This is a genomic window from Mesorhizobium sp. M0408, assembly GCF_040321495.1.
Lineage (GTDB): Bacteria > Pseudomonadota > Alphaproteobacteria > Rhizobiales > Rhizobiaceae > Mesorhizobium.
The window spans coordinates 1-57671 of sequence record NZ_JAMYRO010000010.1 but is presented as its reverse complement, the minus strand read 5'-3'; the positions used below and the strand labels follow the sequence as shown (position 1 = coordinate 57671).

47 protein-coding genes and 1 riboswitch (1 of these 48 running past the window's edge) are annotated in these 57671 nt (G+C 64.0%); of the genes, 22 read left to right on the top strand and 25 right to left on the bottom strand.

The features are described 5' to 3' along the window. From NKI67_RS13875 to NKI67_RS13835, 9 genes are all read left to right on the top strand, one after another. Positions 1-624: the final stretch of an ABC transporter substrate-binding protein gene (locus NKI67_RS13875; protein ID WP_023676027.1), read on the top strand. The gene continues 822 nt to the left of window position 1, outside the view; only the last 624 of its 1446 coding nucleotides appear in the window; its start codon lies off the left edge, out of view; the stop codon is at positions 622-624. A gap of 152 nt (positions 625-776) precedes the next feature. Continuing rightward, positions 777-1700: a carbohydrate ABC transporter permease gene (locus NKI67_RS13870; protein WP_023676026.1), complete on the top strand. Its 924-nt coding sequence runs from the start codon at positions 777-779 to the stop codon at positions 1698-1700. A 9-nt stretch (positions 1701-1709) separates the two neighbouring features. Next, positions 1710-2567, top strand: a complete 858-nt coding sequence (locus NKI67_RS13865) for a carbohydrate ABC transporter permease (RefSeq protein WP_023676025.1) — start codon at positions 1710-1712, stop codon at positions 2565-2567. Positions 2568-2571: 4 nt separating this feature from the next. After that, the gene (locus NKI67_RS13860) at positions 2572-3690 is read left to right on the top strand and encodes an ABC transporter ATP-binding protein (RefSeq protein WP_023676024.1); all 1119 of its coding nucleotides are present in this window, start codon (positions 2572-2574) and stop codon (positions 3688-3690) included. Next, positions 3687-4811 carry an ABC transporter ATP-binding protein gene (locus NKI67_RS13855; RefSeq protein WP_023676023.1) on the top strand — a complete coding sequence of 375 codons (1125 nt, stop codon included), beginning with the start codon at positions 3687-3689 and terminating at the stop codon, positions 4809-4811. Before NKI67_RS13860 ends, NKI67_RS13855 begins: the two co-directional genes overlap by 4 nt. Next, positions 4811-6373, top strand: coding sequence for an FGGY-family carbohydrate kinase (locus NKI67_RS13850; protein WP_023676022.1), 1563 nt, complete (start codon positions 4811-4813; stop codon positions 6371-6373). Before NKI67_RS13855 ends, NKI67_RS13850 begins: the two co-directional genes overlap by 1 nt. Before the next feature lie 7 nt (positions 6374-6380). Continuing rightward, entirely contained in the window at positions 6381-7421 is a 1041-nt protein-coding gene (locus NKI67_RS13845; protein WP_023676021.1) for a 2-hydroxyacid dehydrogenase, read from the top strand. Between the two features lie 19 nt (positions 7422-7440). Beyond that, positions 7441-8958, top strand: coding sequence for a glycerol-3-phosphate dehydrogenase (locus NKI67_RS13840; protein WP_023676020.1), 1518 nt, complete (start codon positions 7441-7443; stop codon positions 8956-8958). Beyond that, entirely contained in the window at positions 8958-9896 is a 939-nt protein-coding gene (locus NKI67_RS13835) for a sugar phosphate isomerase/epimerase family protein (RefSeq protein ID WP_023676019.1), read from the top strand. The genes NKI67_RS13840 and NKI67_RS13835 overlap by 1 nt, the downstream gene beginning before the upstream one ends. Before the next feature lie 47 nt (positions 9897-9943). On the opposite strand, the gene fba is transcribed toward NKI67_RS13835, so the two are convergent. Continuing rightward, on the bottom strand, positions 9944-11008 hold the full coding sequence (fba, locus tag NKI67_RS13830; RefSeq protein ID WP_023676018.1) for a class II fructose-bisphosphate aldolase: 1065 nt from the start codon (positions 11006-11008) through the stop codon (positions 9944-9946). A 256-nt stretch (positions 11009-11264) separates the two neighbouring features. On the opposite strand from fba, the gene NKI67_RS13825 reads away from it, so the two are divergent. The 3 genes from NKI67_RS13825 to derI are packed head-to-tail and all read left to right on the top strand — an operon-like array spanning position 11265 to position 13268. Then, entirely contained in the window at positions 11265-12029 is a 765-nt protein-coding gene (locus NKI67_RS13825; RefSeq protein WP_023676017.1) for a DeoR/GlpR family DNA-binding transcription regulator, read from the top strand. Between the two features lie 10 nt (positions 12030-12039). Beyond that, a complete protein-coding gene (locus tag NKI67_RS13820; protein ID WP_023676016.1) occupies positions 12040-12798 on the top strand; it encodes a triose-phosphate isomerase in 759 nt (252 codons plus the stop codon). Positions 12799-12824: 26 nt separating this feature from the next. Further along, positions 12825-13268 carry a D-erythrulose-4-phosphate isomerase gene (gene derI, locus NKI67_RS13815; protein WP_023676015.1) on the top strand — a complete coding sequence of 148 codons (444 nt, stop codon included), beginning with the start codon at positions 12825-12827 and terminating at the stop codon, positions 13266-13268. On the opposite strand, the gene dhaL is transcribed toward derI, so the two are convergent. From dhaL to mtnK, 10 genes are all read right to left on the bottom strand, one after another. Further along, positions 13265-13903, bottom strand: a complete 639-nt coding sequence (gene dhaL / locus NKI67_RS13810; protein ID WP_023676014.1) for a dihydroxyacetone kinase subunit DhaL — start codon at positions 13901-13903, stop codon at positions 13265-13267. The two genes, derI and dhaL, sit on opposite strands and share 4 nt — an antisense overlap. 9 nt (positions 13904-13912) lie before the next feature. After that, a complete protein-coding gene (locus NKI67_RS13805) occupies positions 13913-14920 on the bottom strand; it encodes a dihydroxyacetone kinase subunit DhaK (RefSeq protein WP_023676013.1) in 1008 nt (335 codons plus the stop codon). A 66-nt stretch (positions 14921-14986) separates the two neighbouring features. Then, positions 14987-15460 (bottom strand): 6,7-dimethyl-8-ribityllumazine synthase, encoded by a 474-nt coding sequence (locus NKI67_RS13800; protein ID WP_023676012.1) that lies wholly within the window; start codon positions 15458-15460, stop codon positions 14987-14989. 77 nt (positions 15461-15537) lie between these two features. Next, a riboswitch (FMN riboswitch) is annotated at positions 15538-15684 on the bottom strand. Positions 15685-15800: 116 nt separating this feature from the next. After that, positions 15801-18062, bottom strand: coding sequence for a xanthine dehydrogenase family protein molybdopterin-binding subunit (locus tag NKI67_RS13795; protein WP_352645676.1), 2262 nt, complete (start codon positions 18060-18062; stop codon positions 15801-15803). Positions 18063-18208: 146 nt separating this feature from the next. Then, on the bottom strand, positions 18209-18679 hold the full coding sequence (locus NKI67_RS13790) for a nuclear transport factor 2 family protein (protein WP_023676010.1): 471 nt from the start codon (positions 18677-18679) through the stop codon (positions 18209-18211). Between the two features lie 71 nt (positions 18680-18750). Next, positions 18751-19737: an FAD binding domain-containing protein gene (locus NKI67_RS13785; protein WP_023676009.1), complete on the bottom strand. Its 987-nt coding sequence runs from the start codon at positions 19735-19737 to the stop codon at positions 18751-18753. 3 nt (positions 19738-19740) lie between these two features. Continuing rightward, positions 19741-20400 (bottom strand): 2Fe-2S iron-sulfur cluster-binding protein, encoded by a 660-nt coding sequence (locus NKI67_RS13780; protein WP_023676008.1) that lies wholly within the window; start codon positions 20398-20400, stop codon positions 19741-19743. 130 nt (positions 20401-20530) lie between these two features. Next, positions 20531-21415, bottom strand: coding sequence for a helix-turn-helix domain-containing protein (locus NKI67_RS13775; RefSeq protein ID WP_031211585.1), 885 nt, complete (start codon positions 21413-21415; stop codon positions 20531-20533). Positions 21416-21596: 181 nt separating this feature from the next. Then, the gene (mtnA, locus tag NKI67_RS13770; protein ID WP_352569351.1) at positions 21597-22691 is read right to left on the bottom strand and encodes an S-methyl-5-thioribose-1-phosphate isomerase; all 1095 of its coding nucleotides are present in this window, start codon (positions 22689-22691) and stop codon (positions 21597-21599) included. Next, on the bottom strand, positions 22688-23959 hold the full coding sequence (mtnK, locus tag NKI67_RS13765; protein ID WP_023676005.1) for an S-methyl-5-thioribose kinase: 1272 nt from the start codon (positions 23957-23959) through the stop codon (positions 22688-22690). The genes mtnA and mtnK overlap by 4 nt, the downstream gene beginning before the upstream one ends. 135 nt (positions 23960-24094) lie before the next feature. On the opposite strand from mtnK, the gene NKI67_RS13760 reads away from it, so the two are divergent. The 3 genes from NKI67_RS13760 to NKI67_RS13750 all read left to right on the top strand — a co-directional run bounded on the left by NKI67_RS13760 (position 24095) and on the right by NKI67_RS13750 (position 27788). After that, positions 24095-25606, top strand: coding sequence for a sugar ABC transporter ATP-binding protein (locus NKI67_RS13760; RefSeq protein ID WP_023676004.1), 1512 nt, complete (start codon positions 24095-24097; stop codon positions 25604-25606). 83 nt (positions 25607-25689) lie between these two features. Further along, complete coding sequence (locus NKI67_RS13755) at positions 25690-26685, top strand: ABC transporter permease (protein WP_023676003.1); 996 nt, start codon at positions 25690-25692, stop codon at positions 26683-26685. Between the two features lie 47 nt (positions 26686-26732). Beyond that, entirely contained in the window at positions 26733-27788 is a 1056-nt protein-coding gene (locus NKI67_RS13750) for a substrate-binding domain-containing protein (RefSeq protein WP_023676002.1), read from the top strand. Between the two features lie 68 nt (positions 27789-27856). Here the strand turns inward: NKI67_RS13750 and NKI67_RS13745 are convergent, their stop codons facing one another. After that, entirely contained in the window at positions 27857-29911 is a 2055-nt protein-coding gene (locus tag NKI67_RS13745; RefSeq protein WP_023676001.1) for a bifunctional aldolase/short-chain dehydrogenase, read from the bottom strand. 83 nt (positions 29912-29994) lie between these two features. Beyond that, complete coding sequence (locus NKI67_RS13740; protein ID WP_023676000.1) at positions 29995-30960, bottom strand: sugar-binding transcriptional regulator; 966 nt, start codon at positions 30958-30960, stop codon at positions 29995-29997. Positions 30961-31148: 188 nt separating this feature from the next. On the opposite strand from NKI67_RS13740, the gene NKI67_RS13735 reads away from it, so the two are divergent. The 7 genes from NKI67_RS13735 (at position 31149) to msuE (ending at position 41923) form a co-directional block, all read left to right on the top strand. Beyond that, complete coding sequence (locus NKI67_RS13735) at positions 31149-32789, top strand: acyl-CoA synthetase (RefSeq protein ID WP_023675999.1); 1641 nt, start codon at positions 31149-31151, stop codon at positions 32787-32789. 236 nt (positions 32790-33025) lie between these two features. After that, entirely contained in the window at positions 33026-33634 is a 609-nt protein-coding gene (locus NKI67_RS13730; RefSeq protein ID WP_023675998.1) for a TetR/AcrR family transcriptional regulator, read from the top strand. 62 nt (positions 33635-33696) lie between these two features. Next, the gene (locus NKI67_RS13725) at positions 33697-34845 is read left to right on the top strand and encodes an efflux RND transporter periplasmic adaptor subunit (protein WP_352645632.1); all 1149 of its coding nucleotides are present in this window, start codon (positions 33697-33699) and stop codon (positions 34843-34845) included. Positions 34846-35053: 208 nt separating this feature from the next. Next, complete coding sequence (locus NKI67_RS13720) at positions 35054-38194, top strand: efflux RND transporter permease subunit (RefSeq protein ID WP_023675996.1); 3141 nt, start codon at positions 35054-35056, stop codon at positions 38192-38194. Positions 38195-38264: 70 nt separating this feature from the next. After that, on the top strand, positions 38265-39758 hold the full coding sequence (locus tag NKI67_RS13715) for an aldehyde dehydrogenase family protein (protein WP_352621124.1): 1494 nt from the start codon (positions 38265-38267) through the stop codon (positions 39756-39758). Between the two features lie 133 nt (positions 39759-39891). Beyond that, positions 39892-41247 (top strand): LLM class flavin-dependent oxidoreductase, encoded by a 1356-nt coding sequence (locus tag NKI67_RS13710; RefSeq protein WP_023675994.1) that lies wholly within the window; start codon positions 39892-39894, stop codon positions 41245-41247. A gap of 115 nt (positions 41248-41362) precedes the next feature. Beyond that, positions 41363-41923, top strand: a complete 561-nt coding sequence (gene msuE / locus NKI67_RS13705) for an FMN reductase (RefSeq protein WP_023675993.1) — start codon at positions 41363-41365, stop codon at positions 41921-41923. Positions 41924-42070: 147 nt separating this feature from the next. On the opposite strand, the gene NKI67_RS13700 is transcribed toward msuE, so the two are convergent. The 12 genes from NKI67_RS13700 to NKI67_RS13645 all read right to left on the bottom strand — a co-directional run bounded on the left by NKI67_RS13700 (position 42071) and on the right by NKI67_RS13645 (position 57426). Next, complete coding sequence (locus tag NKI67_RS13700; RefSeq protein WP_023675992.1) at positions 42071-43780, bottom strand: trimethylamine N-oxide permease; 1710 nt, start codon at positions 43778-43780, stop codon at positions 42071-42073. A 396-nt stretch (positions 43781-44176) separates the two neighbouring features. After that, entirely contained in the window at positions 44177-46543 is a 2367-nt protein-coding gene (locus tag NKI67_RS13695) for a trimethylamine N-oxide demethylase (protein WP_023675991.1), read from the bottom strand. A gap of 265 nt (positions 46544-46808) precedes the next feature. Next, the gene (locus NKI67_RS13690; RefSeq protein WP_023675990.1) at positions 46809-47438 is read right to left on the bottom strand and encodes a sarcosine oxidase subunit gamma; all 630 of its coding nucleotides are present in this window, start codon (positions 47436-47438) and stop codon (positions 46809-46811) included. After that, positions 47431-50415 (bottom strand): sarcosine oxidase subunit alpha, encoded by a 2985-nt coding sequence (locus NKI67_RS13685; RefSeq protein WP_352645630.1) that lies wholly within the window; start codon positions 50413-50415, stop codon positions 47431-47433. Before NKI67_RS13685 ends, NKI67_RS13690 begins: the two co-directional genes overlap by 8 nt. Continuing rightward, positions 50415-50690, bottom strand: a complete 276-nt coding sequence (locus tag NKI67_RS13680) for a sarcosine oxidase subunit delta (protein ID WP_023673981.1) — start codon at positions 50688-50690, stop codon at positions 50415-50417. The genes NKI67_RS13685 and NKI67_RS13680 overlap by 1 nt, the downstream gene beginning before the upstream one ends. 17 nt (positions 50691-50707) lie before the next feature. Further along, entirely contained in the window at positions 50708-51961 is a 1254-nt protein-coding gene (locus NKI67_RS13675; RefSeq protein WP_023673982.1) for a sarcosine oxidase subunit beta family protein, read from the bottom strand. 35 nt (positions 51962-51996) lie between these two features. Further along, positions 51997-53304: a type III glutamate--ammonia ligase gene (glnT, locus tag NKI67_RS13670; protein WP_023673983.1), complete on the bottom strand. Its 1308-nt coding sequence runs from the start codon at positions 53302-53304 to the stop codon at positions 51997-51999. A 33-nt stretch (positions 53305-53337) separates the two neighbouring features. Next, positions 53338-54666 (bottom strand): FMN-binding glutamate synthase family protein, encoded by a 1329-nt coding sequence (locus tag NKI67_RS13665; protein WP_023673984.1) that lies wholly within the window; start codon positions 54664-54666, stop codon positions 53338-53340. 6 nt (positions 54667-54672) lie between these two features. Beyond that, positions 54673-55335, bottom strand: a complete 663-nt coding sequence (locus NKI67_RS13660; RefSeq protein WP_245274607.1) for a GltB/FmdC/FwdC-like GXGXG domain-containing protein — start codon at positions 55333-55335, stop codon at positions 54673-54675. Between the two features lie 94 nt (positions 55336-55429). Next, on the bottom strand, positions 55430-56323 hold the full coding sequence (locus tag NKI67_RS13655; protein WP_023673986.1) for a class II glutamine amidotransferase: 894 nt from the start codon (positions 56321-56323) through the stop codon (positions 55430-55432). A gap of 84 nt (positions 56324-56407) precedes the next feature. Continuing rightward, entirely contained in the window at positions 56408-56740 is a 333-nt protein-coding gene (locus NKI67_RS13650) for a hypothetical protein (RefSeq protein WP_023673987.1), read from the bottom strand. Beyond that, positions 56737-57426 (bottom strand): hypothetical protein, encoded by a 690-nt coding sequence (locus tag NKI67_RS13645; protein ID WP_031211010.1) that lies wholly within the window; start codon positions 57424-57426, stop codon positions 56737-56739. The genes NKI67_RS13650 and NKI67_RS13645 overlap by 4 nt, the downstream gene beginning before the upstream one ends. Positions 57427-57671: the final 245 nt, after the last annotated feature.

Below are 57671 nucleotides of genomic sequence, written 5' to 3'. Positions count from 1 at the left end.
GAATCCAAGGCTTTCCACAAGCAGTGGGTCCAGATGATCCAGGAGAGCGGCCCGAAGGACTGGTCGACCTACACCTGGTACCAGGTCGGCACCGATCTCGGTGCAGGTGCTTCGGCGATGATTTACGACGCCGACATCCTTGGCTACTTCATGAATGGCGGCGACAACAAGATGGCCGGCAAGCTCGCCTTTTCGGCATTCAAGGCCAATCCTGCCGCCAAGGCGCCGACGCCCAATATCTGGATCTGGTCGCTGTCGATGTCCAACTTCTCCAAGGACAAGGACGCAACCTGGTACTTCATGCAATGGGCATCCGGACCCGAGCATGCATTGTTCGGTGCGACCAAGATGGACTTCGTCAATCCGGTTCGTCAGTCGGTCTGGAACGACGAGATGTTCCGCGAGAAGCTGAACAAGAGCTATCCGGGTTATGTCGAGATGTTCGACGTCTCGGCGCCGGGCGCCAGCATCAAGTTCACCCCGCAGCCGCTGTTCTTCGATCTCACCACCGAATGGGCGGCGACGCTGCAGAAGATGGTGGCCAAGGAAGTGCCGGTCGACGAGGGCCTCGACAAGCTGGCCGAGAGCATCAACAGCCAGCTCAAGGAAGCCGGGCTCGGCTAAGCCGCGGCCAAGGCTGACCCGTCCGCGGGCCAGCCTTTGAGATGTGATACGTTTGCGACGCGGTCCCGAAAGGTGCCGCCTGCTCGCCCGACCGGCCGCCTTGCTCCCTTGGGCGGCCGGGACGGCGAAGCAACAGGATGACGGAGCAGCCGATGACTGCGGCGACAATACAAAGAAACAGGCCGTCGGGCTTCAGGATCAGCAAGCGGGTGCTGCCCTATCTCCTCAGCCTGCCGGCCCTGCTGGTCTGCATCGGCATCCTGATCCCGTTCCTGACGTCGGTGGTCTATTCGTTCCAGCGCTACCGGTTGAGCCAACCCTGGGCGCGGCAGTTCAACTGGGGCGACAACTATATCTCTTTCTTCACCGATCCGAAGTTCTGGAACACGTTGCAGGTGTCGCTGCTCTACGCCGGCATCACCGTCGTGCTCGAGCTGCTTCTCGGTCTCGGCATCGCCATGCTGCTGCAGAAGCGCTCGACGCTGAACAACTTCATCTCGATCATGCTGCTGATGCCGCTGATGACGGCGCCGGCGCTCGCCGCGCTGATGTGGAAGCTGATGACCAATCCCGGTTTCGGCGTGCTCAGCTATCTCGCCAGCCTGATCGGGTTGCAGGATTTCCGCTGGGCCTCGTCTCCGTCGACGGCGCTGCTCACCGTCGTGCTCGTCGACATTTGGGTCTACACGCCCTTCATCATGATCCTGCTGCTTGCAGGCCTGCGCAGCCTGCCGACGCAGCCCTTCGAGGCGGCAGCACTCGACGGCGTGCCACGCAGCTTCGTCTTCTTCCGCATCACACTGCCGATGCTGACCCCCTACATCCTGACGGCGACCCTGTTCCGCCTGCTTGATTCCATCCAGCAGTTCGACATCATCTACGCCATGACGCAGGGCGGTCCGGGCGACACGCTGACCGTGTTCCAGGTCGAGGCCTATCTCAATTTCTTCCAGTCGACCAATGTCGGCCGCTCGGCGGCACTGATGATCATCCTGTGGGCGATCACCTATTTCCTCTCGAACATTTTCATCAAGAACTGGCTGCGGCTGCGCGAACGCGCCCGCGGCCAGGCATAGGAGGCTGGCGTGGAACACACCTCGCTTCTCGAACGCATCCTGCGCGGCATTGCCCTGGCGCTGGTCGTGATCTTCTTCATGTTCCCGATCGTCTGGATCCTGATGATGTCGTTCCAGACCAACGAGACAATCCTGCGGATTCCGCCGCAGCTTGTCTTCGAGCCGACGCTCGCCAACTACACTGCCTTGATCACCGGCAAGCTGATGACGGCGGCCGGCACGCTCGATATCGCCTTCATGCGCAACCTCTGGAATTCCGTCTTCCTGTCGGTCACCTCGGTTGCCGTCGCGTTGCTGCTCGGCGTTCCGGCGGCCTACGCCTTTGCGCGGCACAAATTCCGCGGCTCGGAGGACATTGCCTTTACGCTGCTGTCGTTCCGGTTTGCGCCGGCGCTGCTGGTGCTCCTGCCGCTCACCCTCTATTTCCAGAAGCTCGGGCTGGCCAACACCTATATCGGGCTGATCTGGGTCTATCAGCTGATCTGCCTGCCGTTGATCCTGTGGATCGTGCGCGGCTATTTCGAGGACATTCCCGCCGACATCGAATACGCCTACCGCATTGCCGGACATTCCTGGTTTGCCACCTTCCGCAAGATCGCGCTGCCGCTCGCCGGCCCAGGCATTGCCGCTGCCGGTCTGCTCGCCTTCATCTTTGCCTGGAACAATTTCGTTTTTGCGCTGGTGCTCGCCTCGGCCGACAAGCAGCCGGTGACGGTCGGCGCGCTCGCCTTCATCACCTCCTCGGGCATCCAGTACGGCCAGATCTCGGCGGCGATCGTGCTGTCGATCACGCCAACGCTGGCGCTCGCGCTCTATGCGCAACGCTATCTCGTCGAAGGCCTGTCGCTTGGCGCGGTGAAAGGATAGTCCGATGGCAAGCCTCGAACTGCGAAACATCGTCAAGCGCTATAAAAGCCAGACTGTTCTCGACAATCTGTCGCTGACCGTCGCCGACGGCGAAACGCTGGTCCTGTTCGGGCCGTCCGGCGCCGGCAAGACCGTGCTGCTGCGGCTGGTGGCCGGCGTCATCGACCCCGACGAGGGAAAGATACTCATCGGCGGCGAGGACATGACCGATCTCGACGCCGAGTTCCGCGGCGTCGGCATGGCATTTCAGAACTTCGCGCTGTTCCCGCATATGACGGCGTTCGATAACATTGCGACGCCGCTGCAGGCGAAGCACTCATCGCAAGGCACGATAAAGACCGGCGTCGAGAGCGTCGCCAAGCTGTTGAAAATCGGCCATGTGCTCAGCCACAAGCCACGGGCGCTGTCCAACGGCCAGAAGCAACGCACCGCACTTGCCCGCGCCCTGGTCGGCTCGCCGCCGCTGCTGCTGCTCGATGATCCCTTGCGCAACGTCGATGCCAAATTGCGCTTCGAAATGCGGCTGGAATTGCCAAGACTGCTGGCGGATCGTGGCGCGACCGTCATCTATGTCACCCAGGACTACAAGGAAGCGATGGCGCTCGGCGACCGCATCGCGGTGATGTCGCAGGGCGTCGTCAAACAGCTCGGCACGCCCGAGCAGATCTATCGCGAGCCGGCCAACGTCGAGATTGCCCGGCTGTTCGGCGACCCGACCATCAACCTTCTGGACGTCAAGCCGGCGCGGGACGCCAAGGGCATCTATGTCGGCCTGTCCAACGTCCAGGTCCATCTTGCCGGCGCGCATGAGGCGGCGGTCGGCCGCGACTGCGTGATCGGGCTGCGGCCGGAGGCGCTGGCGTTTGTCGATGAACGCACGCCCGGCGCCATCCCGGTGACGGTCGAGGCCGAGACGCCGCTCAACGAGAAGATCGTCACGCTGGTGCGCACCGTGCGCGGCCGTGAAATCCTGGTTTCGCGTCCGTCCGGGACACCGGGCCAATCCGAGGGCAAGGTCTACATCGCCGTCGACAGCAAAAGCGCCCTGCTGTTCGATCGCACAAGCGGCGAGCGCATCGGCTCGAAAAACGTCGTCAATTTGCGCAGTGGAGAAGCGGCATGAGCCCGAGCGCAATCACCGTTTCGGGCGTCGACAAGTTCTACGGCCCGATTGATCGCGGCGTGCACGCCGTCAAGAACCTGACGATGGAAATCGCCAAGGGCGAGATCGTGGCGCTGCTCGGCTCGTCCGGCTGCGGCAAGACGTCGACGTTGCGCATGATCGCAGGCTTCGAAGAGGTCTCGCGCGGTAGCATCTCGGTTGCCGGCCGCAAAGTGCACATGCTGCCTCCGGTCAAGCGCAACGTCGCGATGGCCTTCGAGGGCTATTCGCTCTATCCGCCGCTGACCGTGCGCGAGAACATGGCCTTCGCCCTCAAGGCTGCCAGGCTGGCGAAGAGTGCGGTCGATGCAAAGGTTGCCAATATCGCCAAGTTGCTTGAGATCGAGGACATTCTCGAGCGCTATCCGAGCTCGATCTCCGGTGGCCAGCAGCAGCGCGCCAGCCTCGGCCGGGCGCTGATCCGCGAGGCCGACCTGCATCTGCTGGACGAGCCGATGGGCCAGCTCGAGCCGCAGCTTCGCGCCGTGCTGCGCGGCCGCATCAAGCATTTCATCAAGGAGCGCGGCCTGACCGCGATCCTGGTCACCCACGACCAGACCGAGGCCAATGCGCTGGCCGACCGCATCGCCGTCATGGAGGGCGGCGTGCTGCAGCAGTTCGATACGCCTGACAGGCTCAAGGAGCGGCCGGCAAACCTGTTCACCGGCACCTTCGTTGGCGAGCCGCCGATGAATGTCTTCGAGGCCTATGTCGGCACGGCTGCCGGCAAGATCAGTCTCAAGCTGCCCGACGGGCTTTCGCTCGACTACGACAAGGATGCGTTCAGCGGCCCGGTTCGCGACGAATTGCTCAACCGGCAGCGCGTCGTCATCGGCGTCAGGCCCTATGCGGTCCGCCGCTCGAAGGATGGTGTGCCGGCGACGGTTTCGGCCAATCAATGGCTCGGCGACCAGACCCATATCGCCGCCGATTTCGCCGGCGGTTCGCTGGTCCTGGTCGAACATGACCGAACCCGCTTGGAGCTTGGCGCGCCGATCAAGATCAGCATCGATCCGAAAAACCTTCACGTCTTCGATCAGGCGAGCGGCAATGCCATTTCGCACGGCACGGAGCTTGCTTGATGCAGGATGTGCTGATCGGCATCGACGCCGGCACGTCTGTCATAAAATCCGTCGCCTTCGACACGGCGGGCAGGCAGATCGCGTCCGCCGCGCTGCCCAATAAATACGAGACACTGCCGGGCGGCGGCGCCGAGCAGGACCTGACACGCACCTGGGCCGATACCGCGACGACCTTGCGCGAGCTTGCCGATAAGGTGCCGGATCTCGCCAGCCGGACCATTGCCATCGCCGTGACCGGGCAGGGCGACGGTACCTGGCTGATCGACAAGGATGGCGAGCCGGTTGCCAAGGGCTGGCTGTGGCTCGACGCGCGCGCTGCCGCGGTCGTCGAGGAGATCCGCGCGCGGCCGGAGGACCGGCTGCGCTTCGAAAAGACCGGCAGCGGGCTCGCTGCCTGCCAGCAGGGATCGCAGTTCGTGTTCATGAAGCGCCACATGCCCGCGATGCTTGCCAATGCAGCGACGGCGTTCCACTGCAAGGACTGGCTCTATTTCAAGTTGACCGGCCACCGCGCCACCGACCCGTCCGAGGGCACCTTCACCTTCGGCGACTTCCGCACGCGCGGCTATTGCGATGATGTGCTCGAGGTACTCGGCGTCACCGATCTCCGGCATCTGTTGCCGCCCATCGTCGATGGCACCAGGCAAAGCACCTCGCTGTCGGTGGCAGCAGCCGATGCGACTGGCCTGCTCGCCGGCACACCGGTCGTTCTGGCCTATGTCGATGTCGCCTGCACGGCGCTCGGCGCCGGCCTGTTCGATCGCGAACGCAAGCCGGGATGCTCGATCATCGGCTCCACCGGAATGCATATGCGGCTTGCCGAAACGCCGGACGAGGTTCTGCTCAACGAGGCTGCAACCGGCTACACGATGACGATGCCGGCACCCGGCGTCTTTGCGCAGATGCAGTCGAACATGGCGGCAACGCTCAATATCGACTGGGTCCTTGGCCTCGCCTCCGGCATTCTCGCCTCGCAAGGTATTACGCGGACCAATGGCGAGATGATCGCGCTGGTCGACCAGTGGATATCGTCGTCCGAGCCAGGCTCGCTGCTCTACCAGCCCTATGTCTCGGAGGCCGGCGAGCGCGGGCCGTTCGTCGATGCCAATGCCAGGGCCGGCTTCATCGGCATTTCGTCCAGGCACGGCTATGCCGACATGGTCCGCGCGGTGTTCGAGGGGCTGGCTTTCGCGGCACGCGATTGCTACGCCGCCATGGGGCCACTGCCCAAGGAAATCCGCCTGACCGGCGGAGCGGCCAGGAGCCCGGCTCTGCGCAAGATCCTGGGTGCTGCGGTCGGAGCCGACATTCGCACCAGCGAACGCGAGGAGGCCGGTGCTGCGGGCGCCGCAATGATTGCTGCGGTCTGCGTCGGCCAATACGCATCGATGGACGATTGCGTCAGCGAATGGGTCACGCCTTTGCTCCGTACGGCCGAACCCAGCGATCGGAAACTTGCCGCTGCCTATGAGGCGATGGCTCCGTCCTACACATTGGCGCATGAGGCGCTGCGGCCGGTCTGGCGCTCGATGGCCGCGTCCAGGCAAACCGACGTGAATTGAGAAGAGCATGCCCAAGAAAATTGCGATCATCGGCGACCGCTTCATGCTTCCGGAAGTGTTTCGCGAGAAAATCGAGGCGGCCTGCGGCGACAATCTCGACATCCGCAGCATTGAGACCGCTTGGCCCGACGAGCCGATGCAATTCGGCAATGCCGCGCTTGGTCTGGACAAGGTCAAGGAGTATTTCGGCGATCCCGACGAGGTGGTGGATTTCATCGGCGACGCCGAAATCTTCGTCACCCAGCTTGCGCCGCTCTCCGAAAGCATGATGCAGCGCCTGCCCACGCTCAAGCTGGTTGCGGTCTCGCGCGGCGGACCGATCAACATCGACATGGCCGCCGCCAAGGCCCACGGCATTACCGTTGTCAATGTGCCCGGCCGCAATGCCAGCGCCGTAGCCGAGTTCACCATCGGCGCCATTCTCGCCGAAACGCGGCTGATCCGCGTCGGCCACGAAGCCTTGCGCAAGGGCGAGTGGCGCGGCGATCTCTACCGCGCCGACCGTACCGGCCGCGAGCTCAACGAAATGACCGTCGGCGTCATCGGCTACGGCAATATCGGCACCAGGCTGGTACGGCTGCTGCGCGCCTTCGGCTGCCGCATCCTGGTCTGCGATCCCTATGTGCAATTGAACGCCGAGGACCGCAATGCCGGGGTCGAACTGGTTGCGCTGGACGATCTCCTATCGCGCTCCGATGTGGTCACGCTGCATTCCCGGGTCACCGAGGAGACGCGCGGCCTGATCGGCAAGGACGCCATCGCCCGGATGAAGCCCGGCGTGATCTTCGTCAATACCGCGCGCGGACCGCTGGTCGACTACGATGCGCTCTACGAGGCGCTCGTCTCGGGACACATCGGCAGTGCTATGCTGGAGACGTTCGCCGTCGAGCCAGTGCCTGCCGACTGGCCGCTGTTGCAACTGCCGAACGTGACGCTGACGCCGCATATCGCCGGCGCGTCGGTACGCACCGTGACCTACGCGGCCGAGCAGGCGGCCGAGGAAGTGCGCCGCTTCATCGCCGGTCTGCCTCCGGTCAATCCATGCTGACGACAGGGCATAGAGCGAGATGAGCGGTGAAACCGAAATCGTCGACCTCTTCGTCATCGGCGGCGGCGTCAATGGCGCCGGTATCGCGCGCGATGCGGCAGGCCGGGGGCTGTCGGTCATTCTTTGCGAAAAAGACGATCTCGCCGAGGGCACCAGTTCGCGATCGGGAAAGCTCGTTCATGGCGGTTTGCGCTATCTCGAATATTACGAGTTCCGCTTGGTGCGGGAGGCGCTGATCGAACGCGAGGTGCTGCTCGAATCCGCGCCGCACATCATCTGGCCGATGCGCTTCGTGCTGCCGCACAGCCCCGATGACCGGCCGGCCTGGCTGGTCCGGCTCGGCCTGTTCCTCTACGACCATCTTGGCGGCCGCAAGCGGCTGCCGGCCACGCGTACGCTCGACCTGCGCACCGCGCCCGAAGGCGCGCCGATCAAGGACGCCTTCAAGCGCGGCTTCGAATATTCTGACTGCTGGGTCGATGACGCTCGCCTGGTCGTCATCGACGCGCTCGACGCCGCTGAGCGCGGAGCCAGGATATTCACCCGCACCGCCTGCATAGCCGCCCGTCGCGAAAACGGCCTGTGGTCGATCGAGATGCGCGACGGTCGAACCGGCGTCAGGACCACAGTCCGGGCACGGGCGCTGATCAACGCCGCCGGACCCTGGGTCGACGACGTCATCAACCGCGTCGCCGGCCAGAATTCCAGGCGCAACGTGCGCCTGGTCAAGGGCAGCCACATCGTCGTGCCAAAATTCTGGGAAGGGCGGCAGGCCTATCTCGTTCAGAACAGCGACAAGCGGGTGATCTTCATCAATCCCTATCAGAACGATCTGGCGCTGATCGGCACCACTGACATTCCCTATGACGGGCGGCCGGAGGACGTGACCGCCGATGCGAGCGAGATCGATTACCTGATCAAGGCAGTCAATCGCTACTTCAAGCGCCAGCTCGCACGAAGCGACGTCGTCTACTCGTTTTCCGGCGTCAGGCCGCTCTATGACGACAATGCCGACAATCCGAGCGCGGTGACCCGCGATTACATATTCGAACTCGACGCACCGGCTGGGCAGGCGCCGCTGCTTTCGGTCTTCGGCGGCAAGATCACCACCTTCCGCAAATTGGCCGAGCACGCGCTCGACCGTATCGCCCCGTTCTTTCCGAAAATGGGCAAGCCGTGGACCTCGAAAGGGCACCTGCCGGGCGGCGATATCGCCAATGCCGATTTCGAGCAGTTTCTGGGCGACCTCGGCCATGAATTTCCCTGGATGCCGGCATCGCTGGTCAAGCATTACGGCAGGCTCTACGGCACAAGGACGCGCGATCTGGTCGGCGCGGCCACCTCGCTCGCCGAACTGGGCCGGCGCTTCGGCAAGGATTTTTTCGAGCGCGAAGCCAATTACCTGTTCGAGCATGAATGGGCCGAGACCGCCGCCGATATTCTCGAAAGGCGCACCAAGCACGGCCTGCATCTGTCCGCCGCGGAAAGAACCGCCTTCGAGGACTGGTGCTCGAGCCGGCTGGCAAAGGCCGGCTGATGGCCTTTACGCTTTCGCTCAACACCAATCCGCTGGTCAACCGCTTTGCGGAGCCGGACGACCTGATCGACGCGATCGCCTATCAGATCGGTATCAGGGACGTCCAACTCACCCATGAATTCGTCAATCCCGGCTGGCCGGCGGCGACGATCGCCAAATTCGTCCGCCTGTTCCGCTCCGCGCTCAACCGCACCGGTGTGCGCGTGACCTCCGCGATGACCGGCCCTTACGGCCGGCTCAATCATTTCGGCCATCCCGATGCCGACGTGCGGCGCTACTACGTCGACTGGTTCAAGACCTTTTCAGAAGTTTCGGCCGAGCTCGGCGCCGCGGGCATGGGCACGCAATTCGCGATCTTCACCCACCGGGATTACGACAATCCTGAACGTCGCGCGCGGCTTTTCGACATCGCGCTGGAATGCTGGCGCGAGGTCGCCGAGCATGCCAAAGCAGCCGGCTTGACCTACCTGTTCTGGGAGCCGATGTCGGTCGGCCGCGAATTCGGCCATACGATCGAAAGCTGCCGGGCACTGCAGCGCGAGATCGAAGCGGCCGGCATGGCCGTCCCGCTCAAGATGATGGTCGACATCGACCATGGCGACGTGACCTCGAGCAATCCGGCGGACACCGACCCTTATGCCTGGGCCGAAGCCTTTCCCAGGCAATCGCCGATCATCCACGTCAAGCAGTCGTCGATGAACAAGGGCGGCCATTGGCCGTTCACTGCGACCTACAACAACGACGGCCGTATCACGCCGGAAAAGCTCCTTCAGACAGTGCGTCGCGGCGGCGGCGTCGACAACGAGATCTGCCTGGAATTGTCGTTCCGCGAGCGCGAGCCCGTCGACCACGAGGTCATCGCCATGATCCGCGAGTCGGTCGACTACTGGGCACCATTTATCGAGACCGGCAGGGCCGATCTCTTGCCGCGAGCATGATCGGATGAGCAGGAGCTGAGGCAGCTCCTGCTCAGAACCGGAATACGTCAGCCAAATTTCGGATCGAGGCTTCCGGACTTGTAGCGCTTGGCCATTTCCGACAGCGGCAGCGGCTTGATCTTCGGTGCGTTGCCGGCGGTGCCGAACTGCTCGAAGCGCTCCTTGCACAGCTTCCGCATCGCGGCCATTGCCGGCGTCAGATATTTGCGCGGATCGAATTCGCTCGGGTTCTCGGTCAGCACCTTGCGGATTGCGCCGGTCAGCGCCATGCGGTTGTCGGTATCGATATTGATCTTGCGCACCCCGTGCTTGATGCCGCGCTGGATCTCTTCGACCGGCACGCCCCATGTCGGCTTCATCTGGCCGCCATATTTGTTGATGATCTCCTGCAACTCCTCTGGCACCGAGGACGAGCCGTGCATGACGAGATGCATGCTCGGCAGACGGCGGTGGATTTCCTCGATGACGTTCATGGCCAGCACAGCGCCGTCCGGCTTGCGGCTGAACTTGTAGGCGCCGTGGCTGGTGCCCATGGCGACGGCCAGCGCATCGACACGGGTGTCGCGCACGAATTGTTCGGCCTGCACCGGGTCGGTCAGCAGCTGGTCGTGGCTGATGACGCCCTCGACGCCATGGCCGTCTTCCTGCTCGCCGCCGCCCATCTCAAGCGATCCAAGGACGCCGATCTCGCCTTCCACCGAGACGCCGCCCCAATGCGCCATGTCGACGACGCGGCGGGTGATGCCGGAATTATAGGCGTAGTCGGCCGGCGTCTTGCCGTCTTCCCTCAGCGATCCGTCCATCATCACGGAGGTGAAGCCGTGCTGGATCGCGGTGACGCAGGTCGCTTCGTTGTTGCCATGGTCGAGATGCATGCAGACCGGGATATCGGGATGGATTTCGACCAGCGCGTCGATCAGCTTGGCCAGCACCACATCGTTGGCGTAGGCTCGCGCGCCGCGGCTCGCCTGCAGGATAACCGGCGATTTGGTCTCCTCGGCTGCCTCCATGATGGCGAGGCCCTGTTCCATATTGTTCATGTTGAAGGCAGGCACGCCGTAGCCGTATTCGGCGGCATGATCGAGCAATTGTCTCAGTGTGATGCGAGCCACTCAGTAGTCTCCCGTATCCGGTTTCGAGCCAGTGTTTGCGGGCCGTTCGGTTGTCGTCGAGCCCCTGATGCTTCTGGCCGGATTTCCGCGGCACCGCAACCGCTGGGCGCTCGGCCGGCAGCAATTCTTGTTACAGGACGCGAGCAGAAGCGTCATGATATCCCATGGAGATATAACATTATCACAAAAAATTTGGTGGCTTGTGCGACGTTTGCTGTTATATCTCGGAACCGGATTGCACGAGGAAGCCGCGGAAATGAAGAGCGACGGCCGTCGGCAAGGCATCATGGATTTTCTGATGGACATCGGCACCGCCAGTGTCGACGATCTTGCCTCACGCTTCGGCGTGTCAAAGATGACTGTCCACCGCGACCTCGACGAGCTCGAGGAAAGCGGCTTCCTGCGCAAGGTGCGCGGCGGCGCCTCGATCCAGCCGAGCAGCCTTTTCGAGAGCGATTTCCGCTACCGCCAGCGGCTGGCCGGCGACGAAAAGAAGCGCATCGCCGCCGCTGCCGTGACGATGATCGAACCGGGTCAGACGGTGATCATCGACGACGGCTCAACCGCGGGCGGCGTTGCTCGGCATCTTGCCGATCTGCGTCCGCTGACGGTGATCTCGAACAATCTGGCTGTCATCCAGGATTTGGCGGGCGTTGCCGGCATCAACCTGATTGCGCTCGGCGGCCAATACAACAAGAAGTTTCACGGCTTCTTCGGCCTGCTCGCCGAGGACACGCTGAAATCATTGCGCGCCGATGTCGCGTTCCTGTCGTCATCGGCCATCCATGGTGCCTCTGCCTTTCACCAGGATCAGGAAGTGGTCCAGACCAAACGGCTGATGATGGCCGCAGCAGCGCGCAAATATCTGCTGGTCGATCATGGGAAATTCGGCCGCACTGCCTTGCACTTCCTGACAGATCTCAAGGCCTTTGACACGGTCTTCACCGGCCGCGAGCCGCAGCCGCAGATGCGCGCCGCGCTGGATGGTGCCGGCGTTTCGCTGACAGTGATCGCAGAATAGGAGGGCACGCATGGTTTATTGGGTCGGCACCAGCTGGAAAATGAACAAGACGCTCGCCGAGGCGATGGCTTTCGCCGAGGCGCTGGCGGAGTTCGTCCCCGGTTTCGACGAGCGCATCCAGCCTTTCGTCATCCCGCCCTTCACGGCGATCCGCGAGGTCAAGAAAGCGCTGTCGCCGACGCGCATCAAGGTCGGCGCGCAGAACATGCATTGGACCGACGCCGGCGCCTGGACCGGCGAGATCTCGCCGGTCATGCTGAAAGACTGCGGGCTCGACATGGTCGAGCTCGGCCACAGCGAACGGCGCGAGCATTTCGGCGAGACCGACAAGGCTGTCGGGCTGAAGACTGCGGCGGCGGTGAAGCACGGTCTCGTGCCACTCATCTGCGTCGGCGAGACCTTGGCTCAACGCGACAGCGGGCAGGCCGCTGCGGTGCTGGCCTTGCAGGTGCACGGCGCGCTGCAGTTTCTCGAAGGCGCGGCGAAGGCGGCGACGATCCTGTTTGCCTATGAGCCCGTCTGGGCGATCGGCGACAAGGGCGTGCCGGCCAGTTCGGACTATGCCGACAGGCAGCAGGCGCTAATCAAGAAAATCGCACGCGACCTGCTGCCGATGGTGCCGCCGGTGCTTTATGGCGGCAGCGTCAATCCGCAAAATGCCGCCGAACTGGTCGGCCAGCCCAACATCGACGGCTTGTTCATCGGCCGCTCGGCCTGGCAGGCGGACGGCTATGTCGACATCCTCAAGCGCGCCTCGGCGGCGATCTGAATCATCAAACAGGAAGGAAACGGAACATGAAAATTGCCATTGGAGCTGATAGCGCCGGCAAGCCGCTGCTCGACGTCATTGCCGCTCACCTCGCTACCAAGCCCGGCCTCACGGTTAGCGACCTCAGCCAGTCGGGCTACTATGCCGACCTGTCACAGAAGCTCGCGCAGACCATCCTGGACGGCGAAAACGATCGCGGCATCCTGTTTTGCGGCACCGGCATCGGCGTATCCATATCCGCCAACAAGGTGCCCGGCATTCGCGCCGCACTCACCCACGACACCTATTCGGCAGAGCGCGCCGCGAAATCCAACAACGCCCAGATCATCACCATGGGCGCGCGCGTCATCGGCCCGGAACTGGCCAAGTCGATCGTCGACGCCTGGCTCGCATCGGAATTCGATGAGAAGGGACCATCGGCCGGCAATGTCCAGGCCATCGACAGGCTCGACGCGGCGAAGCGGGGCTAAGCCAGACTGTTCCGCATCGCCCTGATGATCGTCACGGCCGACGCGGCGCCGGGGTCCATATGCCCGAGCGAGCGCTCGCCGAGCCGCGATGAGCGGCCCTTGGCGGCGATCATGTCCTTGGTCGCCTCGGCACCTCGTTCGGCCGCTGCAAGTGCAGCCTCCAGGCTCTCGGACAGGCTCTTGCCGGCTTCCTGCGCGGCACCCGCTGCTTGCGCCGCCGGCAGCCAGGCGTCGACCATGGTCTTTTCGCCGAGCTCGGCCTTGCCGCGATCCTGGATGCCTTGCGCCATCGCCCGGAGCATGGCGATGATGTCAGCGTCCTCCAGAATTGCCTTGCCTTTGACGGCGGCGGCACCGCGCATGAAGGCGGTCGCATAGAGCGGGCCTGACGAGGCGCCGACCGCGTTGAGGAAGGATTTCGCCGCAGTGTTGAGCAGCGCCGTCGGCTCGGTCGCCGCGAGGTCGAGTTGCGCTAGTGCATCGCGCGCAGCACTGAAGCCTAGTGCCATGGCGATGCCATGGTCGGCGTCGCCGATTACGCCGTCGAGTTGGCAGAGCCTGTCCTTGTCGGCGTCGATCGCCGCCGCGATCTCATCGAACATTCTTTTCAAGCCGACTGAATCGATCGAGGTCATGATGCTTTCTCAGCCGGCGCGGAACATGGCGCAGTCGCAAGGATGGTCGAGCATCGCCTGCAACTCGCCGTCGAGATGCATCAGCGTCACCGAGGCGCCGGCCATTTCGAGAGAGGTGCAGTAATTGCCGACCCAGGTCGCGTGGACGGAAACGCCGATCTCGTCGAGCCTCTGCTTGACCCGCCGATTCATGATGTAGAGTTCCATCAGCGGCGTCGAGCCGAGCGAATCGACCAGCACCGCGACCTTGTCGCCGCGCGCCGGCGCCATCTCGTCGAGGATATTGTCCAGCATCTCGTCTGTGATCTCGTCGGCGGTTTTCAATTTTCCGCGCGCGATGCCTGGCTCGCCATGGATGCCCATGCCGATCTCCATCTCGTCCGGTCCGATCTCGAAATTGGGCCGGCGGGTCTGCGGCAAGGAGCAGGGCGACAGCGCCACGCCCATGGTGAAGGTGTGATCGTTGGCCTTCCTGGCGATGCGCTCGCACTCGTCGAAAGAGAGCATTCGGTCGCAGGCGGCACCGGCGGCCTTGAAGATGAAGAAATTGCCGGCGACGCCGCGTCGCTTCTGCCTCTGGTCGCGTGGCGCCGAGGCGACATCGTCGGTGGTCAGCACGGTACGCACCTCGATGTCGTCCATTGCCGCCATTTCGGCGGCCATGTCGAAGTTCATCACGTCGCCGGCATAGTTGCCGTACATGAACAGCACGCCGGCGCCACCGCTGGCCGCCTTGGCGCATTCGAGGATCGGGTCCGGCGGCGGCGAGGCGAAGACATTGCCGATCGCGGCCGCGTCAGCCAGCCCCTTGCCGACGAAGCCGAGGAAGGTCGGCTCATGGCCCGAGCCGCCGCCGATGACAAGGCCGACCTTGTCTGGGCGCGGTCCGTCGCGGGCGATAATGGCGCGCGGACTGCCGTCCGCGCTTCTGAGGTGGCGCGGATGCGCAGCCAGGATGCCCTCCAGCATCTCGTCGACGGAGCGATTGCCGTCATTGATGATCTTCTTGGTCTGCACCGGCATCCTCCTGCTTCGTGAGATACTACAGCGCCTTACCGGGATTTCCACCCGGCGGTGGAGGTTTCACGCCGCGATGTGTTCGCGTGCTGCCAGCAGTTGCACGCAGGCACTGGCCGCCTCTTTGCCCTTGACCTTGAAATGCTCGAAGAAGAAGCGGTGATGGTCCGCGCTGTCATGGTAGTTGTGCGGCGTCAGCACCGCCGAAAGCACCGGCACGCCAGTCGACAATTGCACATTCATCATCCCGTCGATGACCGCGCTTGCAACAAACTCGTGCCGGTAGATGCCGCCATTGACGACGAACGCGGCGCCGAGGATAGCGGCATAGCGGCCGGTCACGGCAAGCGTCTTTGCATGCAGGGGAATCTCATAAGCGCCAGGCACATCGAAGACATCGACGGCAAAGCGTTTCTCTCCGAGAACCGCCAGTTCCGCCTCGAATGCTTCAACGCATTGGTCGACGATATCGGCATGCCAACGCGCGCGAATGACGGCAACGCGGATCGTTTCATAGTCGTTGTGGGAATGCTGATTCATGGGTCCATCCTTCCGTTTCGAACCAGAATCAGGACGCACGATACGGAGTCCGAACCGCGAAAGCGGACCGTCTTCCATTTCGTTCTCTTCCATCCGGACTGTGACCGTCGGCTCCGGAATCACACCGGATCTGCTGACCCCTCCGGCTAACCGGAAAGCGCTCGCGGGCTTGGGCCGAGACCCTTACCGCCGGTGGGGACTTTCACCCCGCCCTGAGAACATTGACGGCGTTTGTATGGAAGGGCCGGAAAGCGCTGTCAACCACCGGCGTCGTCGTCGATGGCGCAGAAATAGCGATTCGTTTCGACCTGGTCACCGTTGAGGGCGAGGGAGGAGAGCGTCAAATGGCGATCACCGGTAAGGCAGGCAGCACCTTGTCCAAGGTGATGGGAAATTCACGCACTCGCACGCCGGCCGCGTTGTAAACGGCGTTGGCGACAGCAGCCCCCGCACCGCACACGCCGAGCTCGCCGAGAGCCTTTGCGCCAAGCGGGTTGGCCTTGTCGTCGTCTTCCTCGAGGAAGGCGACCTCCATATCGGGGACATCGCCATTGACCGGCACATGATACTCGGCAAGATCGTGATTGACGAAGTGGCCGTAGCGCGGGTCGAGCACCGTCTGCTCCATCAGCGCTGCACCGATCCCCCAGGTCATGCCGCCGATGATTTGCGAGCGCGCGGTCTTGGCGTTGAGGATACGGCCCGCGCCGATCACAGCCAGCATCCGGCGCATCCGGATTTCACCGGTATCGCAATCGACAGCGACCTCTGCGAAATGCGCGCCATAGGAATGCTGCGAATAGGTCTTGTATGACTGGGTGGTGGCGCCCGCGGCTACGGAGCCTTCGGCTTCGAGCCCGTCGGGAGAGATCCCTCGGATAAGATCGGCCAGGCTCGCCGATCGCTGGCCGACCCTGACCTCGCCGTCGGCAAAGCTTGCCTCGGTGGCGTTCGCGCCGCGCAACGGCGAGGCTTCGTTCGACTGCGCCGCCTCCAGGATCCGTTCCTTGAGGACGTTGCACGCATTATACAAGGCCGAACCCGCACTTGCTGCGCCCCAGGACCCGCCGGAGCCGGCGGTACGCGGGAAGCGGCTGTCGCCGAGCTCCACCTTGACGGACGAGATCGGCAGGCCGAGGCTCTCGGCGGCAATCTGGGTCAGGATCGTATAGGTGCCGGTCCCAATATCGGTCATGTCGAGCCGCGCCGTCACCCGACAGTCCCGGTCGATCGCAACCCGCGCCGTCGCCGCGCCGATATAGTTCGGACGGATCGCCGCCGCCATGCCGTGGCCGATAAGCTTGCGGCCCTCCCGAGTTCGGCCCGGTGTCGGGTTTCTCCGCTCCCAGCCGAAACGGCGGGCGCCTTCCTCCATGCAGGCGACGAGATTGCGGGTGGAGAACGGCACGCCGCGCTCGGGATCCTGTGCCGGTTCGTTGCGGATCCTGAGTTCGATCGGGTCCAGACCGGCGCGCTCGGCGAGCTCATCCATGGCGCATTCGAAAGCCAGCATGCCGGGCGCTTCGCCGGGCGAGCGCATCCATTCGCCGCGGTTGATGTCCAGCGGAACCAGGCGATGGCGGGTGAGACGGTTCGGCGCGGCGTAGAGCGAGCGCGCAAAAACTGCCGTTTGTTCGCAGTACTCCTCGAAGCTGGACGTTGCGGACCAGACATCGTGCGCGATCCCGGTGAGCCGCCCGTCAGTGTCCGCGCCGAGACGTACCTGTTGGACCATCTCTGCGCGATGACCGGCATTGGCGAACATCTGTTGTCGCGTCAGCGCGATCTTCACGGGGCGCTGCAGCACCTGCGCTGCAAGTGCGGCCAGGATCGTGTCGGCATGGGCAATCAGCTTGGAACCGAAGCCTCCGCCGATGAAGGGGCTGACGATGCGCACTCGCTCGAGCGGGATGCGAAGCGTGCTGGCGACCCCGGCCCGGAAGTTCGCGAGGGTCTGCGCCGATGTACGGATCGTCAGCTCGTTGCCTGACCAGGCAGCAAGCGTCGCATGCGGCTCCATCGGATTGTGATGTTCGAAGGGGGTCCCGTAGGTGGAATCGATCTTGATCGGCGCCGTCGCAAAGGCGCGCTCGAAGTCGCCGACCACGCTGTCGGTCTCGAAGCCGGCATTGGTCCGCTTTGGCGCGTAGGCGTCGGCGATATGTCCCGGTAGATCGTAGAGGCCCGGCTCCTCGTCATAGCGTACTCTGATGGGGCCCGCAGCAGCGCGTGCCGCCTCGAACGTCTCCGCAACGACCAGCGCGACCGGCTCGTCGTAATACCGTACTCGATCGCTGTTGAGCGCGGGCCGGGGGCGCGTGAAGACCTCCGGCACCGTTGGCGTGACCGTTGGGCCGAAATCCGGCTGGGCCGGCGCATTGCGGTGCGTGATGACGAGCAGCACTGCCGGCGCCCGTTCGGCTTCGGTCGTGTCGATCTCGGCGATGCGGCCCTTGGCGACGGAGGCGCCGAGAATGTAGCCATAGGCTGTACCATCCAGCTCATTCTCGTAAGCGTATGTGGCGCCGCCCGTCACTTTGAGCGGACCGTCGATGCGGTCGATCGGCCTCCCGATGATGCCAGCATCGGGACGAGGTTTCATCCTTGAATGGGTGGCGGAGCCGGGCAGTCCGGGTATGGTCTCGTTCATAAGTCACCTAAAGATTTTTCATCTGGAGTTCGGAAGCATCGAGGCCGCGACGACGCCGCTTCCTCGCACCTTTATGTTCGTCGCGCGGCGGCCGGAGCTCACGCGGCGATCTCGCCGAAATACTCGCGAAATTCGACCAGCCTCCCTGTCGGGCCGGCCCGGATGAGGATCGCATGCAGGCCAGTGTAGGGCGCGCCACCGATTGTCCCGCTCCCGCGGTCGCAGACGATGACCCAGTCGGCGGCGAAGAGCTTGAGATCGACGGTCGATTTCGTGATCCTGTTTCCCTGCGCCTGATGCGCGGCGGTCCAGGCTGCGAGTGCCCGCTTGCCTTCCGGTGGTCCGTGTCGGCCTCGTTGCTCGCCGACAGGGAATTGGAAGGTCATCGTCTCATCGCAACAATCAAGGAATGCCGTCCAGTCGCCAGAGGCCCAGCCGGCAAAGAAGGCGTCGACGGCGGCCTCGAGCCCGTGACGAGCTCCCGGGTCGGATGTGGCGCCCCAAGCTGCTGCGGCAGAAACAAAAAGGCCGCCACCCGCGGCGGCAACGGCGCGTCGCGTGAGTTTCATATCGATCTCCTGCTCGTCGCCTGCATCTGGGAACCGCTGTTCGGGGTCGTCGTCTCTGTCATCGTGTCACCTCACGCACTCTCGACGGCAGCAGCGAGCGTGTGCCGCATCGTCCGTTTCGCCAGCGGGATCTTGAAATCATTGGCGCCATGCCCGACAGCTCCGGCGAGCGCGGCTTCGGCCGCGTCGATAAAGGCACCGTCGGACGCCGACGCTCCTGCGAGCGTGCGCTCCGCCTCCGTCGCGCGCCAGGGCTTGGCTGCCACGCCGCCCATGGCGATCCGAGCACTTCGAATACGGTCGCCGCCTTTCTCGACGATTGCTGCCACGGACACCAGCGCGAAGGCGTAGGAAGCACGGTCGCGCACCTTGCGGTAAAGCTGCCGGCCGGGTGGCGGCGGCGGCAGGACAACCGCGACGACCATTTCGCCGTGGCCGAGCACGGTCTCCACCTGGGGCATCGTCTCGGGCAATCGATGGAAATCGCCGATCGGGGTCGTACGGGTCTCGCCGCCGGGCGAGACGGTCTCGATCCTGGCGTCGAGCCCGGACATGGCGACCGCCATGTCAGAAGGATGGACCGCGATGCAGGCTTCGCTCGCGCCGAGTACGGCGTGCATGCGGTTGAAGCCCTGAAGTGCCGCGCAGCCCGAACCCGGCTGGCGCTTGTTGCAGGGCATGTTGCGGTCGTAGAAATAGGGGCAGCGCGTGCGCTGCAGGAGATTGCCGCTGGTCGAGGCCTTGTTGCGTATCTGGCCGGACGCTCCCGCCAGCAGCGCTTGCGTGAGCATCGGGTAGCGCGACCTTACCCGCGGGTCGGCGGCGAGATTGCTATTGCGGACCTGGGCGCCGACCCGAAGCCCGCCTTCCGCCGTCTCCTCGATCCGATCAAGCGGCAGCCGGCTGATGTCGACGAGATGCGCTGGGCGCTCGATCTCGAGCTTCATCAGGTCGAGCAGGTTGGTACCGCCGCTGATGAACTTGGCGTCCGGCCGGGCCGCAACCGCGGCCGCCGCCTGCTCAGCACTCGTCGCACGTTCATAAGTGAAGGACTGCATTGCTCATGCCTCCTCTGCCGCGTCGCGGATTGCAGCGACAATGTTCGGATAGGCGGCGCAACGGCAGATGTTGCCGCTCATCCGCTCGCGGATCTCGGCATCGGTGAGAGCGACGGAAGCCGCTGCCACGTCGGCGCTCGCATGGCTTGGCCAGCCGGCCCGCGCCTCGCCCAGCATGCCAACCGCCGAGCAGATCTGGCCTGGCGTACAGTAGCCGCACTGGAAACCGTCGCGGGCGACGAAGGCGGCCTGGACCGGATGCAGCCGGTCACCCTCGGCAAGGCCCTCGACCGTGGTGATCTCGTCGCCTTGATGCATTGCGGCAAGCGTCAGGCAGGAATTGATCCGGCGCCCATCGACGAGCACCGTGCATGCGCCGCACTGGCCGTGGTCGCAGCCCTTCTTCGAGCCGGTGAGGCCGAGATGGTTGCGCAGGGCGTCGAGCAGCGTCGTCCGCGGGTCGAGCTCGATGGCAAGATCCTTCGCGTTGATCCGTAACGACATCGTCATCGTCGGTAGTGGTGAGGACGACGCAGCCGCTGTGACGGTCTCGGCCGGCTCGGCGTCAACCGGTAGTCCGGTAGCCAGGAGCACCCCGGTCGCAACACCGCCTTCCAATACCATTCGACGCGTCGGTCCGCTCCTGTTGTCCGTTTTGGCCATGCATGATCTCCCAGTCGCAATGAAGCGCAGACGGCAACTTGACCCGAGCGAACCCTCGGGTTCTGTCACCCAACGACACTGGAGGTGGGAGTGCGGGCGGCGGCTTTCTTTCAAGAAACCGGCGGCACTATCAGGATTCTGGAGAAGAATTCACCCGATAGGCACGAGGCGTCATGCCCCTCAGACGTCGGAAGGTCGTGGTGAAGTGGCTCTGGCTTGAGAAGCCGAGCCGAAAGGCAATGACACCGATCGACAAACCCGTTTCGCGCAGCAGCGCCTCCGCTCGCCGCACCCGTTCCTCGATCACATAGGCGTAGGGTGCAAGGCCGGTCGTCGCCTTGAAGCGACGCGCAAAACTGTCGACGGCCATGCCCGCGGCGGCTGCCAGCTCGCTTAGCGAAATGTCGGAATTCATATGCGCATCGATGTAATCCCGAACGCGACCAAGTGCCCGGCGGCTGAGACAGCCGTGACGTACAAACCGCGGTTGCTCCCGGCTCAGGTTGGCCACGCGGAGACTGACGAGGGCGACCAGATGCTCGACATAGGCAGTGTCTGGCTTGTGGCCGAGTGCCATCTCGTCACGAAGCGAACTCAAGAGCGTGGCGACGACCGCGTCTTTCTTGTTTACCAGTATAGGCAGGTTCCTCAGGCGTTCGCATCCGGGAAGCCCGATATCGGGATCGATCCACAGGGCTGAATAGGAGAGGTTTACATCGCGATAGAAGCCCTGTCGTTCCGCGCCTGCCGGGACGAAGGTGAGGGCTCCGGGACGGTCCATTCCGTCGTAAAGGGATCGTGCCTCGTGCCGGATGGATGTATGGGACGTGCCGCCTTCTTCGGTCAGCACGATCAGATGATGAGGGGCTGTCCAGCGGAGCTCCGCCTCCCGGCACGCCCACCGCCGGTTGTCGAAGACGATCGAGGAGCTGACCCATGACGCGGTTTGCAGGGGCTCCGACTTCTCGTCCTGGCTCCGAACCCGTCCGTCACCAAGCAACGGTCTGAATGACATCGCGGTATCCCGCTGGTTCACTCGCCGAGCCGTGGGCAACCCCGGCTTCGAGCGTTGGGCGCCGCGCCGCCGCTACGCATACGGCCGTCCATGTGGGACAGGCAACGGGCGTTTTTAACCGTGCCGCGTTCAAGAAATCGTGAGATCAGGCAAATCCGGAGCGCCCTCTCGGCAAAGCGGATCATCCGCGCTCGGGAAACATCGCCCTCAGGCCTTCGCGCGAGGCCGTAGCGACACCGCGTTCGGTGATCAAGCCGGTGACCAGCCGCGCCGGCGTCACGTCGAAGGCCGGATTGGCCGCCGGCGTGGCTTCCGGCGATACGCGGACCTGGGCGATCTCTCCGGAAGCGGTCTTGCCCCAGACCAGTGAGACCTCGTCGGGCGAGCGCTGTTCGATCGGGATGTCGGCCAGCCCGTCGCCCACAGTCCAGTCGATCGTCGGCGACGGCAGCGCGACATAGAACGGCACGTCGTTGTCGTCGGCGGCAAGCGCCTTGAGATAGGTACCGATCTTATTGCAGACATCGCCGTCGGCGGTGGTCCTGTCGGTGCCGACGACGACCATATCGATCTGGCCGCGCTGCATCAGATGGCCGCCGGCATTGTCGACGATCAGCGTATGCGGCACGCCGTGGCCGGCCATCTCCCAGGCGGTCAATTGGGCACCCTGGTTGCGGGGTCGTGTTTCGTCGACATAGACATGGACTGGAATGCCGGCTTCCGTCGCCAGATAGATCGGCGCGGTGGCGGTGCCGTAGTCGACCGTGGCCAGCCACCCGGCGTTGCAGTGGGTCAGGATATTGACCGGTTCGCCCGGCTGCTTGCGCGCCGCGATCGCCTTGATGATTTCGAGCCCATGGGCGCCGATGGCGCGGTTGAGGCCGACATCCTCGTCGGCGATCTCGCCGGCACGCCGATAGGCAGCCGCGGCACGTTCTGCCAGGGGAAGCGTCAGCAGGAAGCGTTGCATTTCGTTCAGCGCCCAGCGCAAATTGATCGCCGTCGGGCGCGTTTCGTGCAAGGTTGCCCAGACGGCGTCGAGTGCTGCATCCGACGGATCGTCGGCCATCTGCATGGCGACGCCATAGGCCGCGGTGACGCCGATCAGCGGCGCCCCGCGCACCCACATGTCGCGGATTGCCGTGGCGATGCCGGCGACGGAATCGATCTTTTCGATGCGGAAATCATGCGGCAGCCAGCGCTGGTCGATGATCTCCACCGAACGCCCGTCGTCACTCGGCCAGATGGTGCGGTAGTGGCGGTCGCCGACGTTCAAATCCTGCTCTCCCGTTCGATCAGCGCGGCCAACCGGTTGACCTCGTCGATGCTGTGGATCTGGCGCCGGTTGACGGCGAGGTGACGGCCGAATTTCAGCGCCTTTGCCTCACATCTGGCGCGCAGATCCGGATCGGCAATGGTCTCGAAATCGGCATTGTGGGCAAGGCCGAGAATTCGCCGGTGAACCTCGACGCCGGCAAAGCCGAGCAGATCGGTCCAGATCGAATGCAGCATGTGGTCTAGCGCCTGCTCGGCGCCAAGCCTGTCGCCCTGATCTTCGAACAGGCTCTTCTGGTAGAGCATGCCGGTACGCTCGGTTCGCCACAGATGCGAGAACTCGGCGCGAAACACCGACCATGTCTCGACCGTAACGCCGAGCAGATAGTCACGCATGGCGTCGCGGCTTCCGTCCTGTTCATGGCCGCGCTGCGAGAAGAACGCCATCCAGAAATTGGCGAGCAGCATGCCGACGTCGAAGGCGATCGGCCCGTAGAAGGCGAATTCGGGGTCGATCATCCTCGTTTCGATGTCGGTGACCATGATCGAGCCGGAATGCAGGTCGCCATGCAGCAGCGTCTCGGCATTGGCAGCGAAGATGTGCTTCATGCGCTGCGCCTCGACCTTGAGGTCGCGGTCGGCGCGCAGCTCGGCGACAATGCCATCGAGCTGCGGGCTGGTGTGCTGGTTCATCTTGGCATCGAAATACGGATCCGAGAAAACCAGGTTCTCGGTGATGTCGCAGAGTTCGACATTGTCGGCGAACAGTGCCAGATCGGCCTTGCGGTCCTTGGTCGCCATATGCAGGTCGGAGCCGCGAAACAACGTGCGGGCCATGAACAAGCCGATGTCTGTCGCGATGTTGGGCAATTGCCGGCCTTCGATCAGCGCCCGCCGCAGGATAATGTGCGGCGACAGATACTCCATGATGATCAGCGCCTGGCCTTCGTCGAAGTGATAGATATCGGGCACCGAACCCGGCGCCCGCGCCTGTTGCCGCGTCAGCGCATGGTATTCGAAGAAGGAGCGTTTTAGCGGCAGCGGCCAGCTGTCGCCGACCAGCCGGACGTAGGGCAGGGCCTGCTTGACGACGGCCGCACCCTCAGCACCCTCGACGATGAACACCAGGTTCAGATTGCCATCGCCGACTTCACGAACCTTCCACTGGCTCGTATCCTTGCCGATCTGCGAACACAGGGGCTCGTTGGCACCGAGACGGCCCGCCAGTGTCTCGACCGACAGTGCTTCGAACGGCGATTTCCCAGTCATCCTCACCTCCCGCTCATGTGCTCCGATGATAGCGGAGCCAACGCGGTCGGGCCAAGCTAGGAAGCCTGCTGGCAATTGTCAATCGTGTTGACAATTGCCGATATAGCCCATAGCGTCATGGTCAGGGAGGAACGAATGGGCAATGATGCCGTGTTCCGCGTCGACGGCCTGAGGAAATCCTTTGGCCATATCGAGGTGCTTGGCGGCGTCTCGCTCGAATTGCATGCCGGCGAAGTGACCGTGCTGATGGGCGCCAACGGCGCCGGCAAATCCACCCTCGTCAAGATCATCAGTGGCGTCTACGACCATGGCGGCGGCTCGATGTCGCTTGCCGGTCATGAGTTCGACCCGAAAACGCCGGCGGAGGCGATCCGCGCCGGCGTCGTCACCGTCCACCAGAACATTAATGACGGTGTCGTCGCCGACCTCGACGTCGCCACCAATCTTACCCTCGACAGGTTGAGCGGCAGCGGCGTGCCGACCCTGTTCAATCCAGGCCGGGTGCGTCGCGAGGCAAAGGCGGTGGCCGACCGCATGGGACTGGCCATCGACCTCAAGGCCCGGATCAGCGATCTCTCTCTGGCCGACCGCCAGATGGTGGCGATCGCCCGCGCCATGGCGCACCGGCCGAAAGTGCTGATCCTCGACGAGCCGACTTCCTCGCTGTCCAGCGCCGAGGCCGACCGGCTGTTCGCATTGCTCGACCGGCTTCGCCAGCAAGGCGTGGCCATCCTCTACATTTCGCACCGTATGTCTGACATCAGGCGGCTTGCCGATCGCATCATTTCGATGCGCGATGGGGTCATCTCAGGCATCTTCGACAAGAAGCCGCTGGATTACGAAGGTGCGGTCAACGCCATGCTCGGCCGCAAGATCCAGCTCGAGCGGATCGTCGCCAGGAATTCGGCCAAAGCAATTTTTGCCACGGACGGGTTGCGGGTTGCAGAAGGCGCCCGGCCGATTTCGCTGACCCTCGGCGACGGCGAGGTCGTTGCCATCACCGGCCTCGTCGGCGTCGGCAAGACCGCGCTCGCCGAGACGCTGTTCGGCCTGCGCCAGCCGCTGGGCGGGACCATGATGCTGAACGGGAAACCCTATGCGCCGGCATCGACCGGCGAAGCGATTGCCGCCGGTGTGTTTCTCGTCGCCAAGGACCGGGGCGAAAACGGCATCGTCGGCGACTTCAACGTCCAGGAGAATATCAGCCTGCCGTTCCACAGGCGCATGTCGCGTCTCGGCGTCCTCAAGCGCCGTATCGAACGCGCCATTGCTCGCCAGCAGATCCAGGAGTTGGGCATCGTCTGTCGCTCCGAGAGGGACGAGATGGCGTCGCTTTCCGGTGGCAATCAGCAGAAGGTGATGGTCGCCCGCTGGATGTCGCAGGCGGCAAGGCTTTTCATCCTCGACGAGCCGTTTCAAGGTGTGGACATCTCGGCCAGACGCGATATCGCCGCCAAGCTGCGGACCAGCGCCCACGGCCGCGCGACGCTGCTGTTCGTCACCGAACTCGACGAAGCCCTGGAGACGGCCGATCGCATCCTGGTGATGTCGGAGCAGACGATCGTCGGCGAGCACCGCAATACCGATGTCGATCTCGAGCGTCTGCTGGCCGAAGTGGCGGGCGGGCCTTTGCACAGCGCAGCCTGAGAGCGGGAAGACGATGAGAATTGGAATGGAGAGGGCATGAATTCGGGTCGGATAAAGACGGTGCCAGCGTGCGGGAGCGCTGAATGATCCTGCGCGACAATGCTATTCGCTACGGCTTCATCGTTCTGTTGTTCGGGCTGATCGCCTATTTCGCTGTTGCCGCCGATGGTTTCGTCTCGCCGCAAAGCGCCGTCTTCATCTTCCAGTCGGTCGCCATCACCGGTGTTCTGGCGCTCGGCGTCACCGCCACGCTGGTCGTCGGCGGCTTCGACCTGTCGATCGGCTCTGTCGCCACCAGCGCCATGATGGCGGCTGCCTATGTCATGGTGGTGCTGGGGCAGAACGCCGTCGTGGCGGTCGTCGTCTGTCTTGTGATCGGCGCCGTCGTCGGCCTGATCAATGGCTGGCTGATCGTCTATATGCGGGTTCCGGACCTTTTGGCGACGCTCGGCATGATGTTCCTGCTTGTCGGCCTGCAGCGCATACCGACCGAGGGCCGTTCGATCGCCACTGGCATGACCATGCCCGACGGCTCGGTCGCCAACGGCAGTTTCGGCGCCGCGTTCCTGGCGCTTGGCCGCCATCGCTTCGATTTCTTCATCCCGAACCTCATTCCGGTGTCGGTCGTCGTCCTGCTCGTGCTGGCGGTGCTGATCTGGTTCTTTCTCGAATACACGCGTTTCGGGCGCATGATGTATGCGGTCGGCAGCAACGAACGCGCCGCAGAACTCGCCGGCGCGCCTGTCAAGGCATACAAAATCTGGGCCTATGTGATTTCGGGAGTTTTTGCCTCGATCGGCGGCATTTTGCTCGCTGCCCGGCTTGGACGCGGCGACATCGCCTCGGGTAATAATCTGTTGCTCGACGCGGTGGCTGCGGCACTCATCGGTTACGCGGTTCTCGGCGCCGCCAAGCCGAACGCCTTCGGCACGGCTGTCGGCGCGGTGTTTGTCGGCGTGCTGTTGCAGGGCCTGACGATGATGAACGCGCCTTACTACACGCAGGATTTCGTCAAGGGCGTGGTTCTCGTGGTCGCCCTTGTCTTTACCTTCGCCCTTTCCGGCAGGGGCAGGAGATAGGGGTTCGACCGGGTCACATTTTGGGTTCAACAAGTGGAGGAAACGACGTGAACATCACAAGAAGGCTTTTAGGGAAGGCAGCGCTCGGGCTTGCCGGCGCAACATTGCTTATGCAGTTGCCGGCGATGGCGCAGGACAGGCCGGCGCCGTTCGACAAGCCGGGCGCCGTCAAGATAGCGCTGGTCCGCTATCTCTCGACTGGCGACTTCTTCCAGGCGTATCTGTCCGGCGTCGAGGCGCAGGCCAAGGCACTCGGTGTCGACCTGCGCGTGCTCGACAGCCGCCAGGACGCGGCGCTTCAGGCGGACATGGTCGACCAGGCCATCGCGCTCGGCGTCCAGGGCATCATCATCCAGCACGGCCTGACGGAATCGATGAAGGACGCCGCCCAGCGCGCGGTCGAGGCCGGCATCAAGGTCGTCGCCTTCGACGTCAATGTCGAAAACCCCAAGATCCCGCAGATCGAGCAATCCGACCGCGACCTCGCGCGCCTGGCGCTCGAACAGGCGGTCAAGGACAATGGCGAGAGCTGGAAGGCCGGCTATGTCTATGTCGCCGGCATCGCGCCGCTCGACCGCCGCAACGAGACCTGGGTCGAATTCAAGAAGAAATATTCGGGCATCAACGAAGCCGCCATGTTCGGCACGCTCGACAATCCGATCGCCAATTCGGTCGCCAACCAGGCCCGTTCGGTGCTATCGGCCCACCCCGACATCAAGGTGATGTTCGCGCCCTATGACGAATTCGCCAAGGGCGTGAAGATCGCGGTCGACGAAGCCGGACTGAACAAGGACATCAAGATCTATTCGGCCGACATCTCGACCTCGGACATCGCCGCGATGCGCGAGCCGGACAGCGCCTGGGCGGCAACCGCCGCCACCAACCCGGCCGTCGTCGGCCAGGTCTCGGTGCGTGCGCTGGCGCAGCTGTTGGCCGGTGAAGATCCCGGCCACAACGTCATTGTACCGCCGACGCTGATCACCCAGAAGGACCTCGTCGACAAGGACATCAAGAACATGGAAGACCTCTCGGCCAAGCTGCCGCAATTCGCCCATGCCGACGTCGCGATGCCGGCCTGGATGCCGAACCCGAACGCGAAGTAGTCTTTCGCTATAGGCAAAGGAAAAGAGCGGCTCGCGGGCCGCTCTTTTTGTTGGTCCGGTGTTTAGATCTACCTCAACGCCGCCGCGATGTTGCCGCCATCGACTGTCGTCACATCGGCGGTGGTCCGCTCGGCCAGCGCCTGATGCAGGAAGGCTTGGGCGACGTCTTCGGCCGTCACTTCCTGCCCGAGCAGGTTGCCGGACATGTACTCCTTCGCCGAGACGCCGCGCGCGCCCGAGCGGCTGGTGATCATGGCATCGGTCAACAGCCCCGAACGGATGCGGTCGGCGTTGACGGCATTGGAGCGGATGCCATGCGCGCCGTAGTCGAGCGCATATTGCCTGGACAGGAACAGCGTTGCCGCCTTGGGAATGCCATAGGCGCCGAACTTCGGCCCCGGATTGACCGCCTGCTTGGAGGTGTTGAACAACAGCACGCCGCCGGTGCCCTGTTCCAGCATGATGCGCACGGCATTCTGCGCCGCCGACTGATGGGCGAAGAAATTGAGTTCGAAGCTTTTGCGCAAGGTGGCGTCGTCGAGCTCGCCGATCCGGCCCTCCCAGGCAGCACCGGCATTGGAGACGAGAATGTCGAGGCCGCCGTAGACGTCGACCGCTTTGTCGAAGGCGGCGCGCATCTGCACCGGATCGGTGATGTCGGCGCCAATGCCGATCGAACCGTTGCCAGCCTTTTTTGCCGCCTCGGCAGCCCTTGACCCATCGAGATCGACGACGACGGCATGGGCACCGTTGTCGGCGAACAGCTTTGCCGTGGCAGCACCGATCGCGCCGGCGCCGCCGGTGACCAGCACCACCTGGCCGGTCAGCGGCTTCGGCTTGTTGGCGGCGAGCTTGGCCTGTTCCAGCGACCAGTATTCGAGCGGGAACAGATCGCTTTTGGAGAGCGGGCGGAAATCGCCGACGGCTTCGGCGCCGCGTACCGCCTCGATCCACATTTCGCCGACGTCCGAGGCAATCTTCGCATCCTTCAGCGTGCGGCCGTGGCCGAACATGCCGAGGCCGGGCACCAGCGTCAGCCGCGGCATCGGGTCGAGCATGGTGCGCTTCACGTCGTCGAGCGCATCATTGGTTTCGAAATAGGCGCGATAGTCCTTGGCGAATTTCTCGACATGCTGGCGGATGACGGATTTGTAGTCGCCGACCTTGTCCGCGTCGGGCGCCGGCAGTGCCATCGGTCCGGTTTTGATGCGGATCGACAGGTCGGGTGTCGACACGCCGCGTCCGGCATAGTCGGCAATTTTTGCCGAATTGATGAAATCGACGATCGCATCCGAGGTGCGGAAATCGCTGATCATCCGATCGAAGCGGCCTTCGCCGCGTGCCACCGCCACCGCGCCGCCCAGCATCGGCGCAATGTCCGCGGGCTTCGCCAGCCTGGCCGGCAGTGCCACTTTTTCGGTGCGCGGCTTGCCGTTCCCGGCGATGAAATCCTCGGCGACGTTCACATAATGGATCATCCGGTCATAGGCCTGCCTGGCATCGTCGCCGAAGGTGAAGATGCCGTGCTTGTCTAGGATCAGGCCTTCGACCGTCGGATCGGCGTCGAATACATCGGCGGCCGCCTTGGCCAGATCGAAGCCCGGCATGATGTAAGGCACGAAGCCCATCTTTTCGCCGAACACCTTCCGGCTCAGCGCTTCGCTGTCCTCCTGGTCGACGATGGCCAGGATCGCTGTCGAATGCGTGTGGTCGACGAATTTGTGCGGCAGGAAGGCGTGCAGCAGCGTCTCGACCGACGGATTGGGCGAGGACGGATCGATGAGGTTCGCCCGCTGCAGCGCGACCATGTCCTCGTCGGAGAGCTTCTTGAGCGACCGCGCCTTCAACAGCGCGCCGAGCTTGACCGCCGGCAGGCCCTGCGGCTCGATGACGCCCATGTCCCAGCCGCTGCCCTTGACGCAGAGCACGTCCCATTCGTCGCCGACAAGGTCGGTGGCCTTGGTCTTGCACGAGGTGTTGCCGCCGCCATGCAGGACGAGCCGCGGCTCGCCGCCCAGCAGCCTGGTCGTATAGACGCGCAGCGCCAGATCGCGGGCCACACCCTTCTTTGCATAGTCGGCGACCAGCTTCTCCGCCTCGCCGTCATTCCACAGGTTCTTCATGTCAGCTTCGTCCGATTTCTCTTTGTTGGAACAGGAATGCCGCGACACATTGATGCCAACGCGCCGGCGGCTGGAACTGGGTATCAGGCGACCTCTTCTGCTGTTGCTCCAGCGTGGTCGAGCAGCCGCCGCGCCATGCGCGCGCCGACGACGAGATGGGTGCAGAGCCCGCCGGCGATCGCCGCGGCGAGCGGTTCGAACTTGCTGTCCTCCTGCACCACTACAAGGCGCTTTCCGATCCTGCGCAGCGATGACAGCTCTGCCGAAATCAGCCGGCGGTTGTAGCTGCAGTCGAGCGCCTGGCCTCGGGCGTCGATGATCTGCCCGGCAATGACGCCGGCCGCACCCGCCTTGCGCAATACAGCCATTTCGCTTGGCGTCAGCGCGCCGCATTTGACCAGATGGCTGTCGGTGTCCACCGAGCCTACCGAATACAGCGCCAGGCCGCATTCGCCGATGCCCGACAATTGCTCGCGGATCACCGGCTCGGCGCGCAGGCCGCGTGCCAGTTCTTCCGTCGTCAGCACCAGCGGCGCGTAGAAATTCAGCCCCTTGGCGTTGAGCCGGCGCGCGATTTCCATCGTGCATTGGTCCGGCCGGTACGAATAGGGGGCGCCCAGATTGCCGCAGAGCTGCACCACGGTGACGTCCTGCAGATCGGCATAGGACATGATGTCGGCGATCGTGTAGATGGTCCGTCCCCAGGCGACGCCGATGCGGTCGCCCTTCCTGATCAGCTCGAGAAAGACGCTTGCCGCCAGCACCGCGATGTCGGTCGAGGGGTCGGCGACATAGCCGTTTTCCGGCGCGATCCAGACCGCGTCGAGCTTCAGCGCGTCTTCCAGCTTGCGTGCCAGCACGTCGTCGGTGAAAAGCTGGGTCGAGGTCGAGATGTTGACGATGCCGGTCTCGCGCGCCTTGCGCAGATACATCGCCACCGAGGCACGGGAAATCTTGAGCTGGCTGGCCACCTGGTCCTGGCGCAGGCCGTGTGCATAGTAAAGCCAGGCGGCCTTGTGGATAAGCTGTTCTGCCGGTCGGATCGCCATGCCATCTCCTTGCTGACATTATTCACGGCTCTCGACAAAAGTCAAATTGGGAGGAAGGCATAGATGCCCTTTCGCTCGCCGAATCTAGACCTTTCTTGTGCCAAACGCGGTCTATGATGGCATCGTTGGTGGTGACGGGTCGGAAGCCGGTAGCTAAAGTTCTCGACGAACACATTGCGGAGGACGGGATGGGCAATCCCTACGAACAGGACCTAGACAGGAACCCGGCCAACCACCAGCCGCTGACGCCGCTGACCTATTTTGAGCGGGCGGCAAAAACCTTTCCCGATCAGACCGCCATCATCCATGGCCGCCAGCGCACGACCTATCGCGATTTCTGGAAGCGCTCGCTGAGGCTTGCCTCGGCGCTGGCGAAGCGCGGTATCGGCAAGGGCGACACCGTCACCGTCATGCTGTCCAACACACCGCCGATGCTGGAAGCGCATTTCGGCGTGCCGATGACCAGGGCGGTGCTGCATTCGCTCAACACCCGCCTCGACGCCGCCGTCATTGCCTTCCAGCTCGATCACGCCGAAAGCAAGGTGCTGATCGTCGACCGCGAATTCGCCGGCGTGGTTCGGCAAGCGCTGACGCTGGCCAAGGTCAGGCCGCTGCTGATCGATTACGACGATCCCGACTATGCCGCCGATGCGCCCTATCCCAAGGGCGAGCGGATCGGCACGCTGGACTATGAGGCGTTTGTCGCCGGCGGCGACGAGGATTTCGCCTGGTCGATGCCGGACGACGAATGGGATGCCATTTCGCTCAACTACACCTCCGGCACGACAGGCAATCCGAAGGGCGTCGTCTGCCACCATCGGGGCGCGGCATTGATGGCCTATGCCAACACCATCCATGCCGGCATGGGCAAGCACCCCGTCTATCTGTGGACATTGCCGATGTTCCACTGCAACGGCTGGTGCTTTCCCTGGACGCTTGCCGTGCAGGGCGGCACGCATGTCTGCCTGCGCTGGGTGCGGCCGAAGCCGATCTACGACGCCATCGCCGATCACGGCGTCACCCATCTGTGCGGTGCACCCATCGTCATGTCGGTGCTGATCAACGCCAGGGACGAGGACAAGCGGCAGTTCCCGCAGACCGTCACCTTCAACACCGCCGCGGCGCCGCCGCCCGAGGCGGTGCTGTCGGGCATGGCCGATGCGGGCTTTGCCGTCACCCATCTCTACGGCCTGACCGAAACCTATGGCCCGGCCGTCGTCAACGAATGGCATGGCGAGTGGGACCGGCTGGAGAAAGGGGCGAGGGCGGCGAAGAAGGCCAGGCAAGGCGTACGCTATGCCGCGCTCGAAGGCCTGACGGTGATGGACCCGCAGACGATGCAAGAGACGCCGGCCGACGGCGAGACCATCGGCGAGGTGATGTTCCGCGGCAACATCGTCATGAAAGGCTATCTCAAGAACCGCAAGGCGAGCGACGAGGCCTTTGCCGGCGGCTGGTTCCATTCGGGCGACCTCGGCGTCATCCATCCGGACGGCTACATCCAGCTCAAGGACCGTTCCAAGGACATCATCATCTCCGGCGGCGAAAACATCTCCTCGATCGAGGTCGAGGAGGCGCTGTACAAGCATCCCGCCGTCGCTTCTTGCGGCGTTGTCGCCCGATCCGACGACAAATGGGGCGAGGTGCCGGTCGCCTATGTCGAGCTGAAGCCGGGCAAGGCGGCGACCGAGGCGGAGGTAATCGAGCACTGCCGCGCGCTGCTCGCCCGCTTCAAGGTGCCGAAAGCGGTGATCTTCGCGGAAATCCCGAAGACTTCGACGGGCAAGATCCAGAAGTTCCGGCTGCGGGAGATGGCAAAGCAGCCTTAGGGCCTGATCCGAAAACGGAACCGATTTCGGAAAGCATCTTTTCAAGATCGTTCGCAAAAAACACGGGGCGGCGTTGCAGGCTCGCCCGGCGGAAACCACATGCGTTTCATGGGCCAACTCCGTCCAGGGATGTCACCATCTGTCATCAGCAGCCAAAATCGTGCCTTGACAGGTGATGGTTTTCAATTTACGAGTGACGAAATTCTAAATTCGTCAGTCGTAAATTGGCCAACGAGATGCTTGAAACCCTAGACACCACCGCCGATTCCGCCCGCCAGGAAAATGTCACGCGCATCCTGGATTGCGCGGAGCGATTGTTTCGCCACTACGGCTACGGCAAGACCAACGTCGCCGACATAGCGCGCGAACTCGGCATGTCGACCGCCAACATCTACCGCTTCTTCGCCTCCAAGGTGGAAATCCACCAGGCGGTTTGCGGCCGTATGCTCGAGACCTGCTACCGGTTGACCTACGAAGCCTGCCATGGCCCCGGCACCGCCAGCGAAAAGCTCCGCCGCTACGTGCATACGCACTACCAGTGGACGCTCGAGACCATGATCGACCAGGAGAAGGTGCACGAGATGGTCATCGTCGCCATCGAGCGCGACTGGCACGTCATCGAAAAGCACATCGACAGCATCCATGAACTGGTCGCGGAAGTGATCCGCGAGGGAATCGCTACCGGCGAGTTCGTCGATCAGGATCCGGTGATCGCTTCCCGGTGCTTCGGCGCTGCCATTATCAGCCTCTGTCATCCGCAGATGATGGCCCAGTGCCTCGCCAAGAAGAACCGGGCGACGCCGGACGAGCTTACCGAGTTTGCCATCAGAGCCTTGAAGAAATGACCGTTGCCGCCCGTCGGGCGGCGATACCGGCAATTCATCCCCACAGTTCGGGAGTACGAAAAGTGTCTTTGTCCAAGTCCATCACCTACAGGCGACCGGCCGCCGGCCTAGCATTGATTATGGTTGTCGCTCTCGGCCTCGCCGGCTGCTCGCAGGAGAAAGCCGAGGTCACCGAGATCATCCGCCCGGTCAAGGTGGTCGAGATCGCTAAGGCGAGCGATACCCGTCAGCTTTCCTATTCCGGATCGGTGCGTGCCCGCACCGAGATGAATCTCGGTTTTCGCATCAACGGCAAGATCACCGAGCGCCTTGTCGACATCGGTGACCGCGTCAAGCCGTGCGACGTTCTCGCCCGCATCGATCCCACCGACTACGAGCTTTCGGTGAGAAGCGCTCAGGCCAGCCTCGATGCTGCCGACCGTCAGGTCGAGACAGTCGAGCTTACGCGCAAGCGGGCCGAACAGCTCTACGCCAAGAATTTCGCGCCGAAGTCGCAGCTCGAGCAGGCGACGCTCGCCTATAATCAGGCTGTCGCCACGCGAGACTCCGCCCGCTCGCAGCTTGCCCAGGCACAGAACCAGGTCCGCTATACCGATCTCAAGGCGGACAAGAACGGCATCGTCACTGCCGTTGCCGCCGATGTCGGCCAGGTGGTCGGCTCCGGCACGCCGGTGGTGACCGTTGCCATCGACGGCGAGAAGGAAGTCCTGATCGCTGTTCCGGAAACCGATATCGCCGAATTCAAGCCGGGCAAGACCGTCAAGGCTGGCTTCTGGTCCGATGAGGCGCTGACGCTCGACGGCAAGGTCCGCGAAGTCGCCGGCAGCGCCGATCCGCAGTCGCGCACCTTTGCCGTTCGCGTCAGCCTGCCCAACGATTCTCGCGTGCTGCTAGGCATGACCGCCTCCATCGAAGCCGCGGCGGACAACCGGCAGCAACTGGTGTCGATCCCGCTGGCCGCGTTGGCGCAAAAGGACAGCCAATCGATCGTCTGGACAGTCGACCGCAACGGCGGGACCGTCCATGCGCATCCGGTCAAGGTCGCCGCCTTCACCCCCGACGGCGTCAGTGTCGCCGATGGGCTGAAGCCGGGTGACGTCGTCGTCGCCGCCGGCACGCAGTTCATGACCGAGAATCTGAAAGTCAAGCTGACCGGTGATGCGGCGCAACAGTCGGCGTCGGCCGATGACGCTGCAAGGCGCTTGCGCTGACGGCCAGGCAATTCACGGTTTCCGGGCGGCAGGCGCCCCCGATTTTCGAGATCTCAGGTCGATGTAACCCCCACGTCGATCCTCGCGTCCCACCGCGATGTAGATCTCTCAACTCGGAAAGCCACGCCGCCCGGAAGCCCACATCGGAAGTTCCTTGGGCATGCGAAAGCGCGTGCTCTGTTGATCAAATTGAAACGGACTGACGCCGATGACCATCGACACCAATGAAAAGCGGTCTTTCAATCTTTCGCGCTGGGCAATCGGCCATCCGAGCATTGCCCGCTTCCTGTTCGGGCTGATCATCGTGGCCGGTGCGCTCGGCCTGATGCGCATGGGCCAAAAGGAAGACCCCGATTTCACCTTCCGCGTCATGGTCGTCCAGGCGATCTGGCCAGGCTCCTCGATCAAGGAGATGGAGGACCAGGTCGTCAACAAGATCGAGCGCAAGCTGCAGGAAACGCCGCACCTCGATTTCGTCCGCTCCTACACCCGCGCCGGCAGCGCCATCATCACCTTGCAGGTCAAGGGCGACACCAATCCGGCGCAGGTCGCCGATGCTTTCTATCAGGTGCGCAAGAAGGTCGGCGATATCGCCAATGAGCTGCCGCAGGGGCTGCTTGGGCCTTACTTCAATGACGAATTCGGTGACACGTTCATCACCCTGCATTCGATCAGCGGCGACGGCTACAGCTATCCCGAGCTGAAGAAATTCGCCATCCAGGCGCGTGACATGCTGCTGACGACGCCCGGTGTCGAGAAGGCCGTGATCATCGGCGACCAGCCGGAAAAACTCTACATCGACGTTTCATCCAAGGCGCTTGCCGAACGTGGCCTGACGTTGACCGACCTGCAGAATGCGATCCGAGGCCAGAACAATGTCGACCCGGCAGGTTCGGTCGACACCGGCCAGCGTTCGGTGCGCATTTCGGTCGAGGGCGATGTCACCAGGGCGGCCGACATCCGCGAGCTTCGCCTGCGCGCCGGCAACCAGGTGACGCGCCTCGGCGACATCGCCACCGTGACCTCGGGCCTCGAGGATCCGTACCAGCGCAAGTACCGTTTCAACGGACACGACAGCGTCCAGCTCGGCGTCGTCATGGCCAAGGGCTTCAACGTCACCGACGTCGGCAAGGACGTCGAAGCGACCTACAAGCGCTTCGAAGAGGCGCTGCCCTATGGCGTTTCGGTCGATCAGATTTCCGACCAGCCGCATGTCGTGAAGGAGGCGGTGAGCGAGTTCATGGAAGCGCTCGGCGAAGCGCTGCTGATCGTGCTTTTTGTATCGTTCCTGTCGATCGGCTGGCGCTCGGGCCTGGTGATCGCGATCGTCATTCCGCTGGTCCTGGCCGCCACCTTCGCCATCATGTACGAGCTCGGCATCGACCTGCAGCGCATTTCGCTCGGCGCGCTGATCATCGCTCTTGGGCTCTTGGTCGACGACGCGATGATCGTCGTCGAAATGATGGAGCGAAAACTAGAGGAAGGCTTGGTCAAGGTCGAGGCGGCGAGCTTCGCCTACTCCTCGACCGCTTTCCCGATGCTGACCGGCACGCTGATCACGACGGCCGGCTTCATTCCCGTCGGGTTCGCTGCCTCGACCGCCGGCGAATATGTGCGCACCCTTTTTTACGTCGTCGGCATCGCGCTGATCGTGTCCTGGTTCGCGGCGGTCTATTTCACGCCATGGCTCGGCCACATGATCCTGAAGCAGCGCAAGCACGCCGGCAACCATCACGATGTCTTCGACACGCGCTTCTACCGCCGTCTTCGCTCGACCGTTGCATGGGCGGTGCGCCACCGCATCATCGTCCTGGTGATGACGCTGATGACGTTTGCCACCAGCCTGTGGGCGTTCCAGTTCATCCCGCAGAATTTCTTCCCGCAATCGTCGCGCCCGGAAATCCTTGTCGACCTCTGGTTGCCGGAAGGCACCAGCATCAAGGAAGTCGAGACCCAGGCCAAGGCGCTCGAAGCCAGGATGATGGACGACAAGGACAAGCGCTTCATCGCCACCTATATCGGCGAAGGCGCGCCGCGCTTCTTCCTGCCGCTCGACCAGCAGCTTCGCAACCCGAACTTCGCCCAGCTTCTGGTGATGGCCAATGACGAACCAGCCCGCGAGCGGCTGATCGTCAAGCTGCGCACCATCCTGGCCGAGGATTTCCCATCGATCCGCGCCAAGGTCGATCGCCTGTTCCTTGGTCCGCCGACCGGCTGGCCGGTGCAGATGCGCGTCATGGGTCCGGATCGCCAGGAGGTGCGCCGCATCGCCGACGAGGTGAAGGCGAAGTTCCAGGCAAATCCGCTGCTCGGCGCCATCCACGACGACTGGCTGGAGCCGGTGCCGGCGATGAAGCTGGTGATCGACCAGGATCGCGCCCGTGCGCTCGGCGTCACCTCGCAGCGCATCCGCCAGATACTGCAGGCGACCATGTCGGGAGCGCCGCTCGATGACTTCCGCGACGGCGAGGAGACGGTTTCGATCGTCGCCCGTGAGCCGGAGGCAAGCCGTCACCTGCTGTCGGCGGTCGACTCCGTCTACATCCCGACCGATTTCGGTGGCTCCGTGCCGCTGTCGCAGGTCGCCAAGATCGTCCCGGTGCTGGAGCAAGGCGTCGAATGGCGGCGCGACCGCTTGCCGACCATCAGCGTGCGCGCCACGCTGCCGGACGGCGTGCAGCCGAACGATGTCGCCATGAAAATGTACAGCGAGATGCAGGGCCTGCGCGCCAGCCTCGCACCCGGCTACAAGATCGAGATCCAGGGCGGCGCCGAGGATGCGGCCGAAAGCCAGGCCTCGATTGCGGCGAAAGCGCCGATCATGCTGGCCGTCATCGTCGTGCTGCTGATGATCCAGCTGCAGCATTTCGGCAAGGCCATGCTGGTGCTGGCCACCGGTCCGCTCGGCATCATCGGCGCGGCCGCGGCACTTTTGATCAGCGGCGCGCCGTTCGGCTTCGTCGCCATCCTCGGCGTCATCGCCCTGCTCGGCATCATCATGCGCAACTCGATCATCCTGGTCGACCAGATCGACCAGGACATCGCCGCCGGCGTGGAGCGCTCCGAGGCCATCATCGGCTCGGCGGTGCGCCGGTTCCGGCCGATCGTGCTGACGGCGCTGACGGCGGTGCTGGCGCTGATCCCGATCTCGCGCGGCGTCTTCTGGGGGCCGCTCGCCTACGCCATGATGGGCGGCATTCTCGTCGCCACGGTGCTGACCATCCTTGTCCTGCCGGCAGCCTATGCGCTGTTCTTCGGCAGGGAGCCCAAGAAGGTGGTGGCAACGGAAGAGGCGGCCAAGGTGGCAGAAGAAAGCGAAAGGCCGCAACTGGCCCTGGCGGCCGAATAGAGCTGTTGGCAAATGTGACCTCCGGCGGTTTAATCCGCCCACCAGGCGTAGGCGCCGGAGGAGGACCGTCATGACCATGGCTCAGACAAAGGCACCGCTGCGGCTGCCGATCGACGGGCGCCATCGCCAGATGTTCATCGGCGGCGGCTGGGTCGATGCCCGCTCCGGCCGGACCACGGAGAGCCGCAATCCCGCCACCGGCGCGGTCATCGCCACGGTGCCGCGCGCCGACCGGCAGGACATCGACTCGGCGGTGACTGCTGCGCGCAAGGCGTTCGAGGGCCCGTGGAGCCGGTTCAAGCCTTATGAGCGGCAGGTGCTGCTGCTGAGGATCGCCGACCTCTTCGAAAAGCACTGGGAAGAGATCAGCCGCTCCGACACCACCGACATGGGCATGCCGATCATACGCACCCGCGCCAATCGCAACCGCGTCATCGGCATGCTGCGCTACTATGCCGGCATGGCGACGGCGCTGCACGGCGAGACGATCGACAACTCGCTGCCCGGCGAAATCGTCTCTTTCACCCGCAAGGAGCCGGTCGGCGTCGTCGGCGCCATCATTCCCTGGAACGCGCCAACGGCGGCGTCGATCTGGAAGATCGGGCCGGCGCTGGCGACCGGCTGCACCATCGTGCTGAAGCCGTCGGAAGAGGCGCCGCTGACGCCACTTTTGATCGCCGACATCATGAACGAGGCCGGCGTGCCGGCCGGCGTCGTCAACATCGTCACCGGCACCGGCACCGAGGCAGGTGCCGCACTCGCCGAGCATATGGGCATCGACAAGATCGTCTTCACCGGCTCGACGGCAACCGGCCAGTCGATCGTGCGGGCCTCGGCCGGCAACCTCAAGCGCGTCTCCCTGGAGCTCGGCGGCAAGTCGCCGGTCATCGTCTGCGCCGATGCCGATCTCGACAAGGCGGTGCCGGTGGCGGCGATGTCGGTGTTCGCCAATTCCGGCCAGATCTGCATCGCCGGTTCGCGCCTTTTCGTCGAACGCGCCGTCCATGACGAGTTCGTCGAGCGGCTCGCGGCATACGCCAAGGGTCTCAGGGTCGGCGACGGCATCGACCCGGCGACCGAGATCGGTCCGCTCGTCTCCGAAAAGCAGCTGCAACGGGTCACCGGTTACCTCGAGGCCGGCACCGCGGAAGGGGCGAAACTCGTCACCGGAGGCACCCGGCTTGTGGAAGGCGCGCTTGCCGCCGGCAATTTCGTCGCGCCGACCGTCTTTGCCGGCGTCTCGGACAACATGAAGATCGCCCGTGAGGAGATATTCGGGCCGGTGATTTCAGCCTTGCCGTTCGATACGCTGGACGAGGCGGTCGAGCGGGCCAACAACACGCCTTACGGCCTGGCTGCAGGGGTCTTCACCCAAAATCTCGCCACCGCCCACCAGCTGTCGCGCAAGATCCGCGCCGGCTCGGTCTGGGTCAATACCTATCACGCCATCGATCCGGCCGTGCCCTTCGGCGGCTACAAGATGAGCGGCTACGGCCGCGAGGGCGGCGCCGAGCACCTCGCTGAGTATCTCAACACCAAGGGCGTGTTCATCAAGATCGATTGATCGGTCCGCCGCCCGCACAAAAAATGCTCCCCGACGCCGGTTTTGCAAAACAGAATTCCTTCCCATGGCCGCAAAGCCATCCCATGCTCGAGCAATTGGAGCGTTACGCTCGTCGTCATCGGTGCGTTTTTCCATGGCAGAAAATCGACAATTGCGGCTTGGCGCTTTCATGCGGCCCGTCAGCCTTCATACCGGCGCCTGGCGCTACCCGGGCGCCTATCCCGACGCCAACTTCAATTTCGCGCATCTCAAGCACTTCGCGCAAAGGCTGGAAGCGGCGAAGTTCGACGCCTTCTTCATGGCCGACCACCTGGCCGTGCTCAACATGCCGATCGAGGCGCTGCGGCGCAGCCACACGGTCACGTCCTTCGAGCCGTTCACGCTGTTGTCGGCGCTTGCCGCCGTCACCGATCGTATCGGGCTGATCGCAACCGCCTCGACGACGTTCGACGCGCCGTACCACATCGCCCGTCGTTTCGCCTCTCTCGACCATATCAGCGGCGGGCGCGCCGGCTGGAATATCGTCACCACATCCAATCCCGACGCCGCGCTGAATTTCGGCCTCGACGAGCATGTCGAGCACAACGAGCGCTATCGCCGGGCGCGGGAGTTTTATGATGTCGTCACCGGCCTGTGGGACAGTTTTGCCGACGATGCCTTCATCCGCGACGCCGAAAGCGGGCTCTATTTCGATCCGGCGAAGCTGCATGTGCTCGACCACAAGGGCGAATATCTTTCGGTGCGGGGACCGCTCAATATCGCGCGGCCGGTGCAGGGCTGGCCGGTCATCGTGCAGGCCGGCGCGTCGGAGGCCGGACGGCAGCTCGCCGCGGAAACGGCCGAGGTGATCTTCGCCGCCCATGCCGATCTCGCCTCGGGGCAGCGCTTCTTTGCCGACGTCAAGGAACGTGCGCAAAAACTTGGCCGGTCGCGCGACGACATCAAGATCCTGCCCGGCGCCTTCGTCATTGTCGGCGAGACTGTCGAGGAGGCGCAGACGAAGCGGGCCAAGCTCGACAGCCTCGTCTACTACGAGAGCGGCGTCGCCTCGCTGTCGATCGCGCTCGGCCACGACGCGTCGCGGTTCGATCCGGATTCAGTCTTGCCCGAAATCCCGGAAAGCAACGCCAGCAAGAGCGGCCGCGAGCGCGTCATCGAACTGGCGCGCAAGGAAAACCTGACCGTCAGGCAGCTTGCGCAGCGGCTGGGCGGCTATTCCGGTCTTGCCTTCGTCGGCACTTCGAAAACCATCGCCGACGAGATGGAGGAATGGCTAGTCACCGAAGGCTCGGACGGGTTCAACGTCATGTTCCCCTATCTTCCCGCCGGATTGGATGATTTCGTCGAGAAAATCGTGCCCGAATTGCAGCGGCGCGGCATTTTCAGGAGCGAATACGAAGGATCGACCCTGCGCGAAAATCTTGGCCTGAAGCGGCCGCCAAACCGGTTCTTCCAACCTGAGACGGCAGCGATCCGCAAAGCTGGTTAGAACCGGTAATGATTTTAGACCGTGGCAAGCATCCGTTCTTTTCGTTCGGTCCGAATGTCCATAGGGTCATGAGCAGCGGGCTGGCAGCCCGAAATCGTCGCGAGGGCTTTGCATCATGACCAATCCGGCCGTTGTCGGTTTCTCAGGCAATTTCACCCGGCCGTCCAAGACGCGCGGCTTCGTCGATCGTATCGTGAACGAGGTAGCCGGCAGATATGGCCTGGCCGCCAGCACGCATGACGTCGTCGACCTCGGCCCCAGCCTCGGTGGCGCCAGATGGGCGCGTGAACTGGATGCGCAAGCGGGCGATATCCTCAAGTGCGTCGTCGCGGCGGACGTGCTCGTCGTTGGCTCGCCCACCTACAAGGGCAGCTACACCGGCCTGTTCAAGCACTTCTTCGATCTTGTCGACCCAACGGCGCTCAGGGGCAAGCCGGTGGTGCTGCTGGCGACCGGCGGCGGCGACCGGCATGCGCTGATCATCGAGCACCAGCTGAGGCCGCTGTTCGGCTTCTTCGAGGCCTTTACGCTGCCGACCGCGATCTACGCTTCGGACAGGGATTTCATCGACGGCGTGCTTGCGTCCGAGACGATCCAGGCGCGCGTCGGACAGGTGCTCGAGGATATCGGTGCAGCGCTTGGCGGTCGCTCCCGCGCAGGCACCGCTGCCGAATAGCCCCTAAAAAGAAAAACCCGCCTCGGCGGCGGGTCTCGGGGCGAATCAGCACCATATCGAGATTAGTAGCATAGCTGCCGGCACAAAGCAAGAACAAAATGCAGGGATCGAGCGCGCCTTGCGCGCCCGATCCCTCAAGGCAAGCCGTCAGATGACGAACAGCCAGTTGGCGAGCAGCATCACCACGACGCCGGCGACCAGCGTCAGATAGGGCAGCATCCCCGCCTTTTTCACCGCAAGGTCGGACGAGCTCATGCCGAGATCGGCCAGCATGTGGTCGGGGAATTTGCCCTTGTCCTGGATGTAGTGCCGGAAGCAGAACACCGGGATGATCAAGGCTGCCGTGATCAGCCCGGCCCACAATGCCATCGGGTTCCACACCTTGGCGCCGGCGCCCATGAAGACCGCGTTGACATAGGCAAAGATGGCGCCGAGGCCGAGTACCCAGCTCGGCGCCTTCCATGGCCGCGCGATGTGGCCATTGTCGATGCGGTGGATCCAGCCGGCATTGAGATTAAGGAAGTTGAAGATGATGTAGCCGCAATTCGACACCGCCAGGATGAAGAAGAAGCTCGTTGCGTCGGCCGAGGCGATGGCCAGCACGATCAGGTTGAAGATCAGGTCGGTCCACATCGCCCGCGTCGGGGCGCCGTGCTCGTTGACATGGCTGAGATAGCGCGGCAGCCAGCCGTCGACCGAACCTTGATAGAGCGTGCGCGAGGAGCCGGCCATCGCCGTCATGATGCAGAGCACCAGCGCCAGGATCATCAGCATCACCAGCAGGCTGTGGATCAGCTGTCCGCCGCCGACCATGCCGGCCAGCGCATCGGCAACGCCGGAGCCGTCGACGATCGGCGTCGCCAGCATGCCGTTCAAGCCGAGCACGCCCTGGAAGGTGAACGGCACCAGGATGAACAGCAGCATGCACAACAGGCCGGAGTAGAAGATCGCCTTGAAGGTATCGGTGCCCGGGTTTTTGAACTCGGAGGTGTAGCAGACCGCGGTCTCGAAGCCGTAGGTCGACCATGCCGCGATGAACATGCCGCCGAGCACCAGCGTCCAGCCGGCGATGTTCCACGCGCCGGCCTCCGGCGCATAGGCGGCGGCGAGCGGCACCAGCGGCGAAAAATTTGCCCAGTTGATCTGGCCGGTGACGATCGGCACCACGCCGACGATGAGCATCGGGATGATCACCAGCAGGCCGATATATTTCTGCACGTTGGCCGTGCCCAGGATGCCGCGATGCTGGATCGAGAAGATGATCAGCATCAGCACCGCGCCGATGAAGAAGGTGGCGTTGAAGGTGAAGGAAACCGGGCCAAGCGTGTGACCGTAGAGCGTCCAGTTACGGATCGCCGGCGTCGCCGCCGCGGTGACCGCGGTGATGGCGTCAGCGGCGCTGGTTCCGGCATGGGCCGCAATATAGGCGGCGACTTCCGGCGAAGTGTCGGTGAACAGCGGCACCGGCGCCAGTGCGTTGAGGATATAGGCGGCGGCGATCGAGCAGCCGAGCGACAGAACCGGCGACCAGGCGAACCAGTTGCACCACACCGAAAGCGGCGCGATGAATTTCGAATAGCGCAGCCATGCGGTGGCGCCGTAGACCGAGGCGCCGCCGGATTTGTTCGGGAACAGCCCGGCGATCTCCGCATAGGTGAAGGACTGCAGGAAGCCCATGACCATGGATACGGCCCAGATCAGGAAGGCCAGTGTTCCGGTGGTGCCGGCGATGCCGCCGATCGAAAACAGGACAAGGGCCGGAACGCCGCTTGCCACCCAGAAGGCGCCGCGCCAATCGATGTTCCGGTGCAGCTGCCCTTCGGCAGGCGGCACCAAGGTGGTGACTATCGTGCTCATTTACGTGGATTCCCCATTTTTGATGTTCCCCATCGGCAACAGCCGCAATCTCGCGAGGCGTCATCGACGCTCACGTTGAACGGTCCCAGGCGTTTTCCGCTCAGTAGTATTTTTTTCTTAGCAGTGAAGATTGACCCAACGCGCTTTCACGTCAAGCGCTTTGTGACGCTGTGCACATTGCGCTTGTGAAACAGTCGAGCTTCGCTGGCGCTGCCCAAGGGTGCGGTCTGTCCTTCTCCCCTTGTGGGAGAAGGTGGCCGAGCGAAGCTCGGTCGGATGAGGGGTGTTCCAGCTTGGCAAAACCGCACTTCGTCCAGCACCCCTCAACCGTCTTGGCGCTGCGCGCCAATCCACCTTCTCCCACAAGGGGAGAAGGGAAGAACCAGGAAGCGTCGGTCAGGAGCGCGGCCTGTTCTTTTGCGGGTCGTAATGGGCGAAGGCGACGACGCGCGCCGGCAGCCGCTTGCTGTGGCCGTCGAGCTTGCCGATCTCGACCTCGGTGCCGATCGCCGAATGCGCGACGTCGAGCCTGGCCAGCGCGATGGTCTTGTTCAGCACCGGCGAGCGCATGCCGGAGGTGACGACGCCGATCTGGGCCCGGCCGACATGCACGCAATCGCCGTGGCCGACCGCGATATTGGCGTCGATGTCGAGGCCGACCAGCTTCTTCTGCGGGTTTTCCTTGCGCCGGATCAGCGCCTCGCGGCCGATGAAATCGTCGCTCTTGGTCTTCAGCGGTACGGTGAAGCCGATGCCGGCCTCGAACGGATCCGTCTGGTCGGAAAACTCGTGAGCAGCAAAGATCAGCCCGGCCTCGATGCGCACCATATCGAGCGCCTGCAGCCCCATCGGCTTCAGGCCGTGCGGCTGGCCGGCCTGCCAGATCGCGTCGAAGACCTTTTCGGCGTCGCGCGGATGGCACCAGATCTCGTAGCCGAGCTCGCCGGTGTAACCGGTGCGCGAGACAACGACCGGAATGCCGTTGCCGCCGCCGATGCGGGCAACGGCGAAACGGAACCATTCGAGTTCGTCGATCGACGGCTGCAGCGGCGAGGTCCAGATGATCTGCCGCAGGACGTCGCGGCTTTTCGGCCCCTGCACGGCAACATTGTGCATCTGGTCGGTCGACGAGCGCACCAGCACGTTGAGGCCGAGCTTTGTCGCCGTCTCGCGCAGCCATTCGCCGGATAGATCGTCGCCGCCGACCCAGCGGAAATTATCCTTGCCGAGCCTGAGCAGCGTGCCGTCGTCGATCATGCCGCCATGCTCGTAGCACATGGCGGAATAGACGACCTGGCCGACGCCGAGCTTCTTGATGTCGCGGGTCAGCGTGTATTGCAGCAGCGCCTCGGAGTCCGGCCCGGTGACCTCGAACTTGCGCAGCGGCGACAGGTCCATGATCACGGCGTCCTGCCGGCAGGCCCAGTATTCATCGATCGGGCCTTGCCTGGCGAAGGAATTGGCCAGCCAATAGCCCTTGTACTCGACGAAGTTGCGGGTGTGCTTGGCAAAGCTCGAATGAAAGGCGGTCTCGCGGGTCATTTTCGGTTCCGAATCGGGCGTCATGCGTCTGGCGATCGCTCGCGAGAATTTGTGCTGGCCGGGATAGGTTCGCACATGGATGTCGGTCAGGTTCCAGCCATTGGCCGGCGTCGTATCGTCGGGGCAGGCGGACGAGACGCAGACGATGTCCGTGAGCGCCCTGAGTAGCACATAGTCGCCCGGCCGCGACCACGGCTCGTCCGATACCACGACGCCATGCGCGTCGATGGCCGTGTTGAAGAAGAAGTTGATCGCCATCCAGCCGGCGCGAGGCGTGACACCCTTGTCGGCCAGCGCGTGGTTGAAATTCTCCGAGCAGTTGGGATGGCCGGGATAACCGATGTCGTCGTAATATTTGGCCGCGCAGGCGAGCGCGAATGCATCGTGGCGGCCGCAAGTGTCCTGCACAACCTCGACCAGCGGCTCCATGTCCTGGTCGTAGTATTTCGAGTGCAGACCGGGCATCGGATAGCTCGAACCCATCAGCGTGCGCGTCGTCGTCACGTCGAGCGGATGATCGCGGCCCTTGTCCAGCTTGCGCGCCGAAAAGCACTGGAAGTCGGTGCATTGGCGCCCGTCGACATCGATGATCTGCAGATAGTCGCCCGCCTTGACGAAGTAGGCCTCCGCCGTCGCCGAATGGACGCGCAGGTCGAGCACGGGATCGGCCAGCGGGTCGGCAAGCCTGGATTTCGCCGCAGGGCGGATGGTGGCGCGGCGGACGATGACGCTAAGCGGCGTCGCCGTATCGTGGCCGTCGACCAGCATCGGCCCGCCGGGCGCGGCAATCAGCATCGACCCATCGCGGGCGACGGTAAAAGCCTGTTCGGTACCGGCAGGGGTGGCGCCGCCGAAAACGCGAACCGCCTTCGCCTGGTCGAGCTGCACCTGGCGCCGCTCGAGCCCCCGGCGCAAGGATGCGAGGCTGTCGTCGCCTTCGGCCAGCAGCGCCTTGATGCCGGCGGCATTGCTGTTCGATTTCTCGCCGAGAATGCCGGGATCGGTCGCGTCGCTGCTGTCCCATGCCAGCAGCTCGCAGGCCTGCCCGCCCTCGACATCGCGCACGGTGACAATGTCGCCGGCCTCGACCTCGATCAGCATCGCGCCATTGCCCTGAACCGAGTAGCGCTCCATCCCGGCCGGCAGCGTAATCTGGCCTGGCCGCAGGATCAGGCTCGGCCGGGGCGGTCCGGCGACGACGGGGTAGGGCGACTGGCTCATCTCAACCTTGGTTTCGAGAAACAAGTTTGCCTGTGTGTAAAATTATTTTAGCGGGAAGAATAGCAGGGGGATCGGGTTTGGCAAGGTGAAGGTGGCACAAGCTCCCCCTTCTCCCCTTGTGGGAGAAGGTGTCGCCGAAGGCGACGGATGAGGGGTGTCCCAGGGAACGCCAGCCTCTCACTCCGCTGGAACACCCCTCATCCGTCTCGGCGTTGCGCGCCGATCCACCTTCTCCCACAAGGGGAGAAGGGAAGACGCGCCAAGGCTATGCCAACTCCTCGTTGTGGCTGATCTCGACGCCATACTCGGCGGCAGCGTCCAGCATCGTATGCCACAGGCTTTCCGCGAAGGTGGCGAACACCAGAAGATTGAACACCGCCTGTCCGTCCGGCCGGTCATTGCCACGCCAGAGATTGATGCTGGTGTGATCGACCGAGGTCGCCGCAGCGGTGCCGGCCGGGAACGCCGCGGGGTGCAGGTCTAGCGACGACAGTTTGGCCAGCATCGCGCGCGCCTTTTCTCCGGAAACGCTGATCAGCGCGCGGGCATGCGACTGGTCGGACAACGAGGCGGATTGCGCAAACGCCTGGCTCAGCGGTTCGCTCGGGTGCTTGCCGCCATTGGACAGGACCAGGAACTGATCCGGTCCCGACCAGATCAGCGTAGCGTCGGGAGTTTGGGTCGCCTTGGGCGTTTCCGGGGCGGCAACGCCGAAGCGGGTTTCGGCGGCCTTCCCCAGTTCTGCCGCTTTGCCGCGCCGCGCCATCACCTGGATCAGGTCGAAATTGCGGATCTCGGTGAGCGATACGCCGGCCGCCGTGCCGCGCGCGCCATAGGCGCCGACAACAAGCGCTTTCTCCAGCGGACTGCGGGCAATCCAGGAAAACTCAGCCACGCTGGCGCCCTCCATCCGGATCGTAGAAGACGGGACTGCACAGCTCGACGTCGTAGTCTTCGCCGCGCAGCGGGTCATGCGCATGGACGATTTCGCCGATGCGCTCGCGCCCGCGCTCAACCAGTGCCAACCCAATCCACTGGTCGAGCGTCGGCGAGAAGCAGACCGAGGTGACGTAGCCCTGGTCGTTATCGGGACCGGGCGTCTCGCCCTTCGGGATGATATGCGCGCCGGAACGCAGGCGGCGCGTCTTGTCGACCGGCTTGATGCCGACCACGACCTGGCGGTCCGGCGCAATCAGCGCCTCGCGCCCGGCCATGACGCGGCCGATGAAATCTTTCTTGCTGGACATCATCTTGCCCAACCCGAGGTCGGCGGCGGTCGTCGTGCCGTTCAGCTCCGGGCCGGCGACATGGCCCTTTTCGATGCGCATGACGCCGAGCGCCTCGGTACCGTAGGGCGTAACGCCGAACGGCTTGCCGGCCAGCATCAAATTGCGCACCAGCGCCTCGCCATAGCGGGCGGGAACCGAAATCTCGAACGCCATTTCGCCCGAAAACGAGATGCGGAACAGCCGCGCCTTGATGCCACCGCGAAGCGCGACTTCCCGCGCCCCCATGAACGGAAAACCTTCGTTCGACAAATCCTCGGACGGAGCGACGATTTCCCGGAGCAGGTCACGGGTCTTCGGCCCGGCGATCGAGAATTGCGCCCACTGGTCCGAGACGGATGTCAGCTGAACGTCGAATTCGGGGAACAGCACCTGCCGGCAGAATTCGAGATGCTGCATCACCAGCCCGGCCTTGGCGGTGGTGGTGGTCAGGAAATAGTGGTCCTCGGCCAGCCGTGACGTCGTGCCGTCGTCATAGACGATGCCGTCCTCGCGCAGCATCAGCCCGTAGCGGGCTTTGCCGACGGCGAGACTGGAGAAGGTGTTGATGTAGACGCGGTCGAGAAAGGCGCCGGCATCCGGGCCGTGCACGTCGATCTTGCCGAGCGTCGAGACATCGCAGAAGCCGACGCCGGAGCGCACCGCCTTGACCTCGCGGGTGACCGATTCCAGCCAGTCCTTTTCGCCGGCGCGCGGATACCATTGCGCGCGCTTCCACAGGCCGGTGTCGACGAAGATCGCGCCCTGTTCGGCCGCCCAGTGATGCGATGGCGTCAGCCGCGTCGCATGGAAATTCTCGTCACGGTGATGGCCGGCGAAGGCGCCGATGGCGACCGGCACATAGGGCGGGCGGTAGATCGTCGTGCCGGTTTCGGGGATCGATTTGCCGCTGATTGCCGCCATGATGGCGAGACCGGCGACGTTCGAGGTCTTGCCCTGGTCGGTGGCCATGCCGAGCGTCGTATAGCGCTTGAGATGCTCGACCGATTCGAAACCTTCGCGCTGCGCCAGTTCGATGTCGGACGCGGTCACGTCATGCTGGTAATCGACGAAGGCTTTCCCTTTGCCGGCCACATACCAAAGCGGCGTCAGCGAAAACGCCTCGCTGTCGGCGACCGGCGATGTGCCGGCATTGCCGCTGCGTCCAGCACTCTGCGCTGCCGCAGCACCCGCGGCAAAGCCCTGGCGCAGGCAGTCGCCCAGCCCGAAGGCGCCGTTGGCGGCGCCGGCGGCCACCATGCCGGGCGGCGCACCATCCGGCACGAAGGCTGCGATATCGTCCTGCCATTTCGGCCGGCCGCGATGATAGGAGGTCAGCCCGACCGCCGGATTCCAGCCGCCGGACACGGCAAGCCCGTCGGCTTCGACTTCCGCCCGTGCGCCGCCGGTCAGCGCCACCACGATTTTCCGGACCCCGTCCTTGCCGCCTTCGACGCCGCTGACCGAGCCGTTGAGCACGGCAAAGCCGCCTTTGGCGGCAAGCGCGCGATGCGCGGCGGAGACGTCCGGGCGCGCATCGACGACCGCCGCGATCTGCAAACCGGCGCCAAGCGCGGGCTCGACCGTGCGCCAGCCATCCTCATTGTTGGTGAACAGCGCGATCCTCTTGGCAGGGGTAACCGCGTAGCGCGCGACATAGGTCCGCATAGCCGAAGCCATCATCACGCCCGGCGTGTCGTTACCGGCAAAGACGATCGGCCGCTCGATGGCGCCGGCGGCGACGACGCAGCGCTTGGCCACGATCCGCCACAGCCGCTGGCGCACCTGGTGCTCGGGCGGCGAGGGCAGGTGGTCGTTGACCCGCTCGATGGCGCCATAGGTGCCGCCATCATAGACGCCGAACAATGTCGTGCGGGTCATGATGCGGACATCGGGCAGTGCGGCAAGTTCGGCCAGCGTGCGCGTAATCCATTCGGCCGCCGGCGCGCCGTCGATCATGCCGCCGTCGGCGAGCAGACGGCCGCCAAGCGCAAAATCTTCCTCGCACAGGATGACGCGGGCGCCGCCGCGCCCGGCCGCCAGTGCCGCAGCCAGCCCGGCCGGGCCGGACCCGGCAATCAGCACGTCGCAATGCGCCCACGCCTTGTCGTAATGGTCGGGATCGGCGACGCCTGCAGCGCGGCCGAGGCCGGCGGCGCGGCGAATCGTTGGCTCGTAGATCGTTTCCCAGAATTTCGCCGGCCACATGAAGGTCTTGTAGTAGAAGCCGGCGACGAAGATCGGCGCGAACAGCTGATTGACCGCCATCAGATCGTGGCGCAGCGACGGCCAGCGGTTCTGGCTGGCGGCTTCGAGCCCGTCATAGAGTTCGGCCGTGGTCGCCTTGGTGTTCGGCTCGCGCCGCGCTCCGCTGCGCAGTTCGACCAGCGCGTTGGGCTCCTCCGAACCAGCGGTCAGGATGCCGCGCGGTCGATGGTATTTGAAAGAGCGGCCGACCAGCTTGACGCCATTGGCGATCAGCGCCGAGGCCAGCGTGTCGCCTTGGAAGCCGGCAAAGCTCTTGCCGTCGAAGCGGAAGGCCAGCGGCGCGGCGCGATCGATGAGACCGCCGCTCTCCAGCCGATGTATCTGCGCGGAGCCAACCATCAGGCGCCAACCTTGGCGGCACCAACGCCGGCCGCCGGCTCGACGGAGGAAATCTCATGCCTCAGCGTGTTGCGGGCGACCTTCAGCCAGGCCCGGCAGCCGCCGCCATGGTACCAGTATTCGCTCATCGGCCCGGCGATGTTGTCGCGCAGATAGACGTAGTCGAAGACCTCGTCTTCGGTGGCGCCGGCCGCCGGACGCACCGGCTTGGCGTCGCCCAGATAGGTGAACTCGCCGAGTTCGCGTTCGCCGCAGAAGGGACAGACAATGCGCATGCTTCTTCAGCCAGCCTTCAATGCAGGTTCGGTTGGGCGCCCTGGCCCTTTTCGTCGATCATCGCACCTCGCCGGAAGCGGTCGAGACGAAAGCGGGCAGCCTCCTTGTGCGGCTCGTCGCGCGCCAGCAGATGAGCAAAGACCAGGCCGGAGCCGGGCGTCGCCTTGAAGCCGCCATAGCACCAGCCGGCGTTGAGATAGAGCCCGTCGACCGGTGTTTTGTCGATGATCGGCGAGCCGTCCATCGACATGTCCATGATGCCGCCCCACTGACGCAGAAGCCGTATCCGGCCGATCATCGGCATCAGCGCCATGCCGCCTTCGCAGACGTCTTCCATGACAGGCAGATTGCCGCGCTGGGCGTAGGAATTGTAGCCGTCTATATCGCCGCCGAAGACCAGGCCGCCCTTGTCGGACTGGCTGACGTAGAAATGGCCGGCGCCGAACGTCATGACATTGGGGATCAGCGGCTTGATCGCCTCGGAGACGAAGGCCTGCAGCACATGGCTTTCGATCGGCAGCCGCATGCCGGCCATCGCCGCGACGCGCGACGAGGAGCCGGCGACCGCCATGCCGACCTTGGCCGCGCCGATCCTGCCGCGGCTCGTCTCGACGCCGGTCACCTTGCCGCTTCCATCGCGGACAAAGCCGGTCACCTCGCAGTTCTGGATGATGTCGACGCCGAGCGCGCTCGCCGCATGCGCATAGCCCCAGACCACGGCGTCGTGGCGCGCCGTGCCGCCGCGCCGCTGCAAAAGCCCGCCTTGCACTGGAAAGCGCGCATCGTCGAAGTTCAGGAACGGCATCATCTTCCTGACCGCCGCCAGATCGAGCAGTTCGGCATCGATGCCGTTGATGCGCATGGTGTTGCCGCGCCGCGCATAGGCGTCGCGCTGCGCGTCGGAATGGTAGAGGTTGATGACGCCGCGCTGGCTGACCATGGTGTTGTAGTTGAGGTCCTGCTCCATCCGCTCCCACAGCTTCATCGAAAGCTCGTAGAAACCGGTATTGCCGGGCAGCCCGTAATTGGAGCGGATGATGGTGGTGTTGCGGCCGGCATTGCCGGAGCCGATCCAGCCTTTTTCCAGCACCGCGACATTCCTGATGCCGTATTCGCTGGCGAGGAACCATGCCGTCGCCAGGCCATGGCCGCCGCCGCCGATGATCACCACGTCGTAGTGGCTCTTCGGGCTGGCGTCGCGCCAGGTGCGCTGCCAGTTCTTGTGGCCGGAAAATGCCGCCCGGGCGAGGGAGAAGATCGAGTATTTCATGAACCTGTTTCGCGCCGGCGTGCAACAATTCCGGATCAGATGTCGAGCGTGTGGTCGCGCTCCCACTGGGTGAAGTGGGAAGCATAGGAATTCCATTCCTGCTGCTTGAGCTTTAGATAGGCCGACGAGAATTCCTCACCCAGCGCCGCCTTGAGCGATTTGTCGTTGTCGAACTCGCGCAATGCGTCGAGCAGGTTGAGCGGCAGCTTCGGCGCGCCCTCGACCGTATGGCCGAACTGGTACATGTCGATGTCGTATCGCCTGCCGGGGTCGGCCTTCGAGCGGACGCCGTCAAGGCCGGCGGCGATGATGACGGCCTGCAGCAGATAGGGGTTTGCCGCGCCGTCCGGCAGGCGCAGCTCGAAGCGGCCGGGGCCGGGCACGCGCACCATGTGGGTGCGGTTGTTGCCGGTCCAGGTCACCGTGTTCGGCGCCCAGGTGGCGCCGGAGATGGTGCGAGGTGCGTTGATGCGCTTGTAGGAATTGACCGTCGGGTTGGTGATGGCGGCAAGCGCGGACGCATGTTTCATGATGCCGCCGAGGAAATTCCTGCCCTTGGCCGACAGGCCGAGCTCCATCGCATTATCGGCAAAGACATTGGTCTTGCCATCTTTGTCCCACACCGAGATGTGCGCATGGCAGCCATTGCCGGTCAGGCCCTGGAAGGGTTTAGGCATGAAGGTTGCGCGCAGGCCGTGCTTTTCGGCGACCGATTTCACCATGAATTTGAAGAAGGAATGCTTGTCGGCGGTCGCCAGCGCATCGTCGAAGGCCCAGTTCATCTCGAACTGGCCGTTGGCGTCCTCGTGGTCGTTCTGGTAGGCGCCCCAGCCGAGCGCCAGCATGTGGTCGCAGATCTCGGCGATCACATCGTAGCGGCGCATCACCGCCTGCTGGTCGTAGCAGGGCTTCGACGCCGTGTCATATTCGTCGGAAATCGTCTTGCCATCCGGCGAGATCAGGAAGAATTCGGCCTCGACGCCGGTCTTGATGTGCATGCCGTCGCCAGCGGCCTCCGCGATCAACCGCTTCAGCGTGTTGCGCGGCGCCTGCTCGACCGATTTGTCGTCCATGATGCAGTTGGCGGCGACCCAGGCGACCTCCGGCTTCCAAGGCAACTGGATCACCGAGGCCGGATCCGGCACCGCCAGCATGTCGGGATGCGCCGGCGTCAGGTCGAGCCAGGTGGCAAAGCCGGCAAAGCCGGCACCGTCCCGCTGCATGTCGGCGATCGCCTGCGCCGGCACCAGCTTGGCGCGTTGCCCACCGAACAGGTCGGTGTAGGATATCATGAAATATTTGACGCCCTTCTCCTTGGCGAAGGCGGCGAGATCGTTCCCCATTATAGTTCCTCGCTTACTGGCATTTGGTTTGTTTTAGAAGCCGTTCTTGCCCGGTATCCAGTTGGTGCCGGCCAGCGGCACGCCGGCCATGGCGGCGGCTTCGATCGTCAAGGCGACAAGATCCTCGGGCTCGAGATTGTGCAGGCTGTTCTTGCCGCAGGCGCGTGCGATTGTCTGAGCCTCAAGTGTCATCACCTTAAGATAATTCGCCAGCCGTCGGCCGGCCGCAATCGGATCGACCCGTTTCATTAGCTCGGGATCCTGCGTGGTGATGCCGGCCGGGTCGCGACCCTCATGCCAGTCGTCATAGGCGCCGGCGGTGGTGCCGAGCTCGTTGTATTCCGCCTCCCAGCGCGGGTCGTTGTCGCCGAGCGCGACAAGCGCTGCCGTGCCGATCGACACCGCATCGACGCCGAGCGCCAGCGCCTTGGCGACGTCGGCCCCGTTGCGTATGCCGCCCGAGACGATCAGCTGCACCTTGCGGTGCATGCCGAGATCCTGCAGCGCCTGCACCGCCGGCCTGATACAGGCAAGCGTCGGCTGGCCGACATTTTCAATGAACACTTCCTGGGTCGCCGCAGTGCCGCCCTGCATGCCGTCGACGACGACGACATCGGCGCCCGATTTCACCGCAAGCGCGGTATCGTAATAGGGCCGCGCGCCGCCGACCTTGACGTAGATCGGCTTTTCCCAGTCGGTGATTTCGCGCAGTTCGAGGATCTTGATCTCGAGGTCGTCCGGCCCGGTCCAGTCGGGGTGGCGCGAGGCCGAGCGCTGGTCGATGCCTTTCGGCAGCGTGCGCATTTCGGCGACGCGGTCGGAGATCTTCTGGCCGAGCAGCATGCCGCCGCCGCCGGGTTTGGCGCCCTGGCCGACGACCACTTCGATCGCGTCGGCGCGGCGCAGGTCGCGCGGGTTCATGCCATAGCGTGACGGCAGATACTGGTAGACCAGCGTTTTTGAATGGCCGCGCTCTTCCTCGGTCATGCCGCCGTCGCCGGTGGTCGTCGAGGTGCCGGACAGCGTCGCGCCGCGGCCGAGCGCTTCCTTCGCCGGGCCGGACAGCGAGCCGAAGCTCATGCCGGCAATGGTAATCGGGATTTTCAATTCGATCGGTTTCTTCGCATAGCGCGAACCGAGCACGACGCTGGTGTCGCAGCGCTCGCGATAGCCTTCGAGCGGGTAGCGCGAGATCGAGGCGCCGAGGAACAGAAGATCGTCGAAATGCGGCAGCTTGCGCTTGGCGCCGGCGCCGCGGATGTCATAGATGCCGGTCGCCGCGGCGCGGCGGATCTCGGAAAGCGTGTAGTCGTCGAAGGTCGCGGATTTGCGCGGCGTCGTCGGCGGGTTGCGATAGGTCATTGAGCCTCAATACGCGTCGGCGTTGTCGATATTGAAATTGTAGAGGGTACGAGCCGAGCCATAACGCTTGAACTCCGCCGCCTTGACGCCGGTCACACCGGCGCGGTCGAGCAAGCCTTGCAGCAATTCGAGATGCTCGGGCCGCATCTCCTTGGCGATGCAGTCGGCGCCGAGGCTTTCGACCTTGCCGCGCACGAAAAGCCGCGCCTCGTAGATGGAATCGCCGAGCGCATCGCCGGCGTCGCCCAGCACCACGAGGTTGCCGGACTGCGCCATGAAAGCCGACATGTGGCCGATATTGCCGTGGACGACGATGTCGATGCCTTTCATCGAGATGCCGCAGCGCGACGATGCGTTGCCTTCGATGACGAGCAACCCGCCCCGGCCGGTGGCGCCGGCATACTGGCTGGCATCGCCTTTGACGACGATCTGGCCGGACATCATGTTCTCGCCGACGCCGGGCCCGGCCGAGCCATGCACGGTGATGGTGCCGCCGTCGTTCATGCCGCCGCAATAATAGCCGACGCTGCCGCGCACATCGATGGCGACCGGCTGGTCGACGCCGACGGCGACCGAATGGCTGCCTCGCGGGTGGAGCACCTCCCAGGCGGTCTCGTTCGAACCGGGCGCCAGATCGTGCAGCGCCTGGTTGAGCTCGCGCAGCGACATTTCGGCCAGGTCGAAGACCCGCGATGCCTGGCCCGGCTCGCGCGCGGCCTTGGAGAGGTTGCCCGTATTGAAGGCATTGCTTGCCGGCATTGGTTCAATGCTCCCAGAAATAGACGGTTGCGGGCTCGGGTTCCCAGACCTTCGCATTGTCTATGCCGGGCAGTTTGGTGAGCGCACGATATTCCGAGCCGAAGGCGACATACTGGTCGGTTTCGGCCATTACGGCGGGCTTGCAGGCGATCGGATCGCGCACCACGCCGAAGCCGTTCTTGGTGCCGACGACGAAGGTGAAAAAGCCGTCGAGATCGCTCAGCGTGCCTTCCAGCGCCTCGCCCAGATTCTTGCCATGCGCCATCTGCGAGGAGAGATAGGCGGCAGCGACCTCGGTGTCGTTCTCGGTCTCGAATGTCATGCCTTCGCGGATCAGCTCGCGGCGGACATTGTTGTGGTTGGACAGCGAGCCATTATGCACCAGGCACTGGTCGGCGCCGGTCGAGAACGGATGCGCGCCCATCGTCGTCACCGCCGATTCGGTCGCCATGCGGGTATGGCCGATGCCGTGGGTGCCGGTCATCTCGCGGACGCCGAAACGGTCGACGACCGCTTCGGGCAAGCCGACTTCCTTGTAGATTTCGACGACGTCGCCGGCGCCCATGATGCGGATGTCGGGGCGCAGCGTCTGGATCGCCTCGCGCGCTTCGTCGATCTTGGCAGGCGTCGTCCGGACCACCGCATGCGTCGACTTCGCAGCAATGCTCACCGGCGCGCCGATTGCCTTGGCGAGTTCGGCGTCGAGGCCGCGGAAATCGCGCTCCGGCTTGGCCGACTGGATGGTGATCTTGGCTTCACTGGAGGGCGCGCCATAGATGGCGATGCCGGCGCTGTCGGGACCGCGATCGCTGAGCGAGATCAGCATCTCCGACAGCATCGCGCCAAGCTGGGGCTCGAGCGACTTGTCCTTCAAAAACAGTCCGACGATTCCGCACATGTCAGCCTCCGCGAGTTTGTTCCCTCCGAGATGTATCGAATGAGTCCCGAGAATTCAATTGGTATGAAAAAAATTTTCCTGTCGTTATATTTCGGCTGAGGCGCCGCCGGCCGCACTATCGCTGCGCTGGCCGCCATTGTGAACCCATTTGGCATAGCGGATGCGGGCGATCTTGTAGGCATCCAGGATCGACAGGGCATAGATCAGGAAGCCGCCGGCATGGCGTCCGACGAAGCTGGCGTCTGGCGGCGCGATCTTGGCGGTGACCCAGGCGAGGATCACCATGAAGAACAGGAATTGCAGGCCGCGCACCGGCACGCCGAGCACGACATGCCCGCTCGCCGGCAAGACAATCGCAGCGCCCAGAACCAGATAGGGGCTCGGTGGTGCGGGGGAGGTGGTGATCTGGCTGGTCATGCCGCTTGCCGTTCGCTTTGATTGATGGCATCGCGCAGCGCCGAAGCCGACGACAGCAGCCTCTCGATCAGCACCGGATCGAGCCTGACCGTGCCGAATTCGGCTTGCCGGAATACGCCGTAGCGCGCCCGCTCGGCCTCGGCCAGAAGCCAGACGATGCGCACGCCGTTCGGCGTGATCAACAATTCCTTGGCGCGCTCCTCAGCAAAGATATCGAGGTGGCCGGCGATGACGGTTTCGGGGAAGCGCACGCCCTTGCGGTCGCTCCGCAGCACCGCCTCGGCCGGAAATCCCGCCGCCTTCGGCAGCGTATGGTCGAGATGATCGAAATTGGAAAAGGTCGTCGGCGATCCCGGCCGCATCATCATATCGAAAGTGCCTGGTATCGCGACCTTTTCGGTGATCGAAACGCTCAGCCAGCGCGCCGGCAGCTTCCTGATCGCCAGCGTGTCGACGATGGTCCGCACCTGGACCCGCCGGCCGTTCCACGAGCCGGCGAAGGTGACGACGCCGGCAGTGCCGTCCGAGACGTTGGCCGCGTCGGGGATGACGGCGCGGACGCCGGCTTCGTCGGCGGCAAGCCCGGTCGAAGCCTTGGTGCGGCTGGCCCGCGCAAGCCAGGCTATATGGAGGACGAGAGCCAGGGCAACCGCCCCGGCGAGTGACGCTGAGATCATTTCAGACATCTCATCATGCACAGGCGCGCCCCATTCTGGGGCAGGGCTCTTGTATAGGAAGTCCCCCTCATCCGGCCGCGGAGCCTGTCCTCGGGCTTGCCGGAGGCAAGACCCGTGGGCGGCCACCTTCTCCCCGTTGGGGAGAAGAGGCTGGCATCAACGCCGGCGATCTCCTCTCCCCTCGGGGAGAGGTGCGGATTCCCCGAATTGGCCGTAGCAATTTGGTTGGCAAACCGGGTGATGGGGCCCTTTGC

Bases quoted from the DNA above. Each gene is read 5' to 3' on its own strand.
- NKI67_RS13685 (WP_352645630.1), bottom strand. From the start codon at position 50,415: ATGGTTGGCTCCGCGCAGATACATCGGCTGGAGAGCGGCGGTCTCATC.
- NKI67_RS13730 (WP_023675998.1), top strand. From the start codon at position 33,026: ATGCTTGAAACCCTAGACACCACCGCCGATTCCGCCCGCCAGGAAAAT.
- NKI67_RS13760 (WP_023676004.1), top strand. From the start codon at position 24,095: ATGGGCAATGATGCCGTGTTCCGCGTCGACGGCCTGAGGAAATCCTTT.
- NKI67_RS13700 (WP_023675992.1), bottom strand. From the start codon at position 43,780: ATGAGCACGATAGTCACCACCTTGGTGCCGCCTGCCGAAGGGCAGCTG.
- NKI67_RS13745 (WP_023676001.1), bottom strand. From the start codon at position 29,911: ATGAAGAACCTGTGGAATGACGGCGAGGCGGAGAAGCTGGTCGCCGAC.
- NKI67_RS13660 (WP_245274607.1), bottom strand. From the start codon at position 55,335: ATGTCGCTGCGCGAGCTCAACCAGGCGCTGCACGATCTGGCGCCCGGT.
- NKI67_RS13795 (WP_352645676.1), bottom strand. From the start codon at position 18,062: ATGAAACCTCGTCCCGATGCTGGCATCATCGGGAGGCCGATCGACCGC.
- NKI67_RS13645 (WP_031211010.1), bottom strand. From the start codon at position 57,426: ATGTCTGAAATGATCTCAGCGTCACTCGCCGGGGCGGTTGCCCTGGCT.
- NKI67_RS13775 (WP_031211585.1), bottom strand. From the start codon at position 21,415: ATGTCATTCAGACCGTTGCTTGGTGACGGACGGGTTCGGAGCCAGGAC.
- NKI67_RS13790 (WP_023676010.1), bottom strand. From the start codon at position 18,679: ATGAAACTCACGCGACGCGCCGTTGCCGCCGCGGGTGGCGGCCTTTTT.
- NKI67_RS13850 (WP_023676022.1), top strand. From the start codon at position 4,811: ATGCAGGATGTGCTGATCGGCATCGACGCCGGCACGTCTGTCATAAAA.
- NKI67_RS13800 (WP_023676012.1), bottom strand. From the start codon at position 15,460: ATGAATCAGCATTCCCACAACGACTATGAAACGATCCGCGTTGCCGTC.
- NKI67_RS13665 (WP_023673984.1), bottom strand. From the start codon at position 54,666: ATGACCTATCGCAACCCGCCGACGACGCCGCGCAAATCCGCGACCTTC.
- NKI67_RS13695 (WP_023675991.1), bottom strand. From the start codon at position 46,543: ATGAGCCAGTCGCCCTACCCCGTCGTCGCCGGACCGCCCCGGCCGAGC.
- mtnK (WP_023676005.1), bottom strand. From the start codon at position 23,959: ATGACTGGGAAATCGCCGTTCGAAGCACTGTCGGTCGAGACACTGGCG.
- NKI67_RS13735 (WP_023675999.1), top strand. From the start codon at position 31,149: ATGGGCAATCCCTACGAACAGGACCTAGACAGGAACCCGGCCAACCAC.
- NKI67_RS13855 (WP_023676023.1), top strand. From the start codon at position 3,687: ATGAGCCCGAGCGCAATCACCGTTTCGGGCGTCGACAAGTTCTACGGC.
- NKI67_RS13825 (WP_023676017.1), top strand. From the start codon at position 11,265: ATGAAGAGCGACGGCCGTCGGCAAGGCATCATGGATTTTCTGATGGAC.
- NKI67_RS13710 (WP_023675994.1), top strand. From the start codon at position 39,892: ATGGCAGAAAATCGACAATTGCGGCTTGGCGCTTTCATGCGGCCCGTC.
- NKI67_RS13845 (WP_023676021.1), top strand. From the start codon at position 6,381: ATGCCCAAGAAAATTGCGATCATCGGCGACCGCTTCATGCTTCCGGAA.
- NKI67_RS13870 (WP_023676026.1), top strand. From the start codon at position 777: ATGACTGCGGCGACAATACAAAGAAACAGGCCGTCGGGCTTCAGGATC.
- NKI67_RS13740 (WP_023676000.1), bottom strand. From the start codon at position 30,960: ATGGCGATCCGACCGGCAGAACAGCTTATCCACAAGGCCGCCTGGCTT.
- NKI67_RS13780 (WP_023676008.1), bottom strand. From the start codon at position 20,400: ATGGCCAAAACGGACAACAGGAGCGGACCGACGCGTCGAATGGTATTG.
- NKI67_RS13840 (WP_023676020.1), top strand. From the start codon at position 7,441: ATGAGCGGTGAAACCGAAATCGTCGACCTCTTCGTCATCGGCGGCGGC.
- dhaL (WP_023676014.1), bottom strand. From the start codon at position 13,903: ATGACCTCGATCGATTCAGTCGGCTTGAAAAGAATGTTCGATGAGATC.
- NKI67_RS13785 (WP_023676009.1), bottom strand. From the start codon at position 19,737: ATGCAGTCCTTCACTTATGAACGTGCGACGAGTGCTGAGCAGGCGGCG.
- msuE (WP_023675993.1), top strand. From the start codon at position 41,363: ATGACCAATCCGGCCGTTGTCGGTTTCTCAGGCAATTTCACCCGGCCG.
- NKI67_RS13715 (WP_352621124.1), top strand. From the start codon at position 38,265: ATGACCATGGCTCAGACAAAGGCACCGCTGCGGCTGCCGATCGACGGG.
- glnT (WP_023673983.1), bottom strand. From the start codon at position 53,304: ATGGGGAACGATCTCGCCGCCTTCGCCAAGGAGAAGGGCGTCAAATAT.
- NKI67_RS13720 (WP_023675996.1), top strand. From the start codon at position 35,054: ATGACCATCGACACCAATGAAAAGCGGTCTTTCAATCTTTCGCGCTGG.
- derI (WP_023676015.1), top strand. From the start codon at position 12,825: ATGAAAATTGCCATTGGAGCTGATAGCGCCGGCAAGCCGCTGCTCGAC.
- NKI67_RS13680 (WP_023673981.1), bottom strand. From the start codon at position 50,690: ATGCGCATTGTCTGTCCCTTCTGCGGCGAACGCGAACTCGGCGAGTTC.
- NKI67_RS13655 (WP_023673986.1), bottom strand. From the start codon at position 56,323: ATGTGCGGAATCGTCGGACTGTTTTTGAAGGACAAGTCGCTCGAGCCC.
- NKI67_RS13860 (WP_023676024.1), top strand. From the start codon at position 2,572: ATGGCAAGCCTCGAACTGCGAAACATCGTCAAGCGCTATAAAAGCCAG.
- NKI67_RS13755 (WP_023676003.1), top strand. From the start codon at position 25,690: ATGATCCTGCGCGACAATGCTATTCGCTACGGCTTCATCGTTCTGTTG.
- NKI67_RS13650 (WP_023673987.1), bottom strand. From the start codon at position 56,740: ATGACCAGCCAGATCACCACCTCCCCCGCACCACCGAGCCCCTATCTG.
- NKI67_RS13820 (WP_023676016.1), top strand. From the start codon at position 12,040: ATGGTTTATTGGGTCGGCACCAGCTGGAAAATGAACAAGACGCTCGCC.
- NKI67_RS13835 (WP_023676019.1), top strand. From the start codon at position 8,958: ATGGCCTTTACGCTTTCGCTCAACACCAATCCGCTGGTCAACCGCTTT.
- NKI67_RS13675 (WP_023673982.1), bottom strand. From the start codon at position 51,961: ATGAAATACTCGATCTTCTCCCTCGCCCGGGCGGCATTTTCCGGCCAC.